Genomic DNA, 57,671 nt, shown 5'->3' with positions numbered 1-57,671 from the left:
CCTGGCTGGTACGCCAGCATCTATTGATGTCGGTAACCGCCCAGCGCCGCGACATTCAGGACCCGGAGGTGATTAAACAGTTCGCCGAAGAGGTACAGACGGAAAATCGCCTGCGCTATCTGGTATGCCTGACCGTCGCCGATATCTGCGCCACCAACGAAACGCTGTGGAACAGCTGGAAGCAAAGCCTGCTACGCGAGCTCTATTTCGCCACCGAAAAACAGCTGCGCCGCGGTATGCAGAGCACGCCGGATATGCGTGAACGGGTACGCCACCATCAGCTGCAGGCGCTGGCGCTGTTGCGCATGGACAATATCAATGAAGAGGCGCTGCACCAGATTTGGAACCGCTGCCGGGCGAACTACTTTGTGCGGCATACGCCGAACCAGCTCGCCTGGCACGCCCGCAACCTGCTGAAGCACGATCTCAGTAAACCGATGATCCTGCTGAGTTCGCGGGCCACCCGCGGCGGCACCGAGATCTTCATCTGGAGCCCGGACCGCCCTTACCTGTTCGCCGCCGTCTGCGGCGAACTGGATCGGCGCAACCTCAGCGTTCACGATGCGCAGATCTTCACCACCCGCGACGGCATGGCGATGGATACCTTTATCGTCCTTGAACCCGACGGCAGCCCGCTTTCCGCCGATCGCCACGAGGCGATTCGCCACGGTCTTGAGCAGACAATAACTCAACGCAGTTGGGAGCCGCCGGCCCCGCGTCGCCAGGCGGCTAAACTACGTCATTTTTCCGTCGCCACTGAGGTGAATTTTCTGCCGACCCATACCGACCGGAAATCATTTCTTGAGCTCATTGCGCTCGATCAGCCAGGGCTGCTCGCCCGCGTCGGTCAGGTGTTCGCCGACCTCGGGATTTCGCTTCACGGAGCCCGAATTACGACAATTGGCGAGCGAGTAGAAGATTTATTTATAATCGCCACCGCCGACCGGCGTGCCCTTAATAATGAGCTGCAACAAGAAGTGCAACAACGGTTGACAGAGGCCCTCAATCCAAACGATAAAGGGTAACGTATTTTTTTTAAGTGAATGGAAAGAAACAATGCAGCAGTTACAGAACGTTATTGAGTCCGCCTTTGAGCGTCGCGCCGACATCACGCCGGCAAATGTGGATACCGTCACCCGCGAAGCGGTTAACCAGGTTATTGCCCTGCTGGATTCCGGTGCGCTGCGCGTCGCTGAGAAGATCGACGGTCAGTGGGTGACGCATCAATGGCTGAAGAAAGCGGTACTGCTCTCTTTCCGTATTAACGATAACCAGGTTATCGATGGTGCGGAAAGCCGCTACTTCGATAAAGTTCCAATGAAATTCGCCGACTACGATGAAGCACGCTTCCAGAAAGAAGGCTTCCGCGTAGTGCCGCCGGCGGCAGTCCGCCAGGGCGCGTTCATCGCGCGTAATACCGTGCTGATGCCGTCCTACGTCAACATCGGCGCTTATGTTGATGAAGGCACCATGGTTGATACCTGGGCCACCGTCGGCTCTTGCGCGCAGATCGGTAAAAACGTTCACCTGTCCGGTGGCGTCGGTATCGGCGGCGTTCTCGAGCCGCTGCAGGCTAACCCGACCATCATCGAAGATAACTGCTTCATCGGCGCGCGCTCTGAAATCGTTGAAGGCGTTATCGTTGAAGAAGGCGCGGTGATCTCCATGGGCGTGTACATCGGCCAGAGCACCAAAATTTACGATCGCGAAACCGGCGAAGTCCATTACGGCCGCGTGCCGGCGGGCTCGGTTGTCGTTTCCGGCAACCTGCCGTCGAAAGATGGCAAATACAGCCTGTACTGTGCGGTGATCGTGAAAAAGGTTGATGCGAAGACCCGCGGTAAGGTCGGTATCAACGAACTGCTGCGTACCATCGACTAAGCAGAACAAAAAGCGGGAGGTATCCCGCTTTTTTTATATCTGACGCTGGCGAAGATGAATTTTTTCGTTAATTATTCAATGGTTATGATGATATCAAAGGTACCGTTATGTACGATAATCTGAAAAGTCTTGGCATTACCAATCCTGATGAAATCGATCGCTATAGCCTGCGCCAGGAAGCTAACAACGACATCCTGAAGATCTATTTCCAGAAAGATAAAGGCGAATTCTTCGCTAAAAGCGTGAAGTTTAAATACCCACGCCAGCGTAAAACCGTGGTCGCCGACGGCGTCGGTCAGGGCTACAAAGAAGTGCAGGAGATTAGTCCGAACCTGCGTTATGTCATCGACGAACTGGATCAGCTCTGCCAGCGCGATCGTACTGAAATCGACCTCAAGCGTAAGATCCTTGACGATTTACGCCATCTGGAAAGCGTCGTCACCAATAAGATCAGTGAAATTGAAGCCGATCTGGAAAAACTGACGCGCAAATAAATCCGCCTGCTACGGGCCAGCTACTGGCCCTCTTCCCCGACTCCATCCTCAATTTTGTCACCCGTAGATCATCTTCGCTAACAGCAAAACTCAGTTATCCCTCACTAACATCATTTCCCATCATCAACGTATCTATATGAATTACTTATTTTTTTAAATTCATTTATGTTCAATTTCCACCTAAAAGGAGGTCAAGCTATGACACAGGAAATTGAACAAAAATGTTACACCCTACAATCCGCCACCTGGCTGGATAAGGCGGGTTTTGAGAAAGGACGAAAACACGATCGTCAGGCGCTGGGCTTTATTCTGCCCGCCAATACGGTGCTGAAAATTCGGCAAACCGATCTCAGCAACGGCATCTCGACCCTGCGCCTGATGTGTGATGATAGCGCAGTGGAAAAATCCAGCGCTCTGACCACCAACTGGACAACGATTAGCACCACCGTCGATTCTGTGCCGTTTGTCGATACGTTGTTTACCGACAGCCCCTGCGAGTTCTCCGTGATTTACCAACAACCCGCGGCGACGAAACCGCTCCCCAGCTGGAAATCAGGACAGTCTGAAGAGACGTTTTTCCTGGATTGGGAGAATAATAAATCGTCTTTCGCGCTGGTGGATCTGGATGTTATCAATCTGCTGTTGCCCTACGCCGACCGCGACAACGCGATGAAAGCGGGATTAGCGTCGTTACACCGTTTTTATAACCACCTTTTCACCAGCTATAACGATTGGGCCGGACTAAGCGAAAATCCCGATTCGCAATGGAATCAGAACGTTGCCAACCGCTACTTTTTGCGGGCGGATAAACATGGCGTCGGTTCGGCTTATTATAATACCAACTGGTGCGCGCAGACCGCCGCCACGGTTGGCGAAGGCTGGCTGGATAACGTCGCCACGCAGTGGGTTATCCTGCATGAAATCGGCCACGGCTATCAGGGTAAATTTATGCAGGATCCCACGCTTTCCGTCAGCGAAGTGTGGAACAATATTTACGCTTCCTTCTATCAACAGCTCACGCTGAGTCAGGATAATCATCTGTATACCGATGGCTGGCTATACAACTACGGTAAGCTGGCCGCGCAGGAAGCACAGTTGGTTAACTATATTACCGACAAGACGCCGGTCACCAGTTGGGGTTTGCGTTCTCGCCTGCAATTCCTGATGCTGATGTTATTCAAAGCAGGTATCGCATCCTTCCGCACCTTTAATCAGAACTATCGCCAACTTGCCAATAGCGAGAGCTTCCAGCAGTCGGATCATCAGCTTGCCGATATGCTGGCAACCGCCATCGCTACCTCCGCGGGATATGATGTGACGCCGTTTATCGAGCTCTGCGGTTTAACGCTGAAAAACGCCACCCGGGAAAATATCGTCTCGCTGGCGACAAAACCGCTCTATCCGCTGTATCGTTTTCTACCGCAAAGCGAATGGGATAGCGCGCGCCAACAGTTAGGGCTGGATTCCTTCTTCTGGCTGGTGGATAACAGCGAACTGGCAATATTAGGCAAAACGGGGGCGCTGACCCTGACGCTGAATATCGATCGCCCGGAGCAAATTTACGGTCAGACGCTGGCTATCAAGGATAATTGCGGCAACCATTATTCACTGGTGATTAATAGTGACGTCCTGACCCTGAAGGACATGCCAATCGGCGTGTATCAGATCGAACTGCCTAAAGGCCGCTCGCAAAAATATCGCCCGGATATCAGCTATATCACCGTAAAAGAAGGCGCCAATACGGTCACCGTCAACTACGTTCAGCAAAACGATACCAGCGAACGTAACGTGACGATCTCCTTTTTAGGTTATAGCGATGCGCCTTTTGCCCACCTGGATGTTGATTACGAAAACCAGCAGCTTATTCTCAATGTGACCAGCGCCACCCCGCACAGCTACTACCCCGGGACATTGTATGCCGCAGTCAGTGTACTCTCCGCCAACGGTGAAAAAGTGTTTGAGCGTAAGATGACCGGCACCAACTGCGCGACGGGTAAAGTGATTATTCCATTCAGCCCTCACTATCACTTATATATCACCCACATGGAGCCGGGACGGCTGAAAACCTCACCGGGATATTTAACCCTGGTTGCGCGTGAGAAATACCAACTGATACGCATTGATGATAATGGTCTGTATAACTTTATTCTCGGCAATAGTCCGGCGGATGACTTAGAGGCGATTTTCGAGCATAACGCTCAGGCTATCCGTACTCAGCCCTCGCTGGTAGCGCAGGAAGAGTGCGTCTGTAAAAACGATCTTTGGCTGATGCTCCCCCATATTGAAGAACCCCGGCGCAGTGAACTGCTTAAAGCGTATGCCGATGTCCTGCCTCAGGATAATAACGATCCGGGCGAGCTAACGGGCAAAAGCGTGACGCTCGATCTCCGCGGTCAGGGCAATAACGAGTTTTGCCAGATCGTTATCGATAATAAACAACGCGCAATGACGGTCGCGACACGGGCCGGCACACCGCACTCGTATTACACCACCCATACCTATGCCAGCATTACGGTTACTGGCGAGGACGATACGTTTGTTTATCAACGCAGCTACGCCGGTGCTACCAACAATCTGGCAAACAGCGAAACGATTACCCTCGCGGAAGGGATGATCATCGAGATTTTCCATGATGAACCATACCGCTCCAGCGCCACTAATGGCACGACCCAAAACGCCGTCACGCTGAAACAGCATAACCGCTGGCGCGTGGTGAAAACGGGCCTCCAAGTCTATGCGCTCGCGCCTGATGAACCGGATGAGGAAACCACTGATACAGAAGAGGAAACTCAGGAGACCACCGCACTGTATGGCGATCGCTTCAGTTGGCAACTGCTTGGCGATGATGATGTTTGCTTTGCCGGGATGGAGATGGATATTGGCAGCGGCGCGTTGACCTTTAGCGCCAATGCGGTGGTACCGAATAAGCACTTTACGACCACTTACGCCACGGTCAATGTCTACAATACGCGTGGTTCGGTGGTGTATCGCCAGTCGATTAAAGGATCATCGCAGCTTGGCGACTATGTTGATACCGCCATCCTGGATGAGGGCTATACCATTGAAGTCTTCCATGCCGAAGCGGGAAATCGTTCCGTTATTATTAATCCACTCAATGGCAATAGCTGGCAACAACCCAATACCGTCACCTGGCAAGTGACCCCCCGCGGGCTGCAGCGCCTGTAATCCGTCATTTCCACTCCCGCCTGAGGCGGGAGTGTGTCAGCGTTGCTCATCCAGCTGCAATGCAATGTACAGTAGCAGACGGTCGTCAAAACTTCCCAGGTCCAATCCGGTTAGTTCCGAAATGCGATTGAGCCGATACTCCAGGGTATTACGATGAATAAACAGCGCCTTTGAGGTGGCCAACGGCTGCACGTTATGACGAAACCATGCCTGCAAGGTGCGGCGCAACAGGCCGTTGTTATCCATCGCCTTCAGCCGCGTCAGCGGGCGCGCCAGCTCATTGGCCTGCCAGCCGCCGCGCAGGCTATCCAGCAGCACCGGCAGCATCAGATCCTGATAAAAGTAGCTGCGGCTTTCCGGCATCCGCTGCTTCCCTACCATCATCGTCGTACGCGCGGTCCGATAAGAGCGTGCGATACTGCCCGGACCAGTAAAGAAATTACCTAACGCAACGCGGAACTGTAGCTGGCCGTTCTCTTTCATACGGGTAATCAGCTGCTCAACGCGCTTGCAGTGGTCGTCGGCGTCCCAGCGGCCAAAGGCATTTAACGCGGGTTTCAATACCACCATCTCGGTCAACGAGACAATCGCCACCAGGTTGTTGCGATCCGGCGTGGTCAGCGCTGTCTGCAACTGCTGTAGTTCCGCCATCGCGCTATCGACGCCAAGCTGGCCGCTATCAACTTCAATCATCGCCACCACCCGTGGTTGATTGAGGTCGATGCCCAGTCTCTGCGCCCATTCGTTAAGCGCCGGGGTATTTTCTTCCGCCTGAATCAGGTTCATGACCAGTTCTTCACGCAGGCGGCTGTCCTGCGCCAGCAGATGCATCAGCCGCGACTGTTCGAGCATCATCTCCGCGGTCATACACACCAGCTCACCATACTTACGCAGCGATTCGGGCTCGCCGGTTAATCCGATAACGCCGACGATTTCCCCTTCAAGACGCAGCGGCAGGTTAATCCCCTGACGCACGCCGTGCAGATGGCGAGCGACCGCATCATCGATATCAACCACCCGCCCCTGCGACAACACCAGAAGCGCGCCTTCGTGCAATTCACCAATACGCTCACGATCGCCGCTGCCAATAATGCGCCCGCGGGCATCCATTACGTTAATATTGGTATCAATGATGCGCATCGTTCGCGCCACGATATCCTGCGCCATTTTGGTATCAAGATGCCAGCCAGCCATGTAACCCTCCCCTGAGCAGGGCATCAGCATAAAAGAGTGTCTGAAACTACGCACTGTGCATATGCACAAAGCGTGACAGAGAAGTATGGAGTTGTGGGGGGAATCACAGAACTTGCGGGCAGAATAAAAAAAGCCCCTTTCCCGGCACGGGAAAGGGGCTTATGCGCGCTGATAGATTATTGCATCAGCAGGTAGATAGAGGTATCACCACGCTGAATATTCAGCGCCAGTACGGACGGTTTTGCATCGAAGATTTTGCGCAGGTCAGCGATGTTTTTCACCGGCTGCTGGTTAGCGCCGACAATGATGTCGCCTTTCTTCAGACCAATCTGCGCCGCTGGCGTGCCCGCTTTCACGTTGCTCACCACCACACCTTTGTCCTGGCCCTTGTTGCTCATTTCCGCGCCTTGAATGCCGTTAAAGATGCTGCTGGAGTCAACCTGGTTCTGATTGCTCTGCTGCAGTTCAACGGTAACGTTGACCGGCTTGCCGTCGCGCAGCAGGCCCAGCTCGACTTTGCTGCCGATAGGCATCGTACCGACCTGCGCACGCAGCGCCGCGAAACTGCTGATCGGCTTGCCGTTCAGGGTGGTAATCACGTCGCCAGCTTTAATACCCGCTTTCGCCGCCGCAGAGCCCGGCATCACCTGGCTTACAAACGCGCCGCGCTGGGCATCAACTTTCATTGCCTTCGCCAGCTCGGAGTTCAGCTCGGTACCCATGATCCCCAGTTCGCCGCGTTTCACCTGGCCAAACTTGACCATCTGCTCGGTCAGGTTTTTCACCATGTTGCTCGGAATAGCAAAGCCGATACCGATGTTGCCGCCGTCCGGAGCAAGGATTGCGGTGTTGATACCGATCAGTTCACCGTTGAGATTCACCAGCGCGCCGCCGGAGTTACCGCGGTTAATAGCCGCATCGGTCTGGATAAAGTTTTCATAGTTTTCCACGTTCAGGCCGCTGCGGCCCAATGCGGAGACGATACCGGAAGTCACGGTTTCGCCGAGGCCGAACGGGTTACCGATCGCCACGGTGTAGTCGCCGACGCGCAGCGCGTCAGAGTCGGCAAGCTTAATCGCCGTCAGGTTTTTCGGATCCTGAATTTGAATCAGCGCGATGTCGGAGCGCGGATCTTTACCGACGACTTTCGCATCGAACTTACGGCCATCGCTCAGCTGAACTTTAATCGTGGTGGCATTATCGACCACGTGGTTATTGGTCACCACGTAGCCTTTGGCCGCATCAATAATTACCCCGGAACCGAGCGCCATAAATTTCTGCTGCTGCGCGTTATCGCCAGGGGCGCCCTGACCGCCGCCCTGGCAGAATGGAGAGCTCTGGAATGGCGAACCATCCTGGCAAAACGGCGAGTTGTCACCGAAGAATTGCTGGAAGTTACGCGGCATCCGCGGCGTGTTAACAGTCGTGCTGCCCTCAACGTTGATGCTCACCACAGACGGCATCACTTTTTCCAGCATCGGCGCCAGGCTCGGCATCTGCTGCGCAGTGGTCGCCGAGGAAGCCGTTTCAGCCGCGCTCGCAGAGAGCGGGGACAACGCCAGACCTAAACTCAGAGCCAGAGCACTCATTGCTAACGTGGTTTTTTTCATAGGTTTCAATCTCAATTTCAAATTTCGGATAACGAAAAAGTTGCTGTGTACGCACTCTCAGAGTCATTTTATAGCGCGAAGTTCCAGAGTTAAGTTTCGGTAAAAGTAAAAATTTATTGTCCGTCTTTACAAAACTCAGACTTATTCCACCGCCATCAGACGGCGATATTCATCCCACGCATACAAATCCGTCATTCCGCTGATATAGTCCTGAATCAATCGACAGCGGTAATAATACTCCAGCACGGGATATTCTTCGGTATCGCGCGAAAGCTTATTTACCGCCTCCACATAAGCCAACCGATGTCGGGTCGAAAGTTTCTGGAACAACCTCGAAGCAATAGGCAAACTGCGTACCCGATCTTGTTCCACCAATTGGCTGAACTCCTCCAGCGATAATTTCAGTAACGGCTCGTAGATATCCAGCAGTCCGCTGATAACCCGGTAGCCCTGCAATTCCAGCTGTTCAACATCAGGATGACTAAACACCTGTTTTATGGCGACGTTTTTATAAAGTTCAAGTAGCTGACTACAATCGCTATCGTCCTCTAACAGCGCATGATTAAAATCGCCGCTAAAAATAGCCGGTAAGTTTTCGATAAACCGATGCGCCGCATAAGGCACCAGTTTATTCAACGTATTAACCCGTAAATACATAAAGAACTGATCTTCAGTGCTGCGGCTCAGTGAATTTGCGCGCGATTTCTCCCACGCGTTTTCTACAACTTGCGCGAACAATGATCCTTTTTCATGAGTGCCCCACGCGTCATAGAGATGTTGATACAATTGCTCCGCGCTGAATATTCGTTTTTCTACCGCATCTTCGAGGTCAGCAACGCAATATGAGATATCATCGGCAGCTTCCATAATCCACGTTAATGGAAAACGATTGTAAGGCGCCAGATCCAATTCTTTACGCAGCCGCGCGATATACTCTTCTTCGGCTAAATAATAACCAGGTTTTTTCATTAAGTAGCTATGGCTGGCAAGCGTCTCTCCCCGCCACCACGCCGGCCGCGTATATTTCAGAATGCAGCCGACCTGGGTCCAGGTCAGGTTCATACGCATCAGCGTGTGCACCAGACGGATGCCCTGAGCATTGCCTTCAAAGCAGCACAAATCCTGACGCACCTTACGCCGTAGTTCGTTGAGCACCCCTTCGCCGTCGTGCAGACGCAGCGCGCCAACCTGGCAGCGATCCTGGCTTAACGGCTGGCTGGCGGCATCTTTCGGCGCCAGCCGTTTGCTGAACCAATCGTTAATTGCCGCCTCGCCAAAATGGCCAAATGGCGGATTGCCGATATCGTGCATCAGGCAGGCCATCTCCACCACGCTTTCAAACGGGCCGCTCAGTTCATCCAGACCGTAACATTCCAGCAGCTTTTGCTCTTTCAGGCGGCTTAGCACCTCTTTGGCGATGTAGCGCCCGACCTGCTGGACTTCGAGCGAATGGGTGAGCCGGGTGCGGACCGCCGCGTTACGCTCAAGTGGAAAGACCTGGGTTTTTTGCTGCAGGCGGCGGATGGCCGGTGAATTGATAATGCGCCCGCGATCGCTTTCAAACACCCGCAGGATCTCGCGTTCCGTCTCTACACCCTGCGGCGAACGGTAGCGCCGACGCCAGTGAATCTTGTTGCGAAAATCAATATTTGCCATAGCCTCTCCCGCGCGAGCAATACGCTTCCCCTTAAGCGCATGATAGACTATGCAGCTAATCCTGACACATCGCGAGTAAATCTATGAAAATTGGCATTATTGGCGCCATGGAAGAAGAAGTTACCCTTCTGCGCGACAAAATCGAGAACCGCCAGACTATCTCTATCGGCGGTAGCGAAATCTATACCGGCCAACTTCACGGTACCGAGGTTGCTCTGCTGAAATCCGGCATTGGTAAAGTGGCAGCCGCCATGGGCGCCACCCTGTTGCTGGAGCGCTGCAAGCCGGATGTGATTATCAATACCGGTTCCGCGGGCGGTCTGGCGCCGACGCTGAAAGTCGGCGACATCGTGGTCTCTGACGAAGCGCGTTATCATGATGCCGACGTCACCGCGTTCGGCTACGAATACGGCCAACTACCTGGCTGTCCGGCGGGTTTCAAAGCTGATGACAAACTGATTGCCGCCGCGGAAACCTGCATTAAGGCGCTGAATCTCAACGCCGTTCGTGGGCTGATCGTCAGCGGCGACGCATTCATCAACGGCTCGGTAGGGCTGGCGAAAATCCGCCACAACTTCCCGCAGGCCGTTGCCGTAGAGATGGAAGCGACCGCCATCGCCCACGTCTGCCATAACTTCAGCATTCCCTTTGTGGTGGTGCGCGCAATCTCTGACGTCGCTGACCAGCAGTCGCATCTCAGCTTCGACGAGTTCCTCGCCGTCGCCGCCAAGCAGTCCACCCTGATGGTGGAAAACCTGGTGCAGAACCTGGCGCGTGGCTAAGTCGCTACAGAAAGCGTTAACCGCCCTGCTGTTACTCGCCCCGGCGTGGCTTTTCGCCGCGCCGCGGGTGGTGACGCTCTCCCCGGCCAACACCGAATTGGCCTTTGCTGCCGGCATTACGCCGGTCGGCGTCAGCAGTTATTCCGACTACCCTCCCGCCGCGGCGAAAATCGAACAAGTCGCCAGTTGGCAGGGAATGAACCTTGAACGTATTGTCGCTCTGAAGCCCGATCTGGTGCTGGCGTGGCGCGGCGGCAATGCCGAACGCCAGGTGAATCAGCTCAGTTCGCTGGGAATCAAGGTTATCTGGGTTGAAACGGGTTCGATTGAGCAAATCATCAGCGCTCTGCGGATGCTGGCGCCGTGGAGCCCGCAGCCGGAAACAGCTCGTCAGGCTGCCCAGAAGATGCAAGACGATTACCTTGCGCTAAAAGCCCGCTATGCCAACGCGCCGAAAAAACGCGTATTTCTGCAGTTTGGCGCCAACCCGCTGTTCACCAGCAACAGCGCCTCGATCCAGAATCAAGTATTGAGCCTGTGCGGTGGGGAAAATATTTTTGCCGCCAGCCGCGTTCCCTGGCCGCAGGTCAGCCGCGAACAGGTGCTGTCACGGCATCCGCAGGCGATCGTCATCACCGGCGACGCCCGTAAAATTCCCGCCGTGGACCGCTATTGGCAAAATCAGCTCACAATTTCGCTCATCGCCTTACATAGCGACTGGTTTGAACGCGCGGGCCCACGTATTATCCTTGCCGCAAAACAACTCTGTACTGCGCTTGAGCAGGTAAAATAACCGCCTGGCAGCAGGCTTTTAGCGGGAACTGACGATGCTTGTCTATTGGCTGGATATTATTGGCACAGCCGTATTTGCTATCTCCGGCGTATTGCTGGCAGGAAAATTACGCATGGACCCTTTCGGTGTGCTGGTATTAGGCGTGGTTACCGCCGTGGGCGGCGGAACCATCCGCGATATGGCGCTGGCCAATGGCCCGGTGTTCTGGGTTAAGGATCCGACCGATCTGGTGGTAGCGATGGTCACCAGTATGTTAACGATTCTACTGGTCCGCCAGCCGCGGCGCATGCCGAAATGGGTACTGCCGGTGCTGGATGCCGTCGGCCTGGCGGTGTTTGTCGGCATCGGCGTGAATAAAGCCTTTATTGCCCATACCGGCCCGCTGGTAGCGATCTGCATGGGCGTGGTCACCGGCGTCGGCGGCGGGATTATCCGCGACGTGCTGGCGCGAGAAGTTCCGATGATTCTGCGCACCGAAATCTACGCCACCGCCTGCATTGTCGGCGGTATCGTGCACGCGACGGCGCACTATACCTTTCAGCTGTCGCTGGAAAACTCGGCGATGTTAGGCATGATGGTGACGCTGGTAATACGCCTGGCGGCGATTCGCTGGCACCTGAAGCTACCGACCTTTGCGTTGGATGATAACGGACGTTCATAAAAGCAAAACGGTAACCTTGAGGTTACCGTTTTTCGTGTTTGCCGCTCTCTTTGTGGGAGAGAGCTGGATTCGCTTGCGTTAAACGCTGAACGAGGAGCCGCAGCCGCAGGTGCTTTTCGCGTTCGGGTTAGTCACGATGAAACGTGAACCTTCCAGGCCTTCGGTATAGTCGACGGCGCCGCCAACCAGATACTGCAGGCTCATCGGGTCAACCACCAGGCCGACGCCCTGTTTCTCGATGGTCATATCGCCTTCGTTGATCTGATCGTCAAAGGTGAAGCCATACTGGAAACCGCTGCAACCGCCGCCGGTGATGTACACGCGCAGTTTCAGGTTCGGATTATCTTCATCCGCAATCAGATGTTTTACTTTGTTCGCTGCGGCTTCGGTGAACTCCAGCGGCAACGCTACGTCATCACTCATTTTTTGCTCCCATTGATACTTCCGGCCGATTAAAGAATAACCGGGCCTTTTGAGCCATTATCTAATACCCTGGTAAATCGTTCAAGTATTCTCCCGGGGTACCTGCTGCGCTTTCGCCGCCTCTTCGGCCTTCTGTTTCGCCAGGGTACGCTGCAGAATGGTCGAATACAAAGGCTTACCTCCGAGGAACTGCGCCAATAGTGTTGCCCCAAGGCAGGTAATAATCATTGGCAAAATGAGCTGATAGTTATCGGTCATCTCCAGCACCAGCACAATTCCGGTGAGCGGCGCGCGTACCGAAGCCGCCAGCAACGCCCCCATCCCGGCGATAGCGAAGGTACCAGCATCCAGATGATAGGAGGGAAACAGCGGGATGGCAGCCATGCCGAATGCCGTTCCCAGCAGCGTCCCCAGCGCCAGCATCGGGGCGAAAATCCCCCCCGGCGCGCCGGAAGAGAAGCACAGCAGCGTGGTAATGACGCGAGCAATAAAGATGAACAGCAGCAGCCCAACCGAGAAGTTACCGGCAGCAGCGATGGGGATCAGATTAAAGCCGCCGCCTACCGCCGTGGGCTGCATCAGGCCCAGCAGGCCGCAAAGGCCGCCGATAAGCCCGCCAATCAACACCCATTTTTTGATATTGCCGCCGTGGAAGCGCTGGAACATATCCTGCGTCCGCAGCACCAGAGCATTAAACAATGGCCCGAAACAGCCAAAGATCATGCCCAGCACCAGATACAGCCACAGGGTATTCACCGGCGCATTGCTTAACTTGCCGACTTCGATAATCGCCCCTTCGCCGTTAAAAATACGAAACACGATGCTCGACATGATCACGCCGGTAAATACGGCTTTAATCGAAATCAGATTGTAGCGGAACTGCGGGCGCATCTCTTCGATGATAAACAGGATGCCCGCCAGCGGCGCGTTGAAGGCCGCGGAGAGGCCTGATGCCGCGCCGGTGGCCAACAGCGTGTGCCGCGTTTCCGGGCTGCGCAGACGAAACACATCCACCACCATGCGCCCGATATTGCCGCCAAGCTGCACCATCGGCCCTTCGCGCCCCAGCACCATCCCGGCGCCCAGCGTCCCCATACCACCGATGAATTTTACCGGTAGCACGCGCCACCAGCGTACCGGGCGCAACTCTTCCAGCGCGCCTTCGATTTCCGGGATCCCGGAACCGCCGGCCTCCGGCGCAAAGCGGCGCACCAGAAAATAGCCAACCATCGCCAGCAGCCCCGACAGAATGAAGGCCAGCGGCCAGACGAGGTACCAGTGGTCCGCCACCTGCACCAGGGCGCCAATTCGCTGGTTCTGCACCCAGTTCACGCTCTTTTCAAACGCCACGCCCACCAGCCCGGCCAGCGTGCCGACCACCGCCGCCATCAACAATACCGCCAACGGCGTTTTGTCGCGTTGAATCAAACGGCGGACCGCATCACTACGGCGCACGCGAACAAACTGATGTGCTTCAAAAGAGGGAGTTTCTGCTTTCATGCCATTATCATTTATTGGTAATACAAATGAGAAGAGAGGCATTCTAGCCGCCTCCGCGCCGCGCGTCGCCAAAAAATTGTTTCGTCCGCTTAATGTTTCAATTGGGCAAAACTTTCATAACCTTCATGGAATAACTTAGAATAGCCCGATAACTTTATTCACGAACCAGGATCCTGGCCATGAGCAAATCTGAAAATCTGTATAACGCCGCCCGCGAACTTATCCCCGGCGGCGTCAACTCGCCGGTCCGCGCCTTTACTGGCGTCGGCGGCACCCCGCTGTTTATTGAACGTGCGGATGGCGCCTACCTGTACGATGTCGATGGTAAAGCTTATATCGATTATGTCGGTTCCTGGGGCCCAATGGTGCTGGGTCACAACCATCCGGCCATTCGTAACGCGGTGATTGAAGCGGCAGAGCGCGGGTTAAGCTTCGGCGCGCCAACCGAAATGGAAGTCAAAATGGCGGAACTGGTTACTGAACTGGTGCCGACCATGGATATGGTGCGCATGGTAAACTCCGGCACCGAAGCCACCATGAGCGCCATTCGCCTGGCACGCGGCTTCACCGGCCGCGACAAAATCATCAAGTTCGAAGGATGCTACCACGGTCACGCCGACTGCCTGCTGGTGAAAGCCGGCTCCGGCGCACTGACTCTCGGCCAGCCGAACTCGCCGGGCGTACCGGCGGATTTTGCGAAGCATACCCTGACCTGCACCTATAACGATCTTGCCTCGGTACGCGCGGCGTTTGAGCAGTATCCGCAGGATATCGCCTGTATCATCGTCGAACCGGTGGCCGGTAATATGAACTGCATTCCGCCGCAGCCGGAGTTCCTGCCGGGCCTGCGCGCACTGTGCGACGAGTTTGGCGCGTTGCTGATTATTGACGAAGTGATGACCGGCTTCCGCGTCGCGCTGGCGGGCGCCCAGTCTTATTACGGCGTGGAGCCGGATCTGACCTGTCTGGGTAAAATCATCGGCGGCGGTATGCCGGTGGGCGCTTTCGGCGGTCGCCGCGAGGTCATGGACGCGCTGGCGCCGACCGGTCCGGTATACCAGGCCGGTACGCTGTCAGGCAACCCTATCGCCATGGCCGCAGGCTTCGCCTGCTTAAGCGAAGTGGCGCAGCCGGGCGTGCATGAAACCCTGACCGAGCTGACCAATCAACTGGCGGATGGCCTGCTGAACGCGGCGCGCGAAACCGGGATCCCGCTGGTGGTGAATAATGTCGGCGGCATGTTCGGTATCTTCTTTACCGATGCCGAAACCGTCACCTGCTATCAGGATGTGGTGAAGTGCGATGTTGAACGTTTCAAGCGTTTCTTCCACCTGATGCTGGAAGAAGGGGTTTACCTCGCCCCGTCGGCGTTTGAAGCCGGCTTTATGTCCGTCGCCCATAGCGAAGCGGATATCAACAACACTATCGATGCCGCGCGTCGGGTGTTTGCCAAACTGTAAGGTACTTGAATGCCTGGTGGCGCAGGGATTTTCCCGGAGGCGGTGCATTGCGCCTTATCCGGGCTACCAAATTGCACAGCGCTGTAGCCCCGGTAAGCACTAGCGCCACCGGGGATGTTTTGGCCATCGGGATCGTTAGCGGCTCTGCTTTCTTAATAAATAGATAAAATACGGCGCGCCGATAAACGTCGATAACAGCCCTGCCGGGATTTGGTAGGGGAACATTATCATTCGCCCGCACCAGTCGGCGAACACCAGCAGCATCCCGCCAATCAGCCCGGAAATGACCATATGCGGCATCGTCCGGCGAAAGCCCATCATCCTCGCAATGTGCGGCGCCATCAGGCCAACAAAACTTAACGGCCCAATGGTTAGCGTCGCCGTTGCCGTCAGGCTCGCCGCCAGCAGCAGCAACCCAATACGCGATGGCGTCAATGCCATCCCTACCGCTCGCGCCGCCTCGCCGCCGAGCGGCAGGATGGTCAGCCAGCGGCGACAGAGCGGCGCCAGCGCCAATAGCGCCAGCATTACCACGCCGCTACGCAGCACCATCTCAGGTGTCGCGCTATAGGTCGAACCGGACATCCACGTCAGGATCTGCGCCATTCGCGGATCGCCGCTGGCCTGTAGCATCATCAATAGCATGGTGAAGGCGGTACTTAGCGCCATCCCCGCCAGCAGCATCCGGTGCGGCGAGAATCCGCCGCGCCCGGCGGCGACCAGGATGACCAGCAGCGTCGCCGCCGCGCCAAGACTGCCGGCTGGCAGCAGCCAGACAAAAGCGTTGCCCGGCACGAAGAACAGCATCAACACCACGCCGAACGCCGCGCCAGAGCTGATACCCAGCACTTCCGGGCTGGCCATCGGGTTACCGGTCAGGCGTTGAATGATACACCCCGCGACGGCCAGCATCACCCCGGCAAACAGCGCCGAGAATACCCGCGGCCAGCGCCAGGGCATCAATTGCTCCAGCAGATCGCCGCTGGCCCATTGCCACCCCTGCGCATCGCGGCCAAAGGTCAGCGCGGCGGTTACCGCCAACAACATCAGCGCCAGTCCGCCCAGCGCGAACCACTGCACGTTGCGGCGTTCAATCAGCGCTTTATCGCCGCCATTCATCACCGGCGCGCTGATGCTACGCAGCCGCGGCAGCAGCCACAGTAATAAAGGCGCGCCAATCAGCGCGGTGACTGACCCGGTAGACACTTCTCGCCATATCCGGCTGAGCCAGAGAATAATTTGGTCGGAAAGCCACAGGATCAGCGCGCCAAGAAGCGCCGCCAGCACCAGCCGCGATAGCAGGCGGCGGGCGCCGAGCATTTTCGCCAGTAGCGGCGCGAACAGACCGATAAAGCCGATAATACCGACCGCGTTGACCAGCAGCGCGCTTATTACTATCGCCAGGGTCAAGACGCCAAGGCGCGCCAGAGAGAGCGCCAGCCCGAGATTCCGCGCCACGCCATCATCCAGCCCCATCAACGTTAACGGGCGTAACAACAGCAGCGTCAACATCGCGCCGCCAAGCAGCTGCGGCCACAGGCGCTGCGCCACGCTCCAGTCGGTCTGCGTCAGCGTACCGGTACTCCACAGGAACATACTTTGCAGCTGGTCGTGATGGAAAATCACCATCAGCTGATTGACCGCGCCGCAATAGAGACTCACCACCAGACCGGCCAGAATCAGCGTCACCGGCGATAGACGTTTGCCCCACGAGACGCCGAACACCAGCGCGCCGACCAGGCAAGCGCCAGCCAGCGCGGCAAACTGCGACGCCAGCACACCGGGGATCGCCCATAGCGTCGTCACCGTCATTCCGAGCTGCGCGCCGGTGGCGACGCCGAGCGTGGTCGGCTCCGCCAGCGGGTTACGCAGTACCTGCTGGAACAGTACGCCAACGAGCCCCAGTCCGGCGCCGACCAGCAGCGATACAGCCAGCCTCGGCAGCAGGCTGTAATGGAACAGCATCTGGGCGATATTATCGCTATCCGGCTGCCACAGCGCCTGACGCCACTGCGCGTAAGGTAAAGCCACCTGAAGGTTAACGATGCTCAGCGCGAAAGCGGCAACCAGCAGTACGGCCAGCAGGATCATAGCTAACGGCGAGAAACGTGCGTTCATACTGCCCTCCCCTGCGTATCAGCCAGTACGCGAGCGAAATGCATCGCCGACAGCGTCGCGCCATAGAACCACACCGCCGGAAGACGCTGGAAACGCCCCGCACGCACGAAAGGCATCGCCTGCCACAGCGGGGTCGCCATCAGTTGGGCCATCTCCCGATCGTTACCATGATCGAAACAGATGACATCGGCTTCTTTAAATTCCGCCAGCCGATCGATGCCTACGGTGATACTGCCCCAGAATGCCGCTTCGCCGTGCCAGGCGTTTTTGATGCCAAAGCGATCGAGCACTTCCTGGAACAGGCAGTTCTCACCGAATACCAGTACATGGCGAGCATCAAGTAGCGAAATCATCAGCAGCGGACGATCGTCACGGTCGACAAATCGTGGACGCAGGCTTTCCATCAACGCGTCGAACTCCGCCAGATGGCGCTTCGCCTGCTGTTGCTTACCCAGCAGGTCGGCCATTTCCTGCAGCGAACGCTGGGCCATCGCCAGCGGCCGTTTGCCGTCGCTGAAGGTGAAACCGCGACCGGGCGCGATACGCGCCAGCTTTTCCGGCGACGGGCCATAGCCTGCTGACCAGACGATAAACGACGGTTTCATCTGTGTCAGCAACTCAAGATTGGGTTCAGTGCGCAGGCCGACATCTATCACCGAGGCGGGCAACGCCGGTTCATTCACCCACAGGTTATAGTTGGGAATGTCGGCCACGCCGTAGGGCGTAACGCCGAGCGCCAGCAGCAGTTCGGCCGGCAGCCACTCCAGCGCGACGACGCGCTGCGGATCAACGTTCGCCGCCTGCGCGCCGCGCATCTGCCACAGCAGCGGCGACAGCGCCATTGCCGTCAACAGGCGTCGACGTGAGAAGAAGTTCGAATTTTCCATTAATAGACAAAACTTACCGGCGCTGCGCCCGCCGGATGCGGCAGGATCCCCATCGGGATGCCGTAGATTTGCTCCAGCGTTTCGCTGCGCATCAGTTCCGCCGGCGTCCCCTGGGCGATCATTTCGCCGCCGCGCAGCGCCACCAGATAATCGCAATAGCGGGCGGCCATATTAATATCGTGCAGGACCGCGATCACCGTCAGGCCACGCTGCTGGCTGAGACGATGCACCAGCGCCAGCACATCGACCTGATGGGCGATATCCAGCGCCGACGTCGGTTCATCGAGCAGCAAACAGCGGCTATCCTGCGCCACCAGCATGGCGATCCACGCGCGCTGGCGTTCGCCGCCGGAAAGACTGTCCACCAGCCGATGCGCCAGCGGTTTCAACCCCACCAGCGCAATGGCCTCTTCTACTTTTTCGCGATCCGCCGCGCCGAAGCGCCCCAGCGCGCCGTGCCACGGATAGCGACCAATCGCCACCAGTTCGCGCACCGTCATCCCTTCCGCCGCCGGCAGTTGCTGCGGCAGATAGGCCACTTTGCGGGCAAACGCCTTACTGCTCCAGCTGTCCAGCGGCTGGCCGTCAAGCAGCACATCGCCCTCGGAAGGCGGCTGATGGCGGCCAAGCATTTTCAGTAACGTGGATTTGCCGGAACCGTTATGGCCTATCAGGCCAGTGACTTTTCCTGCCGGGAAGGTCAACGAAAGGGGATGAAGCAGCGTGCGGCCAGGCACGCGAAAGGTCACGCGATTTAACGCAAACGTCGTTTCAGAGTGCGGAGTCTGTTCCTGCATAGCAACAACCTGATATTGGGCGCGGCGAACCGCGCCCGTGAGTAGTTAGAAGCGGAAGGTTGCGGTAGCAACAACCTGACGTTCTGCGCCCCAGAAACAACCATATGTTTCAAAGCAGCTGGCAACATATTCACGATCGAGCAAATTATTAACGTTCACCGCGATATTTGAACCAGCCATACCAAAGCGCGCCAGATCATATTTGACAACAGCATCCATCACCGCAGCACTTCCTACCTTAAAGGTATTTGCTGGATCTCCATAACTGGAGCCGATAAAACGACCACCAGTACCAAGGGTTAAGCCAGACAAGGGCCCATCGTAGAAGGTGTAATCCCCCCACAACGAAGCCATGTGTTTAGGTACTTGAACAACCGTATTTCCTTTCAGATTAGTATCTTTGGTATAGATAGCATCCGTGTAGGTATATGAAGCGGTCATATTGATATTGGCATTCAAAGCCGCTTTCGCCTCTAGCTCAACACCCCGAGAACGAATTTCACCTGCCGGAACCTGATTAAGTGCATTGTTAGGATCCGCCATCAATGTATCTGACTTAGTTAGCTGGTAAACGGCACCAGTAACAACAACGGGCATATCTTTCGGCACATATTTCACCCCCGCTTCATACTGCTCACCTTTAGAAGGCTCATAGGCAACACGTGGAGTACTATACAAGCTAAAAGCATTCGGTTCGAAGGACTGGCTGTAACTAACGTACGGAGATATTCCGTTATCAAACAGATAGTTGATTCCCCCACGCCAGGTAAATTGGTGGTCATTACGCTCAATATAACCATTGTCACTACGTACGGTGGTCGCTTGTTTAGACCAATCGTAGCGCCCGCCCAACGTCAAAACCCATTTATTCCACTCGGCTTGGTCCTGAAGATAAATCCCTGTCTGCTTACTTTCATTCATTTGATAAGGAACAGCATCACCAAAATCAACGCTGCTCATAGACGGTAAATTATTAAGATCAAGTGACGGTGCATTACCAAACAGGGCACTAATATCGTTACGCATACGCATATAGTCGACACCAGTCAGCAAAATATGATCGACGTTCCCTGTTGAAAAATTGCTTTGCAGCTGGGTATCAACACTAAAATTCTGTAAACGCTCGTTATCAACGACTGTACCTCGTCCTAAATAATGAGCCTGCTGCTCTGGAGTCAGTGATTGGCAATAGGAGTTGAAGGCATTCATACTGTTGTTGCACAGCCCGGTACCATAGGCGCTTTTCTGCGCAACCTTCATTTCAGAGAAACGTAAATTCTGGCGTACTGTGAAGGTATCGTTAAAACCATGCTCGAAACTATAACCCACCATCTTTTGATTACGTGAATAGGTATTATTAGTCGCGCCTTCGTTAAAGCTGGTTGGTAGATGGCCGCCATTAGGGAGTGGCTGAACAGTACCTTCTTTCGGCAACCAACCGTAATAACCCGTTTCCGGCTCATTTTGGAAATAGGATAAGAAAGTAAAGTTCGTCTTATCGTCAGGACGCCATGAAAAAGAAGGCGCTATCGCATAGCGCTGCTGCTCCGCATTCTGTTGCTGTTCATTATTAGAGCGAGCAACCCCCGTCAAACGGTACGAAAACACACCATCCTCATCCAGTGCGTCACTAAAATCAAAACCTGTCTGGAACAGGTTATCTGTTCCCATCTTAAACTGAACTTCTTTTAGTGGCTCAGTCGTAGGCCGTTTACTAACCATACTGACAATGCCACCGGGATTACTTTTCCCATAAAGTACCGATGTTGGCCCGCGCATTACCTCAACGCGCTCCAGCATGTACGGATCAACGACAGCATCGTTGTAAAAATCGCCTTGTAACTTCAACCCGTCTAGATAGTTATTCTGGTTCAAGCCTACTGACGAGAACCCCCGGATGATAACAAAATCATAAGTGTTCGATGCACCCCGGCTGCTAACCGTCACCCCAGGCGTATATCCAAGTGCTTCCTTAACGGATTGGAATTGATGCATTTGCATCTCTTCATTTGTCACCACGGAGATAGATTGCGGCGTTTTTTCAATGGGAGTATCGGTTTTGGTCGCCGTGGCGGAACGCTTCGCCGCGATAGTCGGGGCCGGCCCCCAGGCGCTTTCCTGGCTGGCGGGCGCCGCGGTAACGACGAGGGTTTCTTCTTTCGGTTGTTCCGCAGCCTGTGCATAAACAGACATGCCGCTAACCGCCGTGGCTACTACGACTGCGATTTTACGCAGCGAGTGATTTGGCTGAGCAGTTTTAAGACGCGCCATTGGTATATCTCTGATGAAAGTGAATGATAACGTAAACGAGAATTATTATTATGACGGGTGACATAATAGGCGAAACGCGGAATCTAAGGCAAGCGCTATGCCGGGCAGGAAGCGCCAAGGGATTAATAAATAACCAGACGGTTATTAAGGAGTTATCACGGTGTTACGCAGATGCCTGCAATAAAAAAGCCCCCTAATACCTTCGTATTAAGGGGCTGTTCAGACGTTCGGCTTAAACGGTTTTAGTTGCCGCCAAACATATCTTTAATCCAACCGGCAACGCCATCGCTCTTCTCCTGCTTCGCAGGTTGCTGCTGTTGCTGCTGCGGTTGGTTAGCAGGCTGCTGCTGCCCGGACTGGTTGAACGGGTTATTGGCTTCCTGTTGTTGCTGCTGCTGTTGCTGCAGGGCTTCGCCCTGACGGCACAGCGCATCCGGCGAGGTGGTCCACACCGGCAGCGTACGCATACCGCCGCTGCACTGGAAGTAACCATTGCTGTCCACGCCCATATCCACCACGTCTTCCGGCGGCGTCAGCGCCAGCGGCGTCGGGGTCTGGTTAGCCAGGTAGCGCTGATAAATCGACATCGCGCCGCTGGCCCCGTACAGCTTGGTCGGCTGGTTGTTATCGCGGCCAACCCAGGTAATCGTCACCTGGCTGCCATCGATACCGGCAAACCAGGTATCCACGTTGTTGTTGGTGGTCCCGGTTTTACCCGCCAGATGCAGGCCAGGATATTTGGCGCCAAGCTGACGGCCGGTACCGCGCTGCACCACCTGCTGCATGGTCCACAGGGTCATATAGGCCGCCTGCGCCGGAACGGCGCGTTCCGCCTGCGGGTAGCTCTGGTACAGCACCGTACCATCTTCAGCAATCACGGAACGCAGCGCCGACAGCGTCGCGCGGTTACCGCCGCTGGCGATGGTCTGGAATGCCTGCGCCACTTCGATTGGCGTCAGGTTAAGGGCGCCGAGGATCATCGCTGGAACCGCATTCAACTGGTCTTTCGGCACGCCCAGCTTCTGCCAGGTATCGGTGATCGCCGGCAGCCCCAGCGACATCCCGAGGTTAACCGTCGGCACGTTCATCGAACGGGTCAGGGCATCCACCAGCATCACCTGACCGCTAAAGCGGCGATCGTCGTTCTGCGGCGACCAGGTCTGGCCGTTCGACAAGCGAATCGTCACCGGCGCATCGGCAATCCACGTATTCAGGCGATACTGGTTCGGCTGGCTCAGCGCGGTCAGATAAGTGGCCGGTTTTGCCAACGAACCAATCGAACGACGCGCCTGCATCGCGCGGTTGTAGCCGGCAAATTGCGGCTCCGCGCCGCCGACCATCGCCCGGACTTCACCGGTAAAGCGATCGACCACCACCATGGCGGTTTCCAGATCCGGCAGCTTACGCTGTTTCTTCAGCACCGGGATCCCTTCAATGGCCGCTTTTTCCGCCGCATCCTGAGCCACCGGGTCAAAGGTGGTAAAGATCTTCACGCCGGAGAGATCTTTCACTTTATCGCCCAGTTTCGCCTGCAGTTCCTGGCGCACCATCTGCATGAACGCCGGCTGCGGTGAAATCACTCCGCCGCGCGGCTGCACGCCCAGCGGACGCGCGCTCAGCATATCGTACAGCTCCTGGTCGATAATATTCTGCTGCTGCAGCAGACGCAGCACCAGGTTACGCCGCTCCAGCGCCAGTTTCGGGTTACGCCACGGGTTATAGATTGACGCCCCTTTGACCATCCCGACCAGCAGCGCCTGCTGATCGAGGCTCAGCTCTTCTACCGGACGGCCAAAGTAGTACAGGCTCGCCAGCGGGAAGCCGCGGATTTCATTATCGCCGCTCTGACCGAGGTACACCTCGTTCATATACAGCTCAAGGATACGATCCTTGCTGTAACGGGCGTCAACAATCAGCGCCATATAGGCTTCGTTGGCCTTACGCCAGTAGGAACGCTCGCTGGACAGGAACAGGTTCTTCACCAGCTGCTGGGTCAGGGTACTCGCCCCCTGCACCGTACGCCCCGCCGTCAGGTTCGCCAGCACCGCGCGGCCCATTGAGTACAGGCTGATGCCGTCATGCTCATAGAAGTGGCGGTCTTCGGTCGCCAGCAGGGTATCCACCAGCAGATCCGGGAAACCGCTGCGCTTCACGAACAGGCGCTGCTCGCCGTTCGCCGACTGCAGCATGGTGATCAGGCGCGGGTCGAGACGGAAGAAACCGAACTGACGGTTGTTATCCATATTCTCGATGGTATCCAGATGATCGCCATCGAAGGTCAGACGCGCGCGCACCTGCCCCTCTTTGCTATCCGGGAAATCGAACGGACGGCGGATCATTTCGATGCTGTTAGCCTGTACGGTGTATTCGCCAGGACGCGTCATTGCGCTGACCTGACGGTACTGGGTCGCATTAAGCAGGCGCACCATCTCGTTTTTGCTGATCTGCATATCCGGCTCAAGGTTGACCATCCGGCCATACACTGCCGCCGGCAGTTCCCAGACTTTACCGTCAATACGGCTGCGAATTTTCTGGTCGAGGTAGACGCCATAGGCGGCAATAATTACCGCAAAGACAATCCCCAGCTTAACCAGCAGCCACAGCCAGCTGCGCTTACGACGAGGCTTATTGCCTTTGCCCTTTCCTTTCTTCGGCATTGGTCGTTCATCCTCATAATCGTCATCGTAATCATCGTCGTAGTCCTCTTCCCGGACCCGGCGACGGGTGACTTTTTGTTTTGCCGGGCGTGAAGGTCTCCCTTTACGTCCGATAGGCTCGCGGTCATCTCCCGCCATGCTTTTTCTCCGCAACTTTCAGGCGTAAAGGCCTGATTCTCAATACTTCCCCCTGCAGGAGGAAGAAGATATCTCTCAATTTCACACCCGCCGCACTGCCGCGGCCGACGTCTTTCATATCATCTTCGAAGAATAATTCATTAAACAAATCATATAATTATCTGTTTAAGCTGAAGAATATCTCCGGACATAGCACGAATTGTCCAGGCCACAGAGAATAGCACTAATCCGCGCCATTCTTAACCAGCATTTTACAACCGTAAAACGCGATAAACGGTAAAATATGATGTTTTTTAATAACATAAATATTGCGCCGCGTGACTGCGGCCAGCGATTTTCAGAACCACGCCCACAGCAAGGGCGCGGCGCCTCAGGAGTATTTTTTCGTCCGCCGGGTCGGCGCGGTATTCGCCGGGTCATCCGGCCAGACATGTTTCGGATAGCGCCCTTTCATCTCTTTTTGCACCTCGCGGTACGCCCCCTGCCAGAAGGCGCTCAAATCCCGGGTAATTTGTAATGGTCGCTGCGCCGGCGAGAGTAACTCCAGCACCAGAGGAACCCGCCCTTCGGCAATGCGCGGCGTCATCGCCTCGCCAAACATCTCCTGCATCCGTACCGCCAGCGCCGGCGGGTTATCTTCATGATAGCGAATAGCGATACGGCTGCCGGTCGGCACCGTGTAATGGGTCGGCAGCTCGCTATCCAGCTTCTGGCGTAACGTCCACGGCAGCCAGTTTTGCAGCGCCTGCCGCAGGTCTACCGCCTTGAGCGACCGAAGCGAATGCACCCCGGTCATCTGCGGCAACAGCCACGCCTCCAGCGAAGCTAACAGCGATGCGTCATCAACGGCGGGCCAGTCCGCTTCCGGCAGCCACTGCGCGGCGCAGTGCAGCCGCAGGCGCAGTTGTTCAGCCTCCGGCGTCCAGTTCAATACCCCGAGCCCCTTATCGCGAATACCGTTGAGCATTGCCTGATGCAGCTCCGCTTCCGACGGTTTCGCCAACGGCTGAGTTTTTATCACCAGCTGGCCAATGCAGCTACGCCGCCAGGCTTTTAGCGTCCCCTGCGCTTCATCCCACTCCACGGTATCGGAGCGTTGTATCAGCTCAGGACGCTGCGCCACCAGTTGATCAATATCCAGCGGCAGCGCCAGCAAAATTCGCGCATCGGGTGCCGAACTGCCCTGTAGTAGCAGCGGCGCAATTAGCCATTCGTGACGCCCGAGCGCGTCATCGGCATCCAGCATCGCCCCCATGCCGTTAGCCAACTGATAGCGCCCTTCCTGGCCGCGTCGACGGGCAATCCGGTCGGCAAACGCTGGGGCCAGCAACGCCGCCATCCGCTCAGCATCAGGCTGACCGCCGCGGCTGGCCAGTCGCTTCAATAACTGCTGCGTCCGCTGCTGCCAGTTGCCCTGCTGGCGCGCAAACGCGGCGCCTAAATCGCTGCTGCCGCCGCGCGGCGGCTCCTCAAGAATAGCGGCGAGTTTCGCCGCCGTCGCCGCGTCATCCGCGGAATCGGCCGCTGTCAGCATGGCCGCCAGACGAGGGTCGTTACCCAGCGTCGCCATTTTGCGCCCGTGAGCCGAAAGGCGTTCGCCCTCCAACGCCGATAACGCCGTCAACAGACGCCGCGCCGCCGCCAGATTGATCGCCGGCGGTAGATCCAGCCAGCGAAGCTCGGCCGGATCGCGGCAGCCCCACTGCAGCAACTCCAGCAGCAGCCCCGACAGATCGCTTTGCAGAATTTCCGGCTCGCTCTGCGCCGCCGCGCGCTCCGCCTGCTCTTTCGCCAGCAGATGCAGGCAGATCCCCGGCTCCAGACGCCCGGCTCGACCGGCGCGCTGGGTCATTGACGCCTGGCTTATCCGCTGGGTGATTAGCCGGGTCAGGCCGGTGCGCGGATCGAAGCGCGCGACCCGTTCCTGAGCGCTGTCGACCACCAGGCGAATGCCTTCGATCGTCAAACTGGTTTCAGCGATATTAGTCGCCAGCACCACTTTGCGCATCCCGGCAGGCGCCGGGAGAATCGCTTTGCGCTGTTCGCTCAGCGGCAGCGCACCGTATAACGGACATAACAGCACATCGCTGGCTACACGCTCGCTCAATTGTTCCTGTACGCGCTGAATTTCGCCAACGCCGGGCAGGAATAACAGCATCGAGCCCTGCTCCTCACGCAGCAGATCCGCGGCGGCGATCGCTACCGCTTCGGCAAAACGCTGATGGCTCGCCAGCGGCGCAAAGCGACGTTCAACCGGGAACGCGCGCCCTTCGGAAACCACCACCGGCGCCTCCGGCAACAGACGCTGCAGACGATCGTTATCCAACGTCGCCGACATGATCAGCAACTTGAGATCGTCACGCAGCCCCTGCTGGACGTCCAGCAACAACGCCAGCGCCAAATCAGCCTGCAGGCTACGTTCATGAAATTCATCGAGGATCACTAGCCCCACGCCGGAAAGTTCCGGATCGTGCTGCAAAGTGCGGGTTAAGATCCCTTCGGTGACCACTTCCAGGCGGGTATTTGGCCCTACGCAGCTTTCAGCGCGCATCCGGTAGCCTATCGTTTCTCCCGGTTTTTCTCCCAGTAGCTCCGCCAGACGCTGAGCGACGTTACGTGCCGCCAGCCGCCGCGGCTCCAGCAGTATAATCCGGCCATCAATGTTGCCGTCGGCGAGGATCTGTAACGGCAGCCAGGTGGATTTACCCGCGCCGGTAGGCGCATTAAGCAACACCTGCGGCGCCTGCTGCAGGGCGGAAAGAAGTTCGGGAAGAATTGCGGCAACCGGCAATGAGGACACGAAGGGCTCCGGAGGTTAACATTCGAGGGCAAGCATTGTAGCATCCCCGTAGTTCATTACCGAGTCTCTATCATGTCCGAGCCGAAACGGCTGTTTTTCGCTCTTGAACTGCCGAAAGCGATACAGAAACAGATTATTCATTGGCGCGCCGCCCATTTTGCCGACGATGCCGGAAGGCCGGTCGCCGCCGATAACCTGCATCTGACGCTGGCGTTTCTCGGCGACGTCAGCGCTGAAAAACAGCGCGCGCTGTCGGCGATGGCCGGACGCATTCAGCAACCGCCCTTTACCCTGACGCTCGACGACGCCGGCCAGTGGCTGCGTTCGCGCGTAGTCTGGCTCGGTACCCGCCAGCCGCCGCGCGGCATGCTGCAACTGGCAAATATGTTGCGCGCCCAGGCGGCGCGGAGCGGCTGCTATCAAAGCCCGCAGCCGTTTCATCCGCATATCACCCTCCTGCGCGACGCCCGCCACGCGGTGCCGATCCCGCCGCCGGGTTTTTGCTGGCAGGTGCCGGTCAACGAATTCGTGCTTTATGAGTCCAGCTTTATCCGCGGGCGCACCCGCTACAACGCGCTGGAACGTTATCCATTTACCAGGGAACTCTGATGCTGTTCACTCCGCCTTTGCAGTCCGCCACTTTGCTTAAACGTTACAAACGGTTTCTGGCCGATGTCATCACGCCGGAGGGCCAGGCGCTGACGCTGCACTGCCCGAATACCGGCGCCATGACCGGCTGCGCCGCGCCGGGAGATACCGTCTGGTATTCCACTTCCGATAATCCTAAACGTAAATATGCGCATACCTGGGAATTAACTGAAACCCGGCAGGGGGCCGTCATATGCGTTAACACCTTGCGGGCAAATACCCTGGCGAAGGAAGCGGTACTCGCCGGAAATATCCCTGAGCTTGCCGGGTATAACATTCTGAAAAGCGAAGTAAAATATGGTGAAGAAAATAGCCGAATCGACCTTATGTTACAGGCAGAAGACCGCCGTAACTGCTATATTGAAGTGAAATCGGTTACGTTGGCGGAAAAAGAGTACGGTTATTTTCCCGATGCCGTTACCGCACGCGGTCAGAAGCACCTGCGGGAACTCATGAGCGTCGCTGCCGCGGGCCATCGGGCCGTGATTTTATTCGCCGTGCTGCATTCGGCGATAGACCGTTTCTCACCCGCGCATCATATTGATGCCAAATACGCACAGCTGTTGATAGAGGCGCAGGAAAAGGGGGTAGAAATTCTCGCCTGGAAAGCGGAACTTTCTACCAAAATGATGACTCTGAATAAGCCGATCGCCGTGGCGTTAACCCCCGGTAATTAAAAGGCTAAATTGTGTCCGGTTCGCGAGCGCAAATACGCTTTTCTTCACAGCGTTGTCAAGTGTAACGTTTAGATAATTGCTATCCGGAAAAGCATCTGCTATTTATAGCGGCCTGATTTTTCCCCCACATGGGGATCGATAGTGCGTGTTAAGGAGAAGCAACATGCAAGAAGGGCAAAACCGTAAAACATCGTCCCTGAGTATTCTCGCCATCGCTGGGGTGGAGCCGTACCAAGAGAAGCCGGGCGAAGAGTATATGAACGAAGCCCAGCTGGCGCACTTCAAGCGCATTCTTGAAGCATGGCGTAATCAACTCAGGGATGAAGTGGATCGCACCGTAACGCATATGCAGGATGAAGCTGCTAACTTCCCGGACCCGGTCGACCGTGCCGCGCAGGAAGAAGAGTTCAGCCTGGAGCTGCGTAACCGCGACCGCGAACGTAAACTCATCAAGAAGATTGAGAAAACACTGAAAAAAGTCGAAGACGAAGACTTCGGCTTCTGCGAATCCTGTGGCGTGGAGATTGGCATTCGCCGTCTGGAAGCGCGTCCAACAGCTGACCTGTGCATCGACTGCAAGACGCTGGCGGAAATTCGCGAAAAACAGATGGCGGGTTAATTCCCAGCTACCTCACTCTCTGGCGGGAGTTTCTCCCGCCTGATTCCCCTTGTGTTTAACATGACCGATTCAGACTATATAGGGCGCTTTGCTCCCTCACCTTCCGGCGAACTCCACTTCGGCTCATTAATCGCCGCCCTTGGCAGCTATCTACAGGCGCGGGCGAAAGGCGGTATCTGGCGCGTACGCATTGAAGATATCGACCCGCCGCGGGAAGTTCCCGGCGCCGCCGACACCATTTTGCGACAGCTCGATCGCTACGGTCTACACTGGGACGGCGAGGTACTGTGGCAGTCCCAGCGGCACGATGCCTATCGCGAGCGCCTCGCCTGGCTGCGCGATCGGGATCTCTGCTACTACTGCACCTGCACCCGCGCGCGCATTCACAGCGTCGGCGGGATCTACGACGGTCACTGTCGCGATTTGCGCCTTGGCGCCGAAAACGCCGCGCTGCGCCTGCGCCAGACCCGTCCGGTACTGGAATTTTATGACCAGTTGCGCGGGACCCTCGTCGCCGACGAACCGCTGGCGCGGGAAGATTTCATCATCCATCGTCGCGATGGGCTGTTCGCCTATAACCTGGCGGTAGTGGTTGACGACCATTTTCAGGGGGTCAGCGAAATCGTCCGCGGCGCCGATCTCATCGAGCCAACGGTACGACAAATTTCGCTGTATCAACACTTTGGCTGGCCTGTACCAGATTACGTACACCTGCCGCTGGCGCTGAATGCCGAAGGTAATAAGCTCTCAAAACAGAACCACGCCCCGGCCTTGCCGGAGGGCGATCCGCGCCCGGAAATTGTGCGGGCATTAACATTTTTGAATCAGGATGTCGTTGAGGATTGGCAAGCCCTGAGTATTGACGATTTACTCAAACAAGCGATAGCCAACTGGCAGCCAGCAAAAATCCAGCATTCTCAAATGGCTCCCGCTGAGCTATGATTAGCCGCTATTTTTGCTCGTCGCCCTTCAGGTTGCCCCTGAATTTGCCGTTTAAATGCAACCTGAAGCCCATAGAGTAATGTTTTATCCGAAGTTCGTCTGACACTACGAGGTGCACCATTTTTACCCGAGTCGCTAATTTTTGCCGCAAGGTGCTAAGCCGTGAAGAGCGCGAGGCAGAGGCTGCCGCCGTCGAACAAACGCATATGACGGTGATCCCGCGTGAACAGCATGCAATTTCCCGCAAAGATATCAGTGAAAACGCGCTCAAGGTGCTCTATCGACTGAACAAGGCGGGCTACGAAGCTTACCTGGTCGGCGGCGGCGTTCGCGACCTGCTGCTGGGCAAGAAACCAAAAGATTTTGACGTCACCACCAGCGCGACCCCGGACCAGGTACGTAAACTGTTCCGCAACTGCCGCCTGGTGGGCCGTCGCTTCCGCCTGGCGCACGTGATGTTCGGGCCGGAAATCATTGAGGTCGCCACCTTCCGCGGCCATCACGAAGGCCACACCAACGACCGCGTCACCTCCCAGCGCGGCCAGAACGGCATGCTGCTGCGCGATAACATCTTCGGCTCTATCGAAGAGGATGCCCAGCGCCGCGACTTCACCATCAATAGCCTTTATTACAGCGTGGCGGACTTCACCGTACGTGACTACGTTGGTGGAATGCGCGATCTGCAGGAAGGGGTGATACGCCTGATTGGCGACCCGGAAACCCGTTACCGTGAGGATCCGGTGCGCATGCTGCGCGCGGTTCGTTTCGCCGCCAAACTGCATATGCGTATCAGCGCCGAAAGCGCCGAGCCAATCCCACGTCTGGCTACCCTGCTGCACGACGTACCGCCGGCGCGTCTGTTTGAAGAAGTGCTGAAACTGCTGCAGGCGGGTTATGGTTATGAAACCTACCAGCTGCTGCGCGAATACAGCCTGTTCCAGCCGCTGTTCCCGACGATCACCCGCTACTTCACCGAGCGCGGCGATAGCCCGATGGAACGCATCATCATTCAGGTGCTGAAGAACACCGATAACCGCCTGCATAACGATATGCGCGTTAACCCGGCATTCCTGTTCGCGGTCATGTTCTGGTATCCGCTGCTGGAAATGGCGCAGAAAATCGCGCAGGAGAGCGGGCTGGCCTATTACGACGCCTTCGCGCTGGCAATGAATGACGTGCTGGATGAAGCCTGCCGGACGCTGGCGATCCCTAAACGCATCACCACCCTGGTGCGCGACATCTGGCAGTTGCAGCTTCGTATGTCCCGCCGTCAGGGCAAACGCGCGTGGAAACTCATGGAGCATCCGAAGTTCCGCGCCGCCTATGACCTGCTTGAACTGCGCGCAGGCGCCGAGAACAACCACGAACTGCAGCGCCTGGCCAAATGGTGGGGCGAGTTCCAGGTGGCCGCGCCGCCGGAACAGAAAGATATGCTCAACGACCTCGGCGACGATCCGGCTCCGCGCCGCCGCCATCGCCGCCCGCGTAAACGCGCGCCGCGTCAGGGTAACGCATGACCCTGGTCTATATCGCCATTGGCAGTAATCTCGCCTCGCCGCTCGAACAAGTGAATGCGGCTATCCGCGCGCTGGCCGACATTCCGGACAGCCGCGTGGTGAGCGTATCTTCACTGTACCGTACGCCACCGCTGGGGCCGCAGGATCAGCCTGACTATCTCAATGCCGCCGTCGCGCTTGAAACCTCGCTCGCGCCAGAAGCGCTGCTCGATCACACTCAGCGCATCGAACTGCAGCAGGGGCGGGTGCGCAAAGCCGAACGCTGGGGGCCGCGTACGCTGGACCTCGACATCATGCTGTTTGGCGACGCAATCATTAACAGCGAGCGCCTGACGGTGCCGCACTACGATATGAAAAATCGCGGTTTTATGCTCTGGCCACTGTTTGAAATCGCCCCGCAGCTCCACTTCCCCGATGGCCTCGCCCTTCGCGTCGCGCTGGAAAATCTGGGCGCCGAAAAGCCTGCCATCTGGTAACCCCTACTCCCTTTTTTAGCATTTACGGCGATAGTGGTAATCGGTTGCCCAAAATCATTGCCCCCCTGAATGCTGCTGTTAGAATGCCGGTTAATATGACTTTCATCATCAGGAAACGTTATGAAACCGACCACCATTGCCCTGCTGCAGAAATGCAAACAGGAGAAAAAGCGCTTCGCCACTATCACCGCCTACGACTACAGTTTCGCTAAGCTTTTTGCCGACGAAGGCATTAACGTCCTGCTGGTGGGCGATTCGCTGGGGATGACGGTACAGGGACACGATTCCACGCTGCCGGTGACCGTTGACGATATCGCTTACCATACCCGTGCTGTGCGCCGCGGCGCGCCGAACAGCCTGCTGCTCGCCGACCTGCCGTTCATGGCCTACGCCACGCCGGAGCAAACCTTCGAAAATGCCGCCGTCGTGATGCGTGCCGGCGCCAATATGGTCAAACTTGAAGGCGGCGCCTGGCTGGCTGATACCGTCAGGATGCTGGCGGAGCGCGCGGTACCGGTTTGCGGCCACCTCGGCCTGACGCCGCAGTCGGTCAACGTGTTCGGCGGCTATAAAGTTCAGGGCCGCGGCGATGCGGCGCAGGCGCTGTTTGATGACGCGTTAGCGCTGGAAGCGGCCGGCGCGCTGCTGCTGGTGCTGGAGTGCGTGCCGGTAGAGCTGGCAAAACGCATCACCGAAGCGCTGACGATCCCGGTTATCGGCATCGGCGCAGGTAACGTGACCGACGGGCAAATTCTGGTAATGCATGACGCTTTCGGGATCACCGGCGGCCACATTCCTAAATTCGCCAAGAATTTCCTCGCAGAAGCGGGCGACATCCGCGCCGCGGTACGGCAGTATATTGCCGAAGTCGAATCCGGGGCCTATCCGGGCGAAGAACATAGTTTCCATTAAGGAGTCTTGTTGTGCTGATAATTGAAACCCTGCCGCTGCTGCGCCAGCATATCCGTCGTTTACGCCAGGAAGGCAAGCGCATTGCGCTGGTTCCCACCATGGGCAACCTGCACGATGGCCATATGAAGCTGGTCGATGAAGCCAAAGCCTGCGCGGATGTCGTGGTGGTCAGTATCTTCGTGAATCCGATGCAATTTGACCGCCCGGACGATCTGGCGCGCTATCCGCGCACCCTGCAGGAGGATTGCGAAAAGCTGAACAAGCGCAAGGTCGACTTTGTCTTTGCTCCGGCGCCGGCGGAAATTTATCCGCAGGGTACTGAAGGACAGACTTTCGTTGACGTTCCTGGCCTGTCGACCATGCTGGAAGGCGCCAGCCGCCCTGGCCACTTCCGCGGCGTCTCGACCATTGTCAGCAAACTGTTCAACCTGGTGCAGCCGGATGTCGCCTGCTTCGGCGAGAAAGATTTCCAGCAGCTGGCGCTGATCCGCAAAATGGTCGCCGATATGGGCTACGACATTGAGATCGTCGGCGTGCCGATCATCCGCGCTAAAGACGGCCTGGCGCTGAGCTCGCGTAACGGTTATCTGACTGCCGAGCAGCGTAAAATCGCCCCCGGTCTGTACAAAGTGCTGAGTACGGTAGCGGGCAAACTTGCCACAGGCGAGCGTAACCTTGAGGAAATCATTGCCATCGCCGAGCAGGAGCTCAATGAATCAGGTTTTCGTGCCGACGATATCCAGATCCGCGATGCCGACACTCTGCTGGAGCTAACGGAAGCCAGCAAACGCGCGGTGATCCTGATGGCGGCATGGCTGGGCCAGGCGCGCCTGATTGATAACAAAATCGTCGAGCTGGGCCAGTAGCCTGGAATGAAAAATCGGGTTATTTTCTCAAAGCGGATGCCGTGTCCGCTTTGCTACATAAAGGTTGGAAGGTAGAAGTTATGATGCGTAATATGCTGCAGGGCAAGCTCCATCGCGTTAAAGTCACGCAGGCTGACCTGCATTACGAAGGTTCCTGCGCCATTGACCAGGATTTCCTCGAAGCGGCCGGTATTCTGGAAAATGAAGCCATTCATCTGTGGAACGTGACCAACGGTAACCGTTTCTCAACTTATGCGATCGCCGCCGAGCGTGGTTCGAAGATTATCTCCGTCAACGGCGCTGCGGCGCACTGCGCAAGCGTCGGCGATATCCTCATTATCGCCAGCTTCGTGACCATGTCTGACGAAGAAGCCCGCACCTGGCAGCCGAAAGTCGCCTATTTCGAAGGCGATAACGAAATGAAGCGCCAGGCGAAAGCTATTCCGGTGCAGGTCGCCTGATTCTTACGGCGCTGCGCTCAGCCGCAGCGCCGGTTTACCCTTGCGGCTGATTGCTGATAAGCCGCGACATCGTCTCCAGCGAATCGGTACGTAAGATATACAACCGCTTCAGCAGGAACGGATTATCCCCCGGTTTCACCTTCCCTCTCACCGTCGTTACCGCCAGATGAAAACCGGCATCGTTCGCCGCCTTGACCGCCGTGGCGTTATAGCCGCCGAACGGATACGAAAGATACAGCACGTGCGGATTAAACTGACTCAGCGCCCGCCGGGAACGCTCGAAATCAAAGAGAATGTTGTGATAATTCCGGCTGAGCAATATCGGGTGACGGGCGGCATCGACCCGGTGCAGAAAATGGGTATGCGACTGCACATCAAACACGTCCTGAATCTGCCTGAGCTCAGAGATACTCATAAACTGCAGCGATTTCGGATCCCACTTTTGCGGATGACGTTTGATCCGCGACGAGATAATAAACGCCGTCGCGTGGAAGCCGTACTGCTTGAGGATCGGATAAGCGTAGCGATTCACCGACTTGAGGCCATCATCAAAGGTAATCACCACCGAGCGTGCAGGCAGATTCACCTTGTTACGCAGATACCCTTCCAGTTGATACATCGTCAGGGTGGTATAACCCTGGTCACGCAACCAGGTCATCTGGTTACTGAAAGCGCGCACCGAAGTGGTGGTGGAGGTATGGCGAAAACGGCTATTTTCTTCATCACGCAGAATATGGTGATAAGTCAGTAGCGGAATGCCGTTATCCTCCTGCGCATCCAGACTACTCACCCACGCCAGCCGGTTGCCGATACGAATCTGATACCAGGTCTGATTAAGGCGATCTTTCAGCTTGCTGATAATGGGATAGCGCAGGTTATTCGCTAATGTACCAAACGGCGGGCTGCCCACTGATGGCGCATCGTATACCGGCGTATCTTTCCAGGTCAGCAGGTTCTGGTTGCTCAATGGCTGGCGTAAATCGCCCAGGCTATCCTCAACCCGTTTTGCGCCCTGCACCGCCCCCAGATGTCCTTTATCAATAAAACCGGTACCGAAGCCGAAATTGAATTCATAATAGTCTGCCGTGGTCGGCACCACGGCAAGGATCTGCCCGGCGCGAACGTTGCCGACGCTCACCACATGGTTGCCGACCTGCGCCCAGATATCGGCATCTTCCGTGACTTGCATATAGCGTGCGGGAACGCCCTGCTGGCTGAGCAGACTGGCGGAAACGCTGGCAGATGCCAGAAAAAGGAACAATGTAATGACTCGGGCAAACATGCGCATCGAACCGGTAAACCTGAATGCCGCCATTGTAACAAAAGCGGCATCAATGCTAATGCCTAATTTCCGAACGTATCATGCAGGAGACGAAAAGGCGGGTTCTTTTGCTGCTGATGCCACAGGCTGCTCACCGTGGGGCCTCCGGCGCTAACGATAGCATTACGGAAGGCGTCACTGCTGAGGGTATAGCGCTGTAAATACATTTCCTCCAGCAATGGATAGCGAATGCCGGAAATGACTTCACAGTGGGTATGTTTGTGACTCATCAGCGCAGCGGCGCGATACGGCGCGGCGCCGGTTTTATCGGTGAGAAAAATCACCCCATCGCCGCAGTCGGTGGCATGCAGCGCGTCGCACATCATGCGGCTCAGCATATTGACGCTCAGATTACGCCAGTAATTCACCGCCCGGCATTGCGCCAGCGGGCCAAACTTTTTCTCCAGACGATCCAGCATCTCCTGCGCCAGCTCATCATGACAGGTAATTACCCAACCTAACATCGCCTACCTCCTTAGCAGGCAAACAATTTAGCAGGGCAAGCGTTGAGATGGGGTGATGGGTATCAAAAATTACCGCTTAGCGCCCCGCCACAGTGAAATTAGCGGGGGCGCTAACAGAGAGGATTAGCTACGCAGGCCGCGCCCGCGCTGGATCAGATACCAGCACAGAATATAGAAGGCCACGATAAACACCACCAGTACGCCAAAGGTGGTCGCCAGCGGGACGTCATGAATGCCGAGGAAGCCAAAACGGAAGCCGCTAATCATGTAGACGATCGGGTTGAGATGCGACAGCGCCTGCCAGAACGGCGGCAACAGCGTCAGCGAATAGAACACCCCGCCAAGATAGGTCAGCGGCGTCAGCACGAAAGTCGGGATCAGGCTGATGTCGTCGAAGGTTTTCGCAAATACCGCATTGAGCAGGCCCGCCAGCGAGAACAGGATTGCCGTCAAAATCAGCGTCAGGGCGACGAACAGCCAGGAATGAACCTGGAACGGGACGAAGAACAGCGAGATAGCCGTAACCAGAATCCCGACGCACAGCCCGCGCGCCACCCCGCCGCCGACGTAACCGGCGATCACCACGTGGGTTGGCACCGGCGCCACCAGCAGTTCCTCAATGTTGCGCTGAAACTTGGCGCTGAAGAACGACGAGGCGACGTTGGCGTAGGCATTGGTGATCACCGCCATCATAATCAGCCCCGGCACGATAAACTGCATGTAGGTAAAACCGTGCATCTCGCCGATCCGTGAGCCGATCAGATTGCCAAAGATGACGAAATAGAGGGTCATAGTGATCACCGGCGGCACCAGCGTCTGGACCCAGATACGCATAAACCGGTGGATCTCTTTGGTCCAGATGCTTTTCAGCGCGACCCAGTAAAGCTGCATCATGCTGATTCTCCTTTTTTGTCGTGCACCAGCGTGACAAACAGCTCTTCCAGACGGTTGGCCTTGTTACGCATACTTAATACCTGCACGCCCTGGGCGCTTAGCTGGGCGAAAACGCTGTTAATCCCCTGCTCGCGCAGGACTTCAACTTCCAGCGTCGAGGTATCAACCAGCCGGTATTGATATCCATCGAGGGTCGGCAGCGGGCTTTTCGGCGCCAGATCGAGGATAAAGGTTTCCGATTTCAGCTTTGCCAGCAGCGCCTTCATTGAGGTGTTTTCCACCAACTCGCCGCTCTGGATAATGCCGATATTGCGGCACAACATTTCCGCTTCTTCCAGATAGTGGGTCGTGAGGATAATGGTGGTGCCTTTATCGTTGAGATCTTTGAGGAACCCCCACATCGAGCGACGTAGTTCGATATCAACGCCAGCGGTGGGTTCATCAAGAATGAGCAGCTTCGGCTCATGCATCAGCGCGCGGGCAATCATCAGGCGGCGCTTCATCCCACCGGAGAGCATACGCGCGCGTTCATTGCGCTTTTCCCACAGATCGAGCTGTTTCAGATACTTTTCGCTACGCAAGATCGCTTCTTTACGCTCAACGCCGTAGTAACCCGCCTGGTTAACCACGATTTGCTGTACGGTTTCGAACGGGTTGAAGTTGAACTCCTGCGGCACCAGCCCGAGCTGGCGTTTGGCGTTCACCACATCTTTTTCCAGGTCGTAACCAAATACATTAACCTGACCGGAGGTTTTATTGACCAGCGAACTAATGATGCCGATAGTCGTGGATTTCCCCGCGCCGTTCGGGCCCAGCAGCGCATAAAAGTCGCCGGCTTCAACCTGCAGGTCAATGCCTTTCAGCGCCTGAACCCCGCCGGGATAGGTTTTCTTGAGCTGTTTTAATTCCAGAGCAATGGTCATTAAATATCTCTTCTCGTGTCTTCACATCTAATTTACCCAAATAATTCATGTTGCAGGAAGGCGGCAAATGAGCGAATCCCCAGGAGCTTACATAAGTAAGTGACTGGGGTGAACGAGTGCAGCCAACGCACCTGCAGCATGAAGTATGACGGGTAAAGATTGTTTTCAAAAAGGTGAGCTTACCCTATATTAGCGCAACGCACTTACTTGGTTACAGGCCGTAAACGTCCATGAATGATATAGATACACTCATCAGCAATAATGCACTATGGTCAAAAATGCTGGTGGAAGAGGACCCCGGCTTCTTTGCGAAATTGTCGCAGGCGCAGAAACCGCGTTTTCTGTGGATTGGCTGTTCCGATAGCCGCGTCCCCGCAGAGCGCTTAACCGGCCTGGAACCCGGTGAGTTGTTCGTGCACCGTAACGTTGCCAATCTGGTGATCCACACCGACCTGAACTGTCTGTCGGTAGTGCAATACGCCGTTGACGTGCTGGAAGTCGAACACATTATTATCTGCGGCCACTACGGCTGCGGCGGTGTACAAGCGGCGGTCGAAAACCCGGAATTGGGGCTTATTGATAACTGGCTGCTACACATTCGCGATATCTGGTTTAAACACAGTTCGCTGCTCGGTGAAATGCCGGAAGAGCGGCGTCTGGATACACTTTGCGAACTGAACGTGATGGAGCAGGTATACAACCTGGGACACTCGACGATCATGCAGTCGGCGTGGAAACGTGGACAAAAAGTGACGATCCACGGTTGGGCTTATGGTATTCACGACGGACTACTGCGCGATCTTGATGTCACCGCCGTCAGCCGGGAAACCCTCGAGCAGCGCTATCGCCACGGGATTTCCAATCTCAAGAGCAAGCACGCCAACCATAAATAGCCGCCGCCCTCACCGCCCCGGATAAAGCGCTCGCCTTATCCGGGACCGCAACAATAATTACTCGTCCAGCAGGATCACTTTGCCGACGTACGGCAGATGACGATAGCGCTGAGCGTAGTCGATACCGTAGCCCACCACGAACTCATCCGGAATCGCAAAACCGACAAACTCCACCGGGACGTTCACTTCACGACGGCTTGGTTTATCCAGCAGCGTACAGATAGCCAGCGATTTCGGCTCGCGCAGGCTGAGGATTTCGCGCACTTTAGACAGGGTGTTGCCGGAATCGATGATGTCTTCGACGATCAATACGTCTTTACCGCGAATATCTTCATCCAGGTCTTTAAGGATTTTGACATCGCGGGTGGTGGACATGCCGCTGCCATAGCTGGAGGCGGTCATAAAGTCGACTTCATGCGGCACCTGAACCTCACGGCACAGGTCAGCCATAAACATAAATGAACCGCGCAGCAGACCCACCAGCACCATTTCACTGCCGCTGTCTTTGTAGCGTTCATTAATTTGACGACCCAGTTCGGCGATACGCGCTTTGATCTCGGCTTCCGGGATCATCACTTCTACAGTATGTTTCATTAAACTAACCATTTGATTCTTAGGATAAATCTTCAAAGCCGTTGCTTTCACATCGACGTTGACCGGCAAGCGATACAGTATACCAGCAAAACGAAATCTTCGGTGCAGTGAATAATAAAGCCATATTTGTGATTCCGATCACAGTTGTTAAATCCTATAATTAATTGCAGTTAAAAAATTAACAACTGAAGAGTGTCTTTCTATGGCAGAAACAAAATCTCAACAATCACGGCTACTTGTCACGCTGACGGCGCTGTTTGCCGCCTTCTGTGGCCTGTATCTGTTAATCGGTGGGGTATGGCTGGCCGCTATCGGCGGTTCCTGGTACTACCCTATCGCAGGCCTGGTGATGCTGGCCGTCACCGTTATGCTGTTCCGCGGCAAGCGCGCTGCGCTGTGGCTGTACGCCGCCCTGCTGCTGGCAACCATGATTTGGGGGGTATGGGAAGTCGGTTTCGACTTCTGGGCGCTGACGCCGCGTAGCGACATCCTGGTCTTCTTCGGCATCTGGCTGATTCTGCCATTTGTCTGGCGCCGTCTGCCGGTCCCTTCCGCCGGTGCCGTTGGCGGTCTGGTTATCGCCCTGCTGATTAGCGGCGGGATCCTGACCTGGGCCGGTTTCAACGACCCGCAGGAAGTGAACGGTACGCTGAGCGCTGACGCGACGCCGGCCGCGCCGATTTCTACCGTCGCCGATAGCGACTGGCCGGCCTATGGTCGCAACCAGGAAGGCCAGCGTTATTCACCGCTGAAGCAAATTAATACCGATAACGTGAAGAACCTGAAGGAAGCCTGGGTATTCCGCACCGGCGACCTGAAGCAGCCGAACGATCCGGGTGAAATCACTAACGAAGTGACGCCGATTAAAGTTGGCGACATGCTGTATCTGTGTACCGCGCACCAGCGTCTGTTCGCGCTTGACGCGGCCACCGGTAAAGAGAAGTGGCATTTTGACCCGCAGCTGAACGCCGATCCGTCGTTCCAGCACGTGACCTGCCGTGGCGTTTCCTATCATGAAGCCAAAGCAGATAACGCGCCTGCCGACGTCGTCGCCGACTGCCCGCGCCGTATTATTCTGCCGGTCAACGATGGCCGTCTGTTCGCGGTGAACGCCGACAACGGTAAGCTGTGCGAAACCTTTGCCAACAAAGGCATTCTCAACCTGCAAACCAATATGCCGGTAACCACGCCGGGTATGTATGAACCGACGTCGCCGCCGATTATCACCGATAAGACTATCGTCATTGCCGGCGCGGTAACCGATAACTTCTCAACCCGCGAGCCATCAGGCGTAATCCGCGGCTTTGATGTGAATACCGGTAAACTGCTGTGGGCCTTCGACCCGGGTGCGAAAGACCCTAATGCGATCCCGAGCGATGAGCATCACTTCACACTCAATTCACCTAACTCCTGGGCGCCTGCCGCCTATGACGCGAAGCTGGATTTAGTCTATCTGCCGATGGGCGTTACCACGCCGGATATCTGGGGCGGCAATCGCACGCCGGAACAGGAACGTTACGCCAGCTCTATCGTAGCGCTGAACGCAACCACCGGGAAACTGGCATGGAGCTACCAAACCGTACACCACGATCTGTGGGATATGGATATGCCGTCGCAGCCGACGCTGGCCGACATTGATGTGAACGGTAAAACCGTACCGGTGATTTACGCTCCGGCCAAAACCGGCAACATCTTCGTGCTGGATCGCCGTAATGGCGAGCTGGTGGTCCCGGCGCCGGAAAAACCGGTTCCGCAAGGTGCGGCGAAAGGCGATTATGTTGCTAAAACCCAGCCGTTCTCCGAGCTGAGCTTCCGTCCGAAGAAAGACCTGACCGGCGCAGATATGTGGGGCGCCACCATGTTTGACCAACTGGTGTGCCGCGTTATCTTCCATCAGATGCGCTATGAAGGTATCTTCACTCCGCCGTCTGAACAGGGCACGCTGGTCTTCCCGGGGAACCTGGGGATGTTTGAATGGGGCGGTATCTCCGTCGATCCAAACCGTCAGGTGGCTATCGCCAACCCGATGGCGCTGCCGTTCGTCTCTAAACTGATCCCACGCGGCCCGGGCAACCCGATGGAACCGCCAAAAGACGCGAAAGGCTCTGGTACCGAGTCCGGCGTTCAGCCGCAGTATGGCGTCCCGTTCGGCGTCACGCTGAACCCGTTCCTGTCGCCGTTTGGCCTGCCGTGTAAACAACCGGCATGGGGTTATATCTCGGCGCTGGATCTGAAGACCAACGAAGTAGTGTGGAAAAAACGCATCGGTACGCCGCAGGATAGTCTGCCGTTCCCGCTGCCTGTCCCGCTGCCATTCAATATGGGTATGCCGATGCTGGGCGGACCGATCTCAACCGCCGGTAACGTGCTGTTTATCGCCGCCACCGCCGATAACTACCTGCGCGCTTACAACATGAGTAATGGTGAAAAACTGTGGCAGGCGCGTCTGCCTGCAGGTGGCCAGGCGACGCCGATGACCTATGAAGTGAATGGCAAGCAGTACGTTGTCATCTCTGCCGGCGGTCATGGCTCGTTCGGTACTAAAATGGGCGACTACATCGTTGCCTATGCGTTACCGGATGACGCGAAATAAAACGCAAAACGGCAACGAAAGTTGCCGTTTTTTTGTTTGCCCCCTTCCCTATGGGAGAAGGCGGCAGCCCGCACAGTCCTAAACGGTGAACCCCAACATCATCCCGGTGTCTTCATGCTCCAGTAGATGACAGTGTGCCATATAGGCAAACTCCTTGGGCGCCTGATGATCGAACTTCACCAGCACTTCACTCACCCCGCCCTCCACTCTTACCGTATCCTTCCAGCCGCGACGATGCGCCGCTGGCGCCTGGCCATTTTCACTCAGAATGCGGAATTGCGTGCCATGAATATGGAAAGGATGCAGCATCATGTCGCCCTTGCCGGAGATCAGCCAGCGCTCGTACTGCCCCCTAGCCGCAGCGAACATCGGCACATTCATATCAAAGGCTTTACCGTTGATACGGCTGGCGTTATGGAAATCGAATCCCTTATCAGATGAAGCGCCATGTCCCATTCCGCCACCATGGTTCATATTCTTCATCTGACCGTGATTCATATTGCCCATGTCGCCATGATCCATCATCATCCCATGGCTCATACCGGACATCGCCTGGTCGCCATATTTATTCATCAGCGCCTGCATTCCCATCATATCGAGCATCGGATCCATCGACAGCTGTAGCGTGCGCTGCGTCAGCCCCTCCAGTGACGGCAGCGCGGGCATCGCCGCCAAAGTATCGGGTAGCTTACCGGATGCCGGGATCAATAGCGGCTGTATACGGAGCACCGGCTGCGGCTTATCAAATGGCGCAATCGCCATCCCCATCTGGCTCACCGGCAGCGTCAGGAGATCAAATGCCTTTCCGTCGCGGGTATCAATCAATACCTCAAAGCGCTCGCCCATCAGTACCGGCAGTTCGCTCACTTTGACCGGTTCCGCCAACAGGCCGCCGTCGCTTGCTACTACATACATTGGGCGGCGATCGCTGGTAGCGAAATTCAGCGAGCGGGCATTACAACCATTAAGCAGACGCAGGCGCAGCCAACCGCGCGGTGGAGCGTGTTCGGGATACAGCGCGCCGTTAGTCAACAGGGTATCGCCAAACCAGCCAACGGCGGCGCTCATGATATCGAGCTGATAATCTATTTCTCCATTGGCATTGAATCTTTTGTCCTGCACGATCACCGGAATATCATCAATTCCCCACTGCTTCGGCAACAGTAATTGCCCGCTCTCGACATCTTCAATCAGCACCAAACCCGCCAGCCCCATCGCGACCTGACGGCCGGTTTTACCATGCTGATGGGGATGGAACCAGCAGGTCGCCGCTCGCTGCGTCGGCGTAAAACTCACCGTCCTTGAGGCTCCTGCGGCGATGACGCCCTGCGGGCCGCCATCGACTTCGCCAGGCACTTCCAGCCCATGCCAGTGGACCGTGGTCTCCTCCGCCAGGCGGTTATGAATATCTACCGTCACCGCTTCACCTTGCTTCAGCTTCAACGCAGGCCCGAGGAGGTTGCCGTTATAACCCCAAGTCGTCGCAAGATGCGGGCCAAACTGCGTCTTTCCGGCTTGAATCGTCAGCGTAATGCGATTGCGCGCGTCGGCGGTCAATAAATCCGGGACCGGCAAAGCCGGACGGCCAGCAGCGAATACCGAACGGCTCCAGAGCGGTAAGGCGCTGACCGCGCCAAGCGCGGCGCTTAATTTGATAAACTCACGACGTTGCATTTTCACATCCTTTTATTCTGCTGGTGAATATTTAAGCTTAAACCCTCCCGCAACGGGAAGGTCAAGCAGAAGCTTGTGAATAAAGCTCTGCGTGGTGTAAAGAAGTATGCTAACTTTGATTGTCCGTGTTTCAATGGTAGAAAAAATGAAGACGTTTTTCAGAACAATGCTGTTTGGCAGCCTGCTCGCCCTCTCCGCCAATAGCTATGCATTAAGTGAATCCGAAGCGGAAGATATGGCTGATTTAACGGCGGTATTTGTATTCCTGAAAAACGATTGCGGCTATCAAAATTTGCCAAATACGCAAATTCGCCGCGCGTTGGTCTTTTTTGCCCAGCAAAACCAATGGGACCTCAGCAACTACGACAGCTTTAATATGAAAGCATTAGGTGAGGATAGCTATCGCGATCTCAGCGGTATCAAAATCCCAACAGCCAAAAAATGCAAAGCTCTGGCCCGAGACTCCCTCAGCCTGCTGGCCTATGTAAAGTAAGCCTATCTGCAGCCGCGGCGATGCGGCTGCATCTGTGTAATCACGCCTCCCCCTCTCCACCAGCATTGACGAAATATGAATTCATTAACCGGCATTTATATTTGACGCCCCCTGATACTATTTAGTTTTATTAATTAACCGTTAGCTTAATTTATCAGTAAAAATCACATTCAAGAGCAAACAATTCAACTTGTCATTTATTGCAAAGGCCATCAAGAAAATTAAAATCGCCAGTAACCTCTCTTATTGCAATGGAATGACATTTTGAATATCTCACCTTTTTTTCGCTTACTTCCGTTCGCGTTTATCATGCTAGTTGGCTGCCAGGCACATCGTCAGGCTAACACACCCATAACGCCACCAATCGCCATCGCCACCGATGCGCAACAGAATGAAAAGCTGCGGCTGGCCGCTGAACAGGAGCGGCTTAATGCCTGTCGCCAGGCTTTAGATTCGTTAAAAGAGGTTAATCCGAAAGAAGCCTCAAGACTGGGTAGTGAATTCACCGCGCTGATCGGTGCGGCGTCGCAATATAATTCAGTGCGTACGAAAGTCGCCGATTCCACCCGTCAGGGCATCGATTCCATGTATCAATTTAAATCCATCAAGCTTTGCGCCGATATTGAAAAGTCGCTGATCGATAGTCTGGTCATGCGCGGCGATAATGCGGTGAAGTGACAGGCGCTATGATAATTCGCCTTAATATAATGACGCTGGCCTTCCTTTTGCTGGCGTCCCTTTTTATTGGTCATGCGCAAGCGGATGACGGTGCGCCTGCGTTTCTCAACTATGTCCAGCAGCAGGAGAAAAAAGAGAAGAAAGAAATACCTCCGGCGCCGGAGGCCAGTAAACCCGTCAGGGCCCGCGACAACAACATGGCAGCGCTGCAAAAAAAACTGGCCGCGCAAAAAAGTCTCATTGCCGACAAAGATAAGACCATCCGCCAGCTGCAGGCACAGCTAAAATCACCATCTCCCGCCGTCACGCCAGCGCCGGTAGATAATTCAGCGTTGAATAAAACCATCGCACAGCTTCAGGGCCGGATAACCGCGCTGGACACGGAAAACAAGCGGCTTGTTCAGCAAGCCCGCACCTTCCAGCAGGAAAAAGCCGAGTGCGCAGATAATCTCAAACGCTCTGCCGCCGCTCTGCAGGCGCAAACGGTAAAGCTCAACGCGCTGGAGACAGACAAGCAGGCCCTGAGCGATAAGCTGGCTGCGGCAATGGCGGAGAAGCAGAAGCTGAGCGCCGAACTCGCCGCAGTAAAAACCACCACCGCGGCAACCAAATCACCCGCGCTAAACCTCAGTAATGCCCCACAGCAGCAGGCATACTCCGTCGGTGTATCAATAGGGCAAGATGCGCTTAAAACGCTGTCCAGTCAGGCAGCGAAAGGGTTAAATCTGCAACAGGAGACCGTTATTAAGGGCATTAACGATGTTTTTGCCGGTAAGCTGGCGCTGGATGAACAAGCGCGCAATAAGGCGCTTTTCGACGTGTCGCAGAGGTTATACAAAAACATTGATAAAATTGAGCAGCAAACCCTCCGCGAAGGTAAAAAGTATCAGCAGCAATTTGCCGCGCAGAAAGGCGTTCTACTCAAAGGCGGGATCTATAGCCGCATTGACTACCCCGGCAAAGGTGAAATTGATGATAACGATATCGTCACCGTCGTTATCAAAGAAAGCTTGATCGACGGTACCGTGATAAACGATATGGAAGCCGAAGATAAGGTCTGGTCACAGGCGCTAAGTCAGTATCCCGTGACCTTCCGTGAACCGCTTAAACGCCTGAATAACCATGGCGCCATCACTATCGTGGTTCCATCGGAGCGCGCCTACGGCAGCAAAGGGATCCCTGGAAAAATTCCGCCGGGCGCGACGATGGTGTATACCGTCCGAATTGTTGACGTCAGGCCCAACAGCGATCAACAACCCAAAACACCTGCGCCGAAAACCTCACGCTAGCGAGAGTTCAGCCAAACAGTAGAAGGTTCACTATTCGCCATATCAATCTCTATCTATAGTTGGCTATGATGGGGTGCCCGCTTTGTGGGCACCACAGAAGTTAACAAAGGAGGAGTAAGCCATGGCCGAGAGTAATCAGTGGCATGAGACGCTGCACGACCATTTTGGTCAATATTTTACCGTTGATAACGTGCTGTACCATGAGAAGACCGATCATCAGGATTTAATCATCTTCGAAAATGCGGCATTTGGCCGCGTGATGGCGCTTGATGGCGTGGTGCAAACCACCGAGCGCGATGAGTTTATTTACCATGAAATGATGACCCACGTTCCGCTGCTGGCCCATGGTCACGCAAAGCACGTGCTGATCATCGGCGGCGGCGATGGCGCGATGCTGCGTGAAGTCTCCCGCCACCAACATATCGAAACCATTACCATGGTGGAAATCGACGCCGGAGTGGTATCGTTCTGCCGCCAGTACCTTCCAAACCATAACGCCGGCGCCTATGACGACCCGCGCTTTACGCTGGTGATTGATGACGGCGTGAACTTCGTCAACCAAACGTCACAAACTTTTGATGTCATTATCTCCGACTGTACTGACCCGATCGGCCCCGGTGAGAGCCTGTTTACCTCGGCGTTTTATGCTGGCTGTAAACGTTGCCTGAACCCCGGCGGAATTTTCGTTGCCCAGAACGGCGTAAGCTTCCTGCAGCAGGATGAAGCGGTAGGCAGCCATCGCAAACTCAGCCACTATTTCACCGATGTCAGCTTCTACCAGGCGGCGATCCCGACCTACTATGGCGGTATCATGACCTTTGCCTGGGCGACCGATAATGAAGCCCTGCGTCATTTGTCGACGGAAATTATTCAGGCCCGCTTCCATAGCGCCGGGCTGCAATGCCGTTATTACAACCCGGCAATTCATACCGCGGCTTTCGCGCTACCGCAATACCTGCTGGATGCGCTGACCGCCAGCTAACCTGAAACGAGGAGGTGAACCAAATTGAAAAAGCTTAAGCTGCACGGCTTCAACAACCTGACTAAAAGCCTGAGTTTTTGTATTTACGATATCTGCTACGCTAAAACCGCCGAAGAGCGCGATGGCTATATCGCCTATATCGATGAACTCTATAATGCCAACCGCCTGACGGAAATCCTCTCCGAGACCTGTTCAATCATTGGCGCCAACATACTCAACATCGCACGCCAGGATTATGAACCGCAGGGCGCAAGCGTCACCATTTTGGTTAGCGAAGAGCCTATCGATCCGCAGCTTATCGATCAGAGCGAGCATCCGGGCCCGCTGCCTGAGACCGTGGTCGCACATCTCGATAAAAGCCACATCTGCGTGCATACCTATCCGGAAAGCCATCCGGAAGGCGGTCTGTGCACCTTCCGCGCCGATATTGAAGTCTCCACCTGTGGAGTGATTTCACCGCTGAAAGCGTTGAACTACCTGATTCACCAGCTGGAATCCGATATCGTAACCATTGATTATCGCGTGCGTGGTTTCACCCGTGATATCAACGGCATGAAGCATTTTATCGATCATGAAATCAACTCTATTCAGAACTTCATGTCAGAAGATATGAAGTCGCTCTATGACATGGTGGACGTGAACGTCTATCAGGAAAATATGTTCCATACCAAAATGATGCTGAAAGAGTTCGATCTGAAACACTACATGTTCCACACCAAACCGGAAGAGTTAAGCGAACAAGAGCGCAAGGTGATTACCGACCTGCTGTGGAAAGAGATGCGGGAAATTTATTACGCCCGCAATATCCCTGCGGTGTAATGACTGAAATGCCCGGCGGCGCTTTTGCTTGCCGGGCCTACGGGGTTCCGCGCCGCCCGGCACCGAACGAATGATTAACGCTGCTGCATAAATTCACGGTATGCGGCAACCACCTGCAGGAAATCCTCCACGCCGCAAAGAGAGAGGCTCTCTTCGTCGTAGTAATTCATCCCCTCTTCCATTTCATCGCCGGAAAATTCCAGTTGGTTGGCGCGGATCATCACTTCTTCGCCATCCAGCCACAACGTATATTCATGGCCGGCCCGCTGCCAGGAACGTTCACTGCCTTTCACGGTGCGCGCTGCCTGTTCCACTTCATCCAGAAGGGCCAGGTTATCTTTCACCTCTTCGTTGAACCAGTGACCAATCGCCTCGTGGTCCATCGACATTCGCACCTTTACCACACCGGTAATATCGCGCAGAAATTCGTAATCCATAATCTTTTCCTCTGCAAGGGCAATGCGTCACCGCTGCACTGTACCCATAACCTAATTATCGCAGCAGACAGGAAGAAAAAAAGCGCAACGGGTGGGAGGTTTAAAAATAAAAATGCCCGCTGATGCAATGTTCAGCGGGCATTGGAGAGTTTGTAGCCAAACGGTCAGCCGGGCTGACCGAACGGATTACACGGCGGTCTGGAAGATCACGCCGTCAGCTTTTTCAGTGTACTGATCCAGCTGGTTAAAGTTCAGGTAGCGATAGGTATCTTCCGCCGTCTTATCAACCTGAGCGACGAAGGTCTGATACTCTTCCGGCGTCGGCAGTTTGCCCAGCAGAGAAGCGACCGCCGCCAGTTCGGCAGAGGCCAGATAGACGTTGGCGCCGGTACCTAAACGGTTCGGGAAGTTACGGGTAGAGGTCGACACGACCGTCGCGCCGTCAGCCACGCGCGCCTGGTTGCCCATACACAGGGAACAGCCAGGGATTTCGATACGCGCGCCGCTCTTACCAAACACGCTGTAGTAGCCTTCTTCAGTCAACTGCGCGGCATCCATACGGGTTGGCGGCGCCACCCACAGGCGAGTCGGCAGTTGGCCTTTGTGGCTGTCCAGCAGTTTACCGGCAGCACGGAAGTGGCCAATGTTGGTCATGCAGGAACCGATAAACACTTCGTCGATCTTCTCGCCCTGCACGTCTGACAGCAGACGCGCATCGTCCGGATCGTTCGGCGCGCACAGGATTGGCTCTTTGATATCCGCCAGATCGATGTCGATCACTGCCGCGTATTCCGCATCAGCGTCGGCTTCCAGCAGTTGCGGATCCGCCAGCCATTTTTCCATGCCCTGGATACGGCGCTCCAGCGTACGACGATCGCCGTAACCTTCCGCGATCATCCACTTCAGCAGGACGATGTTGGAGTTCAGATACTCGACGATCGGCTCTTTGTTCAGCTTGATGGTACAACCAGCAGCAGAACGCTCGGCAGAAGCATCGGTCAGTTCAAATGCCTGCTCGACTTTCAGATCCGGCAGACCTTCGATTTCAAGGATGCGGCCAGAGAAGATGTTTTTCTTCCCTTTCTTCTCAACGGTCAGCAGGCCTTGCTTGATAGCATACAGCGGGATGGCGTGAACCAGGTCGCGCAGGGTAATGCCCGGCTGCATTTTACCTTTGAAGCGCACCAGTACTGATTCCGGCATATCCAGCGGCATCACGCCGGTCGCGGCGGCGAAGGCCACCAGACCTGAGCCCGCCGGGAAGGAGATACCAATCGGGAAACGGGTATGGGAGTCGCCGCCGGTACCTACGGTATCAGGCAGCAGCATACGGTTCAGCCAGGAGTGGATAACGCCATCGCCCGGACGCAGTGAAACACCGCCGCGGTTCATGATGAAGTCCGGCAGAGTGTGGTGCGTGGTGACGTCAACCGGCTTCGGATAGGCTGCGGTGTGACAGAAGGACTGCATCACCAGGTCAGCGGAGAAGCCCAGGCACGCCAGGTCTTTCAGCTCATCGCGGGTCATTGGACCGGTGGTGTCCTGAGAACCGACGGAGGTCATTTTCGGCTCGCAATAAGCGCCCGGACGGATACCGGCAACGCCGCAGGCGCGGCCAACCATTTTCTGCGCCAGAGAGAAGCCGCGGTTGCTTTCCGCCACATCTTTCGCATGACGGAAGACGTCGCTGTGCGGCAGACCCAGCGCTTCGCGCGCTTTGGTCGTCAGGCCGCGACCGATGATCAGCGGAATACGGCCACCGGCGCGCACTTCGTCGATCAGTACATCGGTTTTCAGTTCGAAGCTTGCCAACAGCTCGTTGGTTTCGTGGTTACGCACTTCGCCTTTGAACGGGTAAACGTCAATGACGTCGCCCATGTTCAGGTTGCTCACGTCCACTTCAATAGGCAGCGCTCCCGCATCTTCCATGGTATTGAAGAAGATAGGCGCAATTTTGCCGCCCAGGCACAGGCCGCCGCCGCGCTTGTTCGGTACGTTCGGGATATCGTCGCCCATGAACCACAGCACCGAGTTGGTGGCGGATTTACGCGAAGAACCGGTACCGACAACGTCGCCAACGTAGGCCAGCGGGAAGCCTTTCTGCTGCAGCGCTTCAATTTGTTTAATCGGACCGACTGCGCCCGGCTGATCCGGCTCAATACCTTCACGCGCGTTTTTCAGCATCGCCAGAGCGTGCAGTGGGATATCCGGACGGGACCAGGCATCAGGTGCCGGAGACAAGTCATCGGTATTGGTTTCGCCGGTAACTTTGAAGACGGTAACGGTAATTTTTTCCGCCAGTTGCGGACGGTTCAGGAACCACTCGGCGTCAGCCCAGGATTGCATAACCTGTTTAGCATATTCATTACCCGCTTTGGCTTTCTCTTCTACGTCATAGAAGTTATCGAACATCAGCAGGGTATGGGACAGCGCTTTCGCCGCAATCGGCGCCAGTTTGGCATCGTCCAGCGCTTCAATCAGGGGATGAATATTGTAACCGCCCTGCATGGTGCCCAGCAGTTCAACGGCTTTTTCAGGGGTAACCAGTGGGGAGGTCGCTTCGCCTTTGGCGATAGCGGCAAGGAATCCGGCTTTAACATAGGCGGCTTCATCGACGCCCGGCGGTACACGGTTGGTAAGCAGATCTAACAGGAATTCATCTTCACCCGCTGGCGGGTTTTTCAGCAGTTCTACCAGCGCGGCCATTTGGGTTGCGTCTAAGGGTTTGGCAACAATCCCCATGGCGGCACGCTCAGCTACGTGCTTACGGTATTCTTCTAGCACGACGGTTCTCCTCGCTCTCATTGTAAAATGCGGTAGGCGATTTTCTTCACGCTCCTGTGAGACAGCAGTTTGTAGGGTAAATGCCCGATACCGCGAGGGCAGCATAGCAGGATTTTTGAAGGGTGTTAATCTGTTTACAAAAAAGCAACATTAAAATTTAGCTGAATCGTTAAGGGCAGGATATTGCAGGCTTTCTGTGCGAATGCTGGTAGATAAATTTATTTCTGTTACAGATTTAATGTCAGGATCCCAACAAAAATCAAAAAAAACAATATCGTCTTCATATACTCCCGTAACGTACCGTTTTCGCCGATACTTGAGCGAGATGGGTAACATTTCTGTGTCAGGAGCTTCCATGTCACTACCGTTCAAACCCCATATTATCGCCCTGCTCTGCAGCGCCGGCTTACTCGCGGCGGCGGGAACGCTATATGTTAAAAGTCGTACCCCAGAGACTATCGCTGAAGCGCCGGTGACGGCGCAGCCTGTGCCAACGTCAGCACCAGCGACTGCGCCAGCGCAACCTGTCGCCGCCACCTATACCCAGGCGCAAATCGACCAATGGGTCGCGCCAATCGCGCTCTACCCGGACAGTTTACTCTCGCAGGTACTGATGGCCTCCACCTATCCGGACAACGTCATGCAGGCGGTGCAGTGGTCGCAGGATAACCCGTCGATGAAAGGCGACGCTGCCGTGCAGGCCGTTGCCAACCAGCCGTGGGATCCGAGCGTTAAATCCCTCGTCGCTTTTCCCGCCCTGCTGGCAATGATGGGCGAAAACCCGCCGTGGGTAGAAAACCTTGGCGATGCATTTTTAGCCCAGCCGCACGACGTGATGGATTCCGTACAGCGCCTGCGCGCTATTGCCCAACAAACCGGAACATTAAAATCCACACCGCAACAAAAGGTGACCGTCACGGCCGCCGCGCCGGCCTCTTCGAGGTCATCGAATAGCAGCACGGTATCAACCTCAACAACCTCAACAACCTCAACGCCATCGCCAGCGCCTTCGCAGATCATCAAAATTGAACCGACCAATCCGCAGGTGGTATACGTTCCAAGCTATAACCCTTCGACCGTCTACGGCAGTTGGCCGAATAGCGCCTATCCCCCGGTCTATCTGCCGCCGCCTCCTGGAGAGCAGTTCACCGATAGCTTCGTCAAAGGTTTTGGTTACAGCCTTGGCGTCGCCACCACCTGGGCGCTCTTCAGCAGCATCGACTGGGATGATGACGATGATTACCATCATCATGATGACGATTACCATCACGGCGGTTACCAGCACAATGGCGATAACATCAATATTAATGTGAATAATTTCAACCGCATTACCGGGCAGAATCTGCCGGGTAACCATGTTAACTGGCAGCACAACCCCGCCTATCGCGGCAACGTGCCTTATCCGAATAATAATGTCGCCCAGCGCTATCATCAGACCAATGTGCCCGGCGGACTCAGCGCAACCCAGCATGCGCCGGTCGATCGCAATGCTCAACGGCAAGCGGCGATGACGCAGCTCCAGCATCCCAACGCCCCTGCCGCCAGCGCAGGCAAACTGGCGGCCACTAGCGCCTCGCGCGATGCGCAGCGTCAGGCAGCCTCTCAACAATTGAAGCAGGCCACCCAGCGCAGCAGCTACCGTGGCTACGACAGCACGCCGACGCCTGCCAAACAGCAGCGTCGCGAAGCGGCGAAAACGCAGCTGCAACACCCAACGCCACAGCAGCAACAGCATCGCGAGGCCGTGAAGAGCCACGTGCAGAATCCAACGCCTCAGCAACAACAGCGCCGTCAGCAGATTCACTCCGCGACGCCGGCCCAACGTCAGCAAGCGGTGAGCACGGTACGCGCCAATGCCTTAAGCGGCAACGAAAGTCGCTCCCCCTCCTGGCAATCACAGCAGGCGCGCGGGCTGCAAAGCCGTAATATTTCCGGCTTGAGCAGCGAACAGCGCGGCGCCGCCAGAGAGCGTCTTTCCGAACATCATGAATTGCGTCGTCGCTGAGGATGAGCAGATGAGAAAACCATTACAGATCGCCCTATTAACGCTAATGCTGTCGCCGCTTGCCGCCTTCGCCCAGCAACCGTTCCCCACGCCGGAGAAAGCCGCAAGCGCGCTGGCCGATGCGCTCAATCATCGTGATAAAGCCGCGCTCAATAATCTGCTCGGCGATAACTGGCAGCAGTTTTTACCCACCGATGGTATTGATCCCAATGCCGTCGACCGCTTTCAGCGCGACTGGCAGGTGAAACACGTCATTGTCCAGCAGGGTAATAGCGCCTGGCTTGATGTCGGTAGTGAAGCGTGGCGGTTGCCGATTCCCATTGTCAAAGATGAACAGGGCTGGCGTTTTGATATGGCGGCCGGAGAAGATGAAATTCTCACACGCGCCATCGGCCGCAATGAACTGTCGGCTATTGCCGCCATGCACGCCTACGTTGATGCCCAGCAGGATTACTATCAAATGAATCATCGCTGGGCGCAAAAAATCATCAGCAGCGAAGGCAAAAAAGATGGCCTGTACTGGCCAACCTCGCCGGGCGAAACGCCCAGCCCGCTGGGGCCGGCCTTTAGCCCGACGGAGCCCGGCGCCGGTTATCATGGCTACCGCTTCCGCATTATCGCCGATAACGATAACCAAGGCGTCGCCTTACTGGCCTGGCCGGTGGAATGGGGAGAAACCGGGGTGATGAGCTTCATGATCGATCAGAATGATCAAGTCTGGCAGGCGAACCTGGGCGAAGAGAGCGCGACGAAAGCGCAGGCAATTACGCATTTTGCCCCCGATTCAGCAGCGGGATGGCAGCCGGTCAATCAATAAAAAAATGCCCGGTTGCGCGATAGCAACCGGGCACTCTCTTATGCTTAGCCCTGGTGCGGCATCAGCTCCGGATAACCGGCAAAAGCAGGTTTCTGACTGGTCAGCGCCGCTTCATCCGAGCTGATGCTCCCGGAATTTGCCGCCCACACCCCTTCATTCGTCTTCGTCACCAATTGATGCTGCGCATTCAGATCCTGGCCCATCGCCGCAATATGGGTACTTTCGGTACCGCCGCTGTTCGCCGCCCATGGAATGGTTACATCAGCCGCGCAGGCCATACCGGATACGAACATCGTGGCTAACAGCGCCGTGGTCAATAAGCGTTTCATCTCACACCTCAGATACATAATTAACTACCTATTAGTTTACTGGGTGACTATTTTCAAAGTATGTATGAGGTGTAGCGGTTTGTGAACAGGGACATAGTTCTAAACATTAGCGATAAAAAAAGCGGCTCTTAGAGCCGCTTATGCATTTTAGCTGAAAGAAAAAGTTACTTTTTCTTCGCTTTCGCGTTTGGCAGGTCGGTAATGCTACCTTCGAAGACTTCTGCCGCCAGGCCAACGGACTCATGCAGAGTCGGGTGAGCGTGGATAGTCAGCGCGATGTCTTCAGCGTCGCAGCCCATTTCGATAGCCAGACCGATTTCACCCAGCAGCTCGCCGCCGTTGGTGCCGACAATCGCGCCGCCGATAACACGGTGGGTCTCTTTGTCGAAGATCAGTTTGGTCATACCGTCTGCGCAGTCGGAAGCGATAGCACGGCCGGAAGCAGCCCACGGGAAGGTGGCGGTTTCGTAGCTGATGCCTTTCTCTTTCGCTTCTTTCTCAGTCAGGCCAACCCATGCCACTTCTGGCTCGGTGTAGGCGATGGACGGGATCACTTTCGGATCGAAGTAGTGTTTCAGGCCGGAGATAACTTCTGCGGCAACGTGACCTTCGTGTACGCCTTTGTGCGCCAGCATCGGCTGACCGACGATATCGCCGATAGCAAAGATGTGCGGCACGTTGGTGCGCATTTGTTTGTCAACGCGAATGAAGCCGCGATCGTCAACTTCCACGCCGGCTTTGCCTGCGTCGAGGTTTTTACCATTCGGCACGCGGCCGATAGCTACCAGCACCGCGTCGTAACGCTGCGCTTCCGCCGGGGCTTTTTTGCCTTCCATGGAAACGTAAATACCGTCTTCTTTTGCTTCAACGGCAGTCACTTTGGTTTCCAGCATCAGGTTGAATTTCTTGCTGATACGCTTGGTGAAGACTTTAACCACGTCTTTGTCGGCAGCCGGGATAACCTGGTCGAACATTTCAACCACGTCAATCTCTGAACCCAGCGCATGGTATACGGTACCCATTTCCAGACCGATGATACCGCCGCCCATAACCAGCATGCGTTTCGGTACAGATTTCAGTTCCAGAGCGTCGGTGGAATCCCAAACGCGCGGATCTTCATGCGGGATAAACGGCAGTTGAATCGGACGGGAGCCCGCCGCGATGATCGCATTGTCGAAGTTAATCACGGTTTTGCCGTTTTCGCCTTCAACTTCCAGGGTGTTAGCGCCGGTGAATTTACCCAGACCGTTAACCACCTTCACTTTACGACCTTTGGCCATGCCAGCCAGACCACCGGTCAGCTGAGTGATAACTTTTTCTTTCCAGGTGCGGATCTTGTCAATGTCGGTTTTCGGTTCGCCGAAAACGATGCCGTGTTCGGCCAGCGCTTTCGCTTCTTCGATAACTTTAGCAACGTGCAGCAGTGCTTTAGAAGGGATACAACCCACGTTCAGGCAAACACCGCCCAGGGAGCTGTAACGTTCTACGATGACGGTTTCCAGACCTAAATCAGCGCAACGGAAGGCTGCAGAGTAGCCTGCAGGACCTGCCCCAAGTACCACGACCTGAGTTTTGATTTCAGTACTCATCATGACCTCTGTAATTTATATCCGGCGGGTCTGACGCTTTTATTATTACGCCCAAGTCCACCGGGACGTTCTATCCGCGTGTATTTTACAAAATTGTTAACAATTTTTAAACAACAAACGGCAAACGATTTTGTCCTTTGTTGCTGATAATCCTCAACAGCCTGAGGTTATCAGAAAAAAGCCGGCCGTCAGGCCGGCTTTTTCGCTTACATCACCAGGCGGCGAATGTCGCTCAAGGTGTTGTTAATGATGGTAATGAAGCGGGCACCATCAGCACCGTCGATGACGCGGTGGTCGAAGGACAGAGAGATCGGCAGCATCAGACGCGGAACGAACTCTTTACCATTCCATACCGGCTCCATCGCGGACTTAGACACGCCCAGGATGGCCACTTCCGGCGCGTTAACAATCGGCGCGAAGTGGGTAGTACCCAGGCCGCCGATGCTGGAGATGGTGAAGCAACCGCCCTGCATTTCGCCAGCAGTCAGCTTGCCATCGCGCGCTTTCTTCGAGATGGTGGTCAGCTCGCGAGACAGCTCGGTGATGCTCTTCTTGTTCACGTCTTTAAAGACCGGAACCACCAGACCGTTCGGAGTATCAACCGCCACACCGATGTTGATGTATTTCTTCAGCGTCAGGCGCTGACCGTCTTCGGACAGCGAGCTGTTGAAGCGCGGCATCTGCTCAAGCGCAGCGGCAACGGCTTTCATGATGAAGACCACTGGGGTGAATTTCACGTCCAGTTTGCGCTTCTCAGCTTCGGCATTCTGCTGCTTGCGGAACGCTTCCAGATCGGTGATATCGGTTTTGTCGAAGTGCGTAACGTGCGGGATCATCACCCAGTTACGGCTCAGGTTAGCGCCAGAGATTTTCTGGATACGACCCAGTTCCACTTCTTCGATTTCGCCAAACTTGCTGAAGTCAACTTTCGGCCATGGCAGCATGCCCGGCAGACCGCCGCCTGCGGCAGCAGCCGGTGCGGATTCAGCGCGTTTAACCGCTTCTTTCACGTAAGCCTGAACGTCTTCGCGCAGGATACGACCTTTACGGCCGGTCCCTTTCACTTTCGCCAGGTTTACGCCGAACTCGCGCGCCAGGCGGCGAATCAGCGGAGTCGCGTGAACGTAAGCTTCGTTTTCAGCGAATTCGGTTTTACCTTCTGCTTTCGCAGCCGGCGCGGCAGCTTTCTGAGCCGGTGCAGGTGCAGCAGCCGGTGCCGGTGCCGCGGCCTGAGCCGGAGCAGCAGCAGGCGCGGCGCCTTCCACTTCGAAGACCATGATCAGAGAGCCGGTGGATACTTTGTCGCCGGTGCTGATTTTGATCTCTTTAACGGTACCCGCGAACGGCGCCGGAACTTCCATAGAAGCTTTGTCGCCTTCGACGGTGATCAGTGACTGCTCAGCAGCCACTTTATCGCCAACTTTTACCATCACTTCGGTAACTTCAACTTCGTCGCCGCCGATATCCGGTACGTTAACGTCTTTCACGCCAGCCGCTGCAGCTGGTGCCGCGGCAGCCGGAGCGGCAGCCTGTGCCGGAGCGGCTGCAGGCGCAGCGCCCGCCACTTCGAAGATCATGATCAGGGAGCCGGTGGACACTTTGTCGCCGGTGTTGATTTTGATCTCTTTAACGGTACCCGCGAACGGCGCCGGAACTTCCATAGAAGC

General features: G+C 55.8%; 48 protein-coding genes (1 of these 48 running past the window's edge). 26 read left to right on the top strand and 22 right to left on the bottom strand.

Going from position 1 to position 57,671, the window contains the following annotated elements; genetic code table 11:
- From glnD to ABLV07_RS20195, 4 genes are all read left to right on the top strand, one after another.
- Positions 1 to 1,025: the final stretch of a bifunctional uridylyltransferase/uridylyl-removing protein GlnD gene (glnD, locus tag ABLV07_RS20210; RefSeq protein ID WP_020079581.1), read on the top strand. Its footprint begins 1,639 nt before the window's first position; only the last 1,025 of its 2,664 coding nucleotides appear in the window; its start codon lies off the left edge, out of view; the stop codon is at positions 1,023 to 1,025.
- Positions 1,026 to 1,056: 31 nt separating this feature from the next.
- Positions 1,057 to 1,881, top strand: coding sequence for a 2,3,4,5-tetrahydropyridine-2,6-dicarboxylate N-succinyltransferase (gene dapD / locus ABLV07_RS20205; RefSeq protein WP_015368172.1), 825 nt, complete (start codon positions 1,057 to 1,059; stop codon positions 1,879 to 1,881).
- Between the two features lie 107 nt (positions 1,882 to 1,988).
- On the top strand, positions 1,989 to 2,375 hold the full coding sequence (locus tag ABLV07_RS20200) for a DUF3461 family protein (protein ID WP_015368173.1): 387 nt from the start codon (positions 1,989 to 1,991) through the stop codon (positions 2,373 to 2,375).
- Positions 2,376 to 2,573: 198 nt separating this feature from the next.
- Positions 2,574 to 5,561 (top strand): putative mucin/carbohydrate-binding domain-containing protein, encoded by a 2,988-nt coding sequence (locus ABLV07_RS20195; RefSeq protein ID WP_047063913.1) that lies wholly within the window; start codon positions 2,574 to 2,576, stop codon positions 5,559 to 5,561.
- A 36-nt stretch (positions 5,562 to 5,597) separates the two neighbouring features.
- On the opposite strand, the gene cdaR is transcribed toward ABLV07_RS20195, so the two are convergent.
- The 3 genes from cdaR to dgt all read right to left on the bottom strand — a co-directional run bounded on the left by cdaR (position 5,598) and on the right by dgt (position 10,021).
- Positions 5,598 to 6,755 (bottom strand): DNA-binding transcriptional regulator CdaR, encoded by a 1,158-nt coding sequence (cdaR, locus tag ABLV07_RS20190; protein ID WP_020079583.1) that lies wholly within the window; start codon positions 6,753 to 6,755, stop codon positions 5,598 to 5,600.
- A gap of 176 nt (positions 6,756 to 6,931) precedes the next feature.
- On the bottom strand, positions 6,932 to 8,365 hold the full coding sequence (gene degP, locus ABLV07_RS20185) for a serine endoprotease DegP (RefSeq protein ID WP_015704441.1): 1,434 nt from the start codon (positions 8,363 to 8,365) through the stop codon (positions 6,932 to 6,934).
- Positions 8,366 to 8,506: 141 nt separating this feature from the next.
- Positions 8,507 to 10,021: a dGTPase gene (dgt, locus tag ABLV07_RS20180; RefSeq protein WP_047036721.1), complete on the bottom strand. Its 1,515-nt coding sequence runs from the start codon at positions 10,019 to 10,021 to the stop codon at positions 8,507 to 8,509.
- 83 nt (positions 10,022 to 10,104) lie between these two features.
- Between dgt and mtnN the strand changes: the two genes are divergently transcribed.
- From mtnN to ABLV07_RS20165, 3 genes are read left to right on the top strand one after another with little or no spacing between them, the layout of a single operon-like run.
- On the top strand, positions 10,105 to 10,803 hold the full coding sequence (gene mtnN / locus ABLV07_RS20175; protein WP_015704439.1) for a 5'-methylthioadenosine/S-adenosylhomocysteine nucleosidase: 699 nt from the start codon (positions 10,105 to 10,107) through the stop codon (positions 10,801 to 10,803).
- Positions 10,796 to 11,596 (top strand): vitamin B12 ABC transporter substrate-binding protein BtuF, encoded by an 801-nt coding sequence (btuF, locus tag ABLV07_RS20170; protein ID WP_047063914.1) that lies wholly within the window; start codon positions 10,796 to 10,798, stop codon positions 11,594 to 11,596. The genes mtnN and btuF overlap by 8 nt, the downstream gene beginning before the upstream one ends.
- Before the next feature lie 34 nt (positions 11,597 to 11,630).
- Positions 11,631 to 12,257 (top strand): TRIC cation channel family protein, encoded by a 627-nt coding sequence (locus ABLV07_RS20165; protein ID WP_015704437.1) that lies wholly within the window; start codon positions 11,631 to 11,633, stop codon positions 12,255 to 12,257.
- 78 nt (positions 12,258 to 12,335) lie between these two features.
- Here the strand turns inward: ABLV07_RS20165 and erpA are convergent, their stop codons facing one another.
- A complete protein-coding gene (gene erpA / locus ABLV07_RS20160; protein WP_015368181.1) occupies positions 12,336 to 12,680 on the bottom strand; it encodes an iron-sulfur cluster insertion protein ErpA in 345 nt (114 codons plus the stop codon).
- A gap of 81 nt (positions 12,681 to 12,761) precedes the next feature.
- Entirely contained in the window at positions 12,762 to 14,180 is a 1,419-nt protein-coding gene (clcA, locus tag ABLV07_RS20155; protein ID WP_075206038.1) for a H(+)/Cl(-) exchange transporter ClcA, read from the bottom strand.
- Positions 14,181 to 14,359: 179 nt separating this feature from the next.
- On the opposite strand from clcA, the gene hemL reads away from it, so the two are divergent.
- Entirely contained in the window at positions 14,360 to 15,640 is a 1,281-nt protein-coding gene (gene hemL, locus ABLV07_RS20150; protein WP_045359039.1) for a glutamate-1-semialdehyde 2,1-aminomutase, read from the top strand.
- A 135-nt stretch (positions 15,641 to 15,775) separates the two neighbouring features.
- Here the strand turns inward: hemL and fhuB are convergent, their stop codons facing one another.
- The 6 genes from fhuB to hrpB all read right to left on the bottom strand — a co-directional run bounded on the left by fhuB (position 15,776) and on the right by hrpB (position 27,308).
- A complete protein-coding gene (fhuB, locus tag ABLV07_RS20145; RefSeq protein WP_045411611.1) occupies positions 15,776 to 17,758 on the bottom strand; it encodes a Fe(3+)-hydroxamate ABC transporter permease FhuB in 1,983 nt (660 codons plus the stop codon).
- Complete coding sequence (gene fhuD, locus ABLV07_RS20140; protein ID WP_020079586.1) at positions 17,755 to 18,645, bottom strand: Fe(3+)-hydroxamate ABC transporter substrate-binding protein FhuD; 891 nt, start codon at positions 18,643 to 18,645, stop codon at positions 17,755 to 17,757. The genes fhuB and fhuD overlap by 4 nt, the downstream gene beginning before the upstream one ends.
- Positions 18,645 to 19,442, bottom strand: a complete 798-nt coding sequence (fhuC, locus tag ABLV07_RS20135; RefSeq protein WP_020079587.1) for a Fe3+-hydroxamate ABC transporter ATP-binding protein FhuC — start codon at positions 19,440 to 19,442, stop codon at positions 18,645 to 18,647. The genes fhuD and fhuC overlap by 1 nt, the downstream gene beginning before the upstream one ends.
- Positions 19,443 to 19,487: 45 nt before the next feature.
- Entirely contained in the window at positions 19,488 to 21,713 is a 2,226-nt protein-coding gene (fhuA, locus tag ABLV07_RS20130; protein ID WP_015368188.1) for a ferrichrome porin FhuA, read from the bottom strand.
- 242 nt (positions 21,714 to 21,955) lie between these two features.
- A complete protein-coding gene (mrcB, locus tag ABLV07_RS20125; RefSeq protein WP_015368189.1) occupies positions 21,956 to 24,508 on the bottom strand; it encodes a bifunctional glycosyl transferase/transpeptidase in 2,553 nt (850 codons plus the stop codon).
- Between the two features lie 370 nt (positions 24,509 to 24,878).
- Positions 24,879 to 27,308 (bottom strand): ATP-dependent helicase HrpB, encoded by a 2,430-nt coding sequence (gene hrpB, locus ABLV07_RS20120; RefSeq protein ID WP_126027681.1) that lies wholly within the window; start codon positions 27,306 to 27,308, stop codon positions 24,879 to 24,881.
- Between the two features lie 72 nt (positions 27,309 to 27,380).
- On the opposite strand from hrpB, the gene thpR reads away from it, so the two are divergent.
- The 9 genes from thpR (at position 27,381) to panD (ending at position 34,426) form a co-directional block, all read left to right on the top strand.
- Entirely contained in the window at positions 27,381 to 27,917 is a 537-nt protein-coding gene (thpR, locus tag ABLV07_RS20115) for an RNA 2',3'-cyclic phosphodiesterase (RefSeq protein WP_015368193.1), read from the top strand.
- Positions 27,917 to 28,633 carry a DNA/RNA nuclease SfsA gene (sfsA, locus tag ABLV07_RS20110; protein WP_032713377.1) on the top strand — a complete coding sequence of 239 codons (717 nt, stop codon included), beginning with the start codon at positions 27,917 to 27,919 and terminating at the stop codon, positions 28,631 to 28,633. Before thpR ends, sfsA begins: the two co-directional genes overlap by 1 nt.
- 163 nt (positions 28,634 to 28,796) lie before the next feature.
- Positions 28,797 to 29,252, top strand: a complete 456-nt coding sequence (gene dksA, locus ABLV07_RS20105; protein WP_007373199.1) for an RNA polymerase-binding protein DksA — start codon at positions 28,797 to 28,799, stop codon at positions 29,250 to 29,252.
- Between the two features lie 60 nt (positions 29,253 to 29,312).
- On the top strand, positions 29,313 to 30,194 hold the full coding sequence (gluQRS, locus tag ABLV07_RS20100) for a tRNA glutamyl-Q(34) synthetase GluQRS (protein ID WP_015368195.1): 882 nt from the start codon (positions 29,313 to 29,315) through the stop codon (positions 30,192 to 30,194).
- Between the two features lie 119 nt (positions 30,195 to 30,313).
- The gene (gene pcnB / locus ABLV07_RS20095; protein WP_026612395.1) at positions 30,314 to 31,711 is read left to right on the top strand and encodes a polynucleotide adenylyltransferase PcnB; all 1,398 of its coding nucleotides are present in this window, start codon (positions 30,314 to 30,316) and stop codon (positions 31,709 to 31,711) included.
- Positions 31,708 to 32,187 (top strand): 2-amino-4-hydroxy-6-hydroxymethyldihydropteridine diphosphokinase, encoded by a 480-nt coding sequence (gene folK, locus ABLV07_RS20090; RefSeq protein ID WP_020079591.1) that lies wholly within the window; start codon positions 31,708 to 31,710, stop codon positions 32,185 to 32,187. The genes pcnB and folK overlap by 4 nt, the downstream gene beginning before the upstream one ends.
- A 120-nt stretch (positions 32,188 to 32,307) precedes the next feature.
- Positions 32,308 to 33,099: a 3-methyl-2-oxobutanoate hydroxymethyltransferase gene (panB, locus tag ABLV07_RS20085; protein WP_348853794.1), complete on the top strand. Its 792-nt coding sequence runs from the start codon at positions 32,308 to 32,310 to the stop codon at positions 33,097 to 33,099.
- Positions 33,100 to 33,110: 11 nt separating this feature from the next.
- On the top strand, positions 33,111 to 33,965 hold the full coding sequence (gene panC, locus ABLV07_RS20080) for a pantoate--beta-alanine ligase (RefSeq protein ID WP_234262308.1): 855 nt from the start codon (positions 33,111 to 33,113) through the stop codon (positions 33,963 to 33,965).
- An 80-nt stretch (positions 33,966 to 34,045) separates the two neighbouring features.
- The gene (panD, locus tag ABLV07_RS20075) at positions 34,046 to 34,426 is read left to right on the top strand and encodes an aspartate 1-decarboxylase (RefSeq protein ID WP_015368200.1); all 381 of its coding nucleotides are present in this window, start codon (positions 34,046 to 34,048) and stop codon (positions 34,424 to 34,426) included.
- Positions 34,427 to 34,460: 34 nt separating this feature from the next.
- On the opposite strand, the gene ABLV07_RS20070 is transcribed toward panD, so the two are convergent.
- The 4 genes from ABLV07_RS20070 to ABLV07_RS20055 all read right to left on the bottom strand — a co-directional run bounded on the left by ABLV07_RS20070 (position 34,461) and on the right by ABLV07_RS20055 (position 38,028).
- A complete protein-coding gene (locus tag ABLV07_RS20070; RefSeq protein ID WP_015368201.1) occupies positions 34,461 to 35,714 on the bottom strand; it encodes a polysaccharide deacetylase family protein in 1,254 nt (417 codons plus the stop codon).
- 56 nt (positions 35,715 to 35,770) lie between these two features.
- Positions 35,771 to 36,211, bottom strand: coding sequence for a PTS sugar transporter subunit IIA (locus ABLV07_RS20065; protein ID WP_015368202.1), 441 nt, complete (start codon positions 36,209 to 36,211; stop codon positions 35,771 to 35,773).
- Between the two features lie 123 nt (positions 36,212 to 36,334).
- Positions 36,335 to 37,105, bottom strand: a complete 771-nt coding sequence (locus ABLV07_RS20060; protein WP_015368203.1) for an ABC transporter permease — start codon at positions 37,103 to 37,105, stop codon at positions 36,335 to 36,337.
- On the bottom strand, positions 37,102 to 38,028 hold the full coding sequence (locus tag ABLV07_RS20055) for an ABC transporter ATP-binding protein (RefSeq protein ID WP_015368204.1): 927 nt from the start codon (positions 38,026 to 38,028) through the stop codon (positions 37,102 to 37,104). Before ABLV07_RS20055 ends, ABLV07_RS20060 begins: the two co-directional genes overlap by 4 nt.
- A gap of 230 nt (positions 38,029 to 38,258) precedes the next feature.
- Here ABLV07_RS20055 and can point away from each other — a divergent pair, with 230 nt between their 5' ends.
- Complete coding sequence (gene can, locus ABLV07_RS20050) at positions 38,259 to 38,921, top strand: carbonate dehydratase (protein ID WP_015368205.1); 663 nt, start codon at positions 38,259 to 38,261, stop codon at positions 38,919 to 38,921.
- A 57-nt stretch (positions 38,922 to 38,978) separates the two neighbouring features.
- On the opposite strand, the gene hpt is transcribed toward can, so the two are convergent.
- Entirely contained in the window at positions 38,979 to 39,515 is a 537-nt protein-coding gene (gene hpt, locus ABLV07_RS20045; protein ID WP_015368206.1) for a hypoxanthine phosphoribosyltransferase, read from the bottom strand.
- Positions 39,516 to 39,717: 202 nt separating this feature from the next.
- Between hpt and ABLV07_RS20040 the strand changes: the two genes are divergently transcribed.
- Positions 39,718 to 42,108, top strand: coding sequence for a glucose/quinate/shikimate family membrane-bound PQQ-dependent dehydrogenase (locus ABLV07_RS20040; RefSeq protein ID WP_015704425.1), 2,391 nt, complete (start codon positions 39,718 to 39,720; stop codon positions 42,106 to 42,108).
- Positions 42,109 to 42,186: 78 nt separating this feature from the next.
- On the opposite strand, the gene cueO is transcribed toward ABLV07_RS20040, so the two are convergent.
- Complete coding sequence (cueO, locus tag ABLV07_RS20035; protein WP_348853795.1) at positions 42,187 to 43,782, bottom strand: multicopper oxidase CueO; 1,596 nt, start codon at positions 43,780 to 43,782, stop codon at positions 42,187 to 42,189.
- A gap of 145 nt (positions 43,783 to 43,927) precedes the next feature.
- On the opposite strand from cueO, the gene ABLV07_RS20030 reads away from it, so the two are divergent.
- From ABLV07_RS20030 to speD, 5 genes are all read left to right on the top strand, one after another.
- The gene (locus tag ABLV07_RS20030) at positions 43,928 to 44,275 is read left to right on the top strand and encodes a YacC family pilotin-like protein (protein ID WP_015704423.1); all 348 of its coding nucleotides are present in this window, start codon (positions 43,928 to 43,930) and stop codon (positions 44,273 to 44,275) included.
- Between the two features lie 264 nt (positions 44,276 to 44,539).
- Complete coding sequence (locus ABLV07_RS20025; RefSeq protein ID WP_348853796.1) at positions 44,540 to 44,953, top strand: hypothetical protein; 414 nt, start codon at positions 44,540 to 44,542, stop codon at positions 44,951 to 44,953.
- Positions 44,954 to 44,961: 8 nt separating this feature from the next.
- A complete protein-coding gene (locus tag ABLV07_RS20020) occupies positions 44,962 to 46,242 on the top strand; it encodes an FKBP-type peptidyl-prolyl cis-trans isomerase N-terminal domain-containing protein (RefSeq protein WP_348853797.1) in 1,281 nt (426 codons plus the stop codon).
- Positions 46,243 to 46,363: 121 nt separating this feature from the next.
- Positions 46,364 to 47,224, top strand: coding sequence for a polyamine aminopropyltransferase (gene speE / locus ABLV07_RS20015; protein ID WP_015704420.1), 861 nt, complete (start codon positions 46,364 to 46,366; stop codon positions 47,222 to 47,224).
- A 24-nt stretch (positions 47,225 to 47,248) separates the two neighbouring features.
- The gene (gene speD, locus ABLV07_RS20010) at positions 47,249 to 48,043 is read left to right on the top strand and encodes an adenosylmethionine decarboxylase (RefSeq protein ID WP_015368213.1); all 795 of its coding nucleotides are present in this window, start codon (positions 47,249 to 47,251) and stop codon (positions 48,041 to 48,043) included.
- Between the two features lie 74 nt (positions 48,044 to 48,117).
- On the opposite strand, the gene yacL is transcribed toward speD, so the two are convergent.
- Both yacL and acnB read right to left on the bottom strand, forming a co-directional pair.
- Positions 48,118 to 48,480: a protein YacL gene (gene yacL / locus ABLV07_RS20005; RefSeq protein ID WP_015368214.1), complete on the bottom strand. Its 363-nt coding sequence runs from the start codon at positions 48,478 to 48,480 to the stop codon at positions 48,118 to 48,120.
- Positions 48,481 to 48,666: 186 nt separating this feature from the next.
- A complete protein-coding gene (gene acnB / locus ABLV07_RS20000; RefSeq protein ID WP_072201386.1) occupies positions 48,667 to 51,264 on the bottom strand; it encodes a bifunctional aconitate hydratase 2/2-methylisocitrate dehydratase in 2,598 nt (865 codons plus the stop codon).
- Between the two features lie 355 nt (positions 51,265 to 51,619).
- Here acnB and ABLV07_RS19995 point away from each other — a divergent pair, with 355 nt between their 5' ends.
- A complete protein-coding gene (locus ABLV07_RS19995; RefSeq protein WP_100279186.1) occupies positions 51,620 to 53,269 on the top strand; it encodes a DUF3300 domain-containing protein in 1,650 nt (549 codons plus the stop codon).
- A gap of 10 nt (positions 53,270 to 53,279) precedes the next feature.
- Positions 53,280 to 54,086, top strand: coding sequence for a DUF2950 family protein (locus ABLV07_RS19990; protein WP_101705634.1), 807 nt, complete (start codon positions 53,280 to 53,282; stop codon positions 54,084 to 54,086).
- A gap of 44 nt (positions 54,087 to 54,130) precedes the next feature.
- Here the strand turns inward: ABLV07_RS19990 and ABLV07_RS19985 are convergent, their stop codons facing one another.
- The 3 genes from ABLV07_RS19985 to aceF all read right to left on the bottom strand — a co-directional run.
- On the bottom strand, positions 54,131 to 54,415 hold the full coding sequence (locus ABLV07_RS19985; RefSeq protein WP_015368219.1) for a hypothetical protein: 285 nt from the start codon (positions 54,413 to 54,415) through the stop codon (positions 54,131 to 54,133).
- A gap of 164 nt (positions 54,416 to 54,579) precedes the next feature.
- Positions 54,580 to 56,004, bottom strand: a complete 1,425-nt coding sequence (lpdA, locus tag ABLV07_RS19980) for a dihydrolipoyl dehydrogenase (protein ID WP_015368220.1) — start codon at positions 56,002 to 56,004, stop codon at positions 54,580 to 54,582.
- A 206-nt stretch (positions 56,005 to 56,210) separates the two neighbouring features.
- Positions 56,211 to 57,671: pyruvate dehydrogenase complex dihydrolipoyllysine-residue acetyltransferase (gene aceF / locus ABLV07_RS19975; RefSeq protein ID WP_348861489.1), on the bottom strand; the 1,461-nt coding region annotated here is incomplete at its 5' end.

Source organism: Klebsiella sp. CN_Kp097 (genome assembly GCF_040064495.1).
Lineage (GTDB): Bacteria > Pseudomonadota > Gammaproteobacteria > Enterobacterales > Enterobacteriaceae > Klebsiella > Klebsiella aerogenes.
This window is presented reverse-complemented; position numbering and strand designations above follow the sequence as displayed.

What these genes read in the sequence shown, in the direction of transcription:
- ABLV07_RS20030 (WP_015704423.1), top strand. Translation starts at nt 43,928, where the DNA reads ATGAAGACGTTTTTCAGAACAATGCTGTTTGGCAGCCTGCTCGCCCTC.
- thpR (WP_015368193.1), top strand. Translation starts at nt 27,381, where the DNA reads ATGTCCGAGCCGAAACGGCTGTTTTTCGCTCTTGAACTGCCGAAAGCG.
- ABLV07_RS20055 (WP_015368204.1), bottom strand. Translation starts at nt 38,028, where the DNA reads ATGACCATTGCTCTGGAATTAAAACAGCTCAAGAAAACCTATCCCGGC.
- can (WP_015368205.1), top strand. Translation starts at nt 38,259, where the DNA reads ATGAATGATATAGATACACTCATCAGCAATAATGCACTATGGTCAAAA.
- panD (WP_015368200.1), top strand. Translation starts at nt 34,046, where the DNA reads ATGATGCGTAATATGCTGCAGGGCAAGCTCCATCGCGTTAAAGTCACG.
- ABLV07_RS20060 (WP_015368203.1), bottom strand. Translation starts at nt 37,105, where the DNA reads ATGATGCAGCTTTACTGGGTCGCGCTGAAAAGCATCTGGACCAAAGAG.
- ABLV07_RS20065 (WP_015368202.1), bottom strand. Translation starts at nt 36,211, where the DNA reads ATGTTAGGTTGGGTAATTACCTGTCATGATGAGCTGGCGCAGGAGATG.
- ABLV07_RS20165 (WP_015704437.1), top strand. Translation starts at nt 11,631, where the DNA reads ATGCTTGTCTATTGGCTGGATATTATTGGCACAGCCGTATTTGCTATC.
- yacL (WP_015368214.1), bottom strand. Translation starts at nt 48,480, where the DNA reads ATGGATTACGAATTTCTGCGCGATATTACCGGTGTGGTAAAGGTGCGA.
- fhuD (WP_020079586.1), bottom strand. Translation starts at nt 18,645, where the DNA reads ATGGAAAATTCGAACTTCTTCTCACGTCGACGCCTGTTGACGGCAATG.
- ABLV07_RS20200 (WP_015368173.1), top strand. Translation starts at nt 1,989, where the DNA reads ATGTACGATAATCTGAAAAGTCTTGGCATTACCAATCCTGATGAAATC.
- clcA (WP_075206038.1), bottom strand. Translation starts at nt 14,180, where the DNA reads ATGAAAGCAGAAACTCCCTCTTTTGAAGCACATCAGTTTGTTCGCGTG.
- degP (WP_015704441.1), bottom strand. Translation starts at nt 8,365, where the DNA reads ATGAAAAAAACCACGTTAGCAATGAGTGCTCTGGCTCTGAGTTTAGGT.
- ABLV07_RS20070 (WP_015368201.1), bottom strand. Translation starts at nt 35,714, where the DNA reads ATGCGCATGTTTGCCCGAGTCATTACATTGTTCCTTTTTCTGGCATCT.
- gluQRS (WP_015368195.1), top strand. Translation starts at nt 29,313, where the DNA reads ATGACCGATTCAGACTATATAGGGCGCTTTGCTCCCTCACCTTCCGGC.
- mtnN (WP_015704439.1), top strand. Translation starts at nt 10,105, where the DNA reads ATGAAAATTGGCATTATTGGCGCCATGGAAGAAGAAGTTACCCTTCTG.
- cueO (WP_348853795.1), bottom strand. Translation starts at nt 43,782, where the DNA reads ATGCAACGTCGTGAGTTTATCAAATTAAGCGCCGCGCTTGGCGCGGTC.
- fhuB (WP_045411611.1), bottom strand. Translation starts at nt 17,758, where the DNA reads ATGAACGCACGTTTCTCGCCGTTAGCTATGATCCTGCTGGCCGTACTG.
- folK (WP_020079591.1), top strand. Translation starts at nt 31,708, where the DNA reads ATGACCCTGGTCTATATCGCCATTGGCAGTAATCTCGCCTCGCCGCTC.
- ABLV07_RS19995 (WP_100279186.1), top strand. Translation starts at nt 51,620, where the DNA reads ATGTCACTACCGTTCAAACCCCATATTATCGCCCTGCTCTGCAGCGCC.
- lpdA (WP_015368220.1), bottom strand. Translation starts at nt 56,004, where the DNA reads ATGAGTACTGAAATCAAAACTCAGGTCGTGGTACTTGGGGCAGGTCCT.
- dksA (WP_007373199.1), top strand. Translation starts at nt 28,797, where the DNA reads ATGCAAGAAGGGCAAAACCGTAAAACATCGTCCCTGAGTATTCTCGCC.
- ABLV07_RS20040 (WP_015704425.1), top strand. Translation starts at nt 39,718, where the DNA reads ATGGCAGAAACAAAATCTCAACAATCACGGCTACTTGTCACGCTGACG.
- sfsA (WP_032713377.1), top strand. Translation starts at nt 27,917, where the DNA reads ATGCTGTTCACTCCGCCTTTGCAGTCCGCCACTTTGCTTAAACGTTAC.
- ABLV07_RS20195 (WP_047063913.1), top strand. Translation starts at nt 2,574, where the DNA reads ATGACACAGGAAATTGAACAAAAATGTTACACCCTACAATCCGCCACC.
- ABLV07_RS19990 (WP_101705634.1), top strand. Translation starts at nt 53,280, where the DNA reads ATGAGAAAACCATTACAGATCGCCCTATTAACGCTAATGCTGTCGCCG.
- panB (WP_348853794.1), top strand. Translation starts at nt 32,308, where the DNA reads ATGAAACCGACCACCATTGCCCTGCTGCAGAAATGCAAACAGGAGAAA.
- erpA (WP_015368181.1), bottom strand. Translation starts at nt 12,680, where the DNA reads ATGAGTGATGACGTAGCGTTGCCGCTGGAGTTCACCGAAGCCGCAGCG.
- fhuA (WP_015368188.1), bottom strand. Translation starts at nt 21,713, where the DNA reads ATGGCGCGTCTTAAAACTGCTCAGCCAAATCACTCGCTGCGTAAAATC.
- ABLV07_RS20020 (WP_348853797.1), top strand. Translation starts at nt 44,962, where the DNA reads ATGATAATTCGCCTTAATATAATGACGCTGGCCTTCCTTTTGCTGGCG.
- hemL (WP_045359039.1), top strand. Translation starts at nt 14,360, where the DNA reads ATGAGCAAATCTGAAAATCTGTATAACGCCGCCCGCGAACTTATCCCC.
- hpt (WP_015368206.1), bottom strand. Translation starts at nt 39,515, where the DNA reads ATGAAACATACTGTAGAAGTGATGATCCCGGAAGCCGAGATCAAAGCG.
- cdaR (WP_020079583.1), bottom strand. Translation starts at nt 6,755, where the DNA reads ATGGCTGGCTGGCATCTTGATACCAAAATGGCGCAGGATATCGTGGCG.
- dapD (WP_015368172.1), top strand. Translation starts at nt 1,057, where the DNA reads ATGCAGCAGTTACAGAACGTTATTGAGTCCGCCTTTGAGCGTCGCGCC.
- dgt (WP_047036721.1), bottom strand. Translation starts at nt 10,021, where the DNA reads ATGGCAAATATTGATTTTCGCAACAAGATTCACTGGCGTCGGCGCTAC.
- fhuC (WP_020079587.1), bottom strand. Translation starts at nt 19,442, where the DNA reads ATGCAGGAACAGACTCCGCACTCTGAAACGACGTTTGCGTTAAATCGC.
- speE (WP_015704420.1), top strand. Translation starts at nt 46,364, where the DNA reads ATGGCCGAGAGTAATCAGTGGCATGAGACGCTGCACGACCATTTTGGT.
- mrcB (WP_015368189.1), bottom strand. Translation starts at nt 24,508, where the DNA reads ATGGCGGGAGATGACCGCGAGCCTATCGGACGTAAAGGGAGACCTTCA.
- ABLV07_RS19985 (WP_015368219.1), bottom strand. Translation starts at nt 54,415, where the DNA reads ATGAAACGCTTATTGACCACGGCGCTGTTAGCCACGATGTTCGTATCC.